The sequence below is a fragment of the Candidatus Hydrogenedentota bacterium genome (assembly GCA_016791475.1).
GTDB lineage: Bacteria > Hydrogenedentota > Hydrogenedentia > Hydrogenedentales > JAEUWI01 > JAEUWI01.
The window spans coordinates 1-57,671 of record JAEUWI010000005.1 but is presented as its reverse complement, the minus strand read 5'-3'; the positions used below and the strand labels follow the sequence as shown (position 1 = coordinate 57,671).

At 61.6% G+C, this 57,671-nt stretch carries 36 protein-coding genes and 1 pseudogene (1 of these 37 running past the window's edge); 34 read left to right on the top strand and 3 right to left on the bottom strand.

All coding sequences use genetic code 11. From position 1 onward, the window contains the following. From gspD to JNK74_03900, 30 genes and pseudogenes are all read left to right on the top strand, one after another. Positions 1-747 carry the final stretch of a type II secretion system secretin GspD gene (gene gspD, locus JNK74_04045; GenBank protein MBL7645345.1) on the top strand. The gene continues 1,863 nt to the left of window position 1, outside the view, so 747 of the gene's 2,610 nt are visible here — the last part of the coding sequence; its start codon lies off the left edge, out of view; the stop codon is at positions 745-747. A gap of 3 nt (positions 748-750) precedes the next feature. After that, positions 751-2,484 carry a type II secretion system ATPase GspE gene (gene gspE / locus JNK74_04040; protein ID MBL7645344.1) on the top strand — a complete coding sequence of 578 codons (1,734 nt, stop codon included), beginning with the start codon at positions 751-753 and terminating at the stop codon, positions 2,482-2,484. Positions 2,485-2,744: 260 nt separating this feature from the next. Further along, positions 2,745-3,974: a type II secretion system inner membrane protein GspF gene (gene gspF / locus JNK74_04035; protein ID MBL7645343.1), complete on the top strand. Its 1,230-nt coding sequence runs from the start codon at positions 2,745-2,747 to the stop codon at positions 3,972-3,974. A gap of 19 nt (positions 3,975-3,993) precedes the next feature. Beyond that, complete coding sequence (gene gspG / locus JNK74_04030; protein ID MBL7645342.1) at positions 3,994-4,425, top strand: type II secretion system major pseudopilin GspG; 432 nt, start codon at positions 3,994-3,996, stop codon at positions 4,423-4,425. A 133-nt stretch (positions 4,426-4,558) separates the two neighbouring features. After that, on the top strand, positions 4,559-5,047 hold the full coding sequence (locus JNK74_04025; protein ID MBL7645341.1) for a type II secretion system protein GspG: 489 nt from the start codon (positions 4,559-4,561) through the stop codon (positions 5,045-5,047). A gap of 396 nt (positions 5,048-5,443) precedes the next feature. Further along, positions 5,444-5,560 (top strand): annotated as a pseudogene (locus JNK74_04020) (type II secretion system protein). 848 nt (positions 5,561-6,408) lie between these two features. Continuing rightward, positions 6,409-6,798 carry a hypothetical protein gene (locus tag JNK74_04015; GenBank protein ID MBL7645340.1) on the top strand — a complete coding sequence of 130 codons (390 nt, stop codon included), beginning with the start codon at positions 6,409-6,411 and terminating at the stop codon, positions 6,796-6,798. Then, the gene (locus JNK74_04010) at positions 6,782-7,708 is read left to right on the top strand and encodes a prepilin-type N-terminal cleavage/methylation domain-containing protein (GenBank protein ID MBL7645339.1); all 927 of its coding nucleotides are present in this window, start codon (positions 6,782-6,784) and stop codon (positions 7,706-7,708) included. Before JNK74_04015 ends, JNK74_04010 begins: the two co-directional genes overlap by 17 nt. Before the next feature lie 171 nt (positions 7,709-7,879). Further along, complete coding sequence (locus tag JNK74_04005; protein ID MBL7645338.1) at positions 7,880-9,160, top strand: general secretion pathway protein GspK; 1,281 nt, start codon at positions 7,880-7,882, stop codon at positions 9,158-9,160. 390 nt (positions 9,161-9,550) lie between these two features. After that, the gene (pilM, locus tag JNK74_04000; protein MBL7645337.1) at positions 9,551-11,017 is read left to right on the top strand and encodes a pilus assembly protein PilM; all 1,467 of its coding nucleotides are present in this window, start codon (positions 9,551-9,553) and stop codon (positions 11,015-11,017) included. After that, the gene (locus JNK74_03995) at positions 11,004-11,528 is read left to right on the top strand and encodes a hypothetical protein (protein MBL7645336.1); all 525 of its coding nucleotides are present in this window, start codon (positions 11,004-11,006) and stop codon (positions 11,526-11,528) included. Before pilM (JNK74_04000) ends, JNK74_03995 begins: the two co-directional genes overlap by 14 nt. A gap of 312 nt (positions 11,529-11,840) precedes the next feature. Then, entirely contained in the window at positions 11,841-13,682 is a 1,842-nt protein-coding gene (tadA, locus tag JNK74_03990) for a Flp pilus assembly complex ATPase component TadA (GenBank protein ID MBL7645335.1), read from the top strand. Positions 13,683-13,717: 35 nt separating this feature from the next. Further along, complete coding sequence (locus JNK74_03985) at positions 13,718-14,818, top strand: type IV pilus twitching motility protein PilT (GenBank protein MBL7645334.1); 1,101 nt, start codon at positions 13,718-13,720, stop codon at positions 14,816-14,818. Between the two features lie 6 nt (positions 14,819-14,824). Continuing rightward, entirely contained in the window at positions 14,825-16,570 is a 1,746-nt protein-coding gene (tadA, locus tag JNK74_03980; protein ID MBL7645333.1) for a Flp pilus assembly complex ATPase component TadA, read from the top strand. 14 nt (positions 16,571-16,584) lie between these two features. Further along, positions 16,585-17,835, top strand: coding sequence for a type II secretion system F family protein (locus JNK74_03975; GenBank protein ID MBL7645332.1), 1,251 nt, complete (start codon positions 16,585-16,587; stop codon positions 17,833-17,835). Between the two features lie 59 nt (positions 17,836-17,894). Beyond that, positions 17,895-18,815 carry a type II secretion system protein gene (locus tag JNK74_03970; GenBank protein ID MBL7645331.1) on the top strand — a complete coding sequence of 307 codons (921 nt, stop codon included), beginning with the start codon at positions 17,895-17,897 and terminating at the stop codon, positions 18,813-18,815. 147 nt (positions 18,816-18,962) lie between these two features. Then, positions 18,963-19,958, top strand: a complete 996-nt coding sequence (locus JNK74_03965; GenBank protein ID MBL7645330.1) for a prepilin-type N-terminal cleavage/methylation domain-containing protein — start codon at positions 18,963-18,965, stop codon at positions 19,956-19,958. 11 nt (positions 19,959-19,969) lie between these two features. Continuing rightward, a complete protein-coding gene (locus tag JNK74_03960) occupies positions 19,970-20,365 on the top strand; it encodes a prepilin-type N-terminal cleavage/methylation domain-containing protein (protein ID MBL7645329.1) in 396 nt (131 codons plus the stop codon). 13 nt (positions 20,366-20,378) lie between these two features. After that, a complete protein-coding gene (locus JNK74_03955) occupies positions 20,379-22,061 on the top strand; it encodes a prepilin-type N-terminal cleavage/methylation domain-containing protein (protein MBL7645328.1) in 1,683 nt (560 codons plus the stop codon). Between the two features lie 111 nt (positions 22,062-22,172). Then, a complete protein-coding gene (locus tag JNK74_03950; GenBank protein MBL7645327.1) occupies positions 22,173-30,344 on the top strand; it encodes a hypothetical protein in 8,172 nt (2,723 codons plus the stop codon). Positions 30,345-30,460: 116 nt separating this feature from the next. Further along, positions 30,461-33,550 carry a right-handed parallel beta-helix repeat-containing protein gene (locus JNK74_03945; protein ID MBL7645326.1) on the top strand — a complete coding sequence of 1,030 codons (3,090 nt, stop codon included), beginning with the start codon at positions 30,461-30,463 and terminating at the stop codon, positions 33,548-33,550. 156 nt (positions 33,551-33,706) lie between these two features. Continuing rightward, entirely contained in the window at positions 33,707-35,095 is a 1,389-nt protein-coding gene (locus JNK74_03940; GenBank protein ID MBL7645325.1) for an SUMF1/EgtB/PvdO family nonheme iron enzyme, read from the top strand. A gap of 215 nt (positions 35,096-35,310) precedes the next feature. Next, complete coding sequence (gene pilM, locus JNK74_03935) at positions 35,311-37,587, top strand: type IV pilus assembly protein PilM (protein MBL7645324.1); 2,277 nt, start codon at positions 35,311-35,313, stop codon at positions 37,585-37,587. Then, positions 37,584-38,594, top strand: a complete 1,011-nt coding sequence (locus JNK74_03930; GenBank protein ID MBL7645323.1) for a hypothetical protein — start codon at positions 37,584-37,586, stop codon at positions 38,592-38,594. The genes pilM (JNK74_03935) and JNK74_03930 overlap by 4 nt, the downstream gene beginning before the upstream one ends. A gap of 46 nt (positions 38,595-38,640) precedes the next feature. Further along, the gene (locus JNK74_03925) at positions 38,641-39,126 is read left to right on the top strand and encodes a hypothetical protein (GenBank protein ID MBL7645322.1); all 486 of its coding nucleotides are present in this window, start codon (positions 38,641-38,643) and stop codon (positions 39,124-39,126) included. 79 nt (positions 39,127-39,205) lie between these two features. Beyond that, positions 39,206-42,328: a hypothetical protein gene (locus tag JNK74_03920; GenBank protein ID MBL7645321.1), complete on the top strand. Its 3,123-nt coding sequence runs from the start codon at positions 39,206-39,208 to the stop codon at positions 42,326-42,328. Between the two features lie 68 nt (positions 42,329-42,396). After that, positions 42,397-43,677, top strand: a complete 1,281-nt coding sequence (locus tag JNK74_03915; protein MBL7645320.1) for a 3-deoxy-D-manno-octulosonic acid transferase — start codon at positions 42,397-42,399, stop codon at positions 43,675-43,677. A 35-nt stretch (positions 43,678-43,712) separates the two neighbouring features. Next, on the top strand, positions 43,713-44,699 hold the full coding sequence (locus JNK74_03910; protein ID MBL7645319.1) for a sugar ABC transporter permease: 987 nt from the start codon (positions 43,713-43,715) through the stop codon (positions 44,697-44,699). Beyond that, a complete protein-coding gene (locus JNK74_03905; GenBank protein MBL7645318.1) occupies positions 44,696-45,505 on the top strand; it encodes a carbohydrate ABC transporter permease in 810 nt (269 codons plus the stop codon). Before JNK74_03910 ends, JNK74_03905 begins: the two co-directional genes overlap by 4 nt. A gap of 2 nt (positions 45,506-45,507) precedes the next feature. Next, the gene (locus tag JNK74_03900) at positions 45,508-47,022 is read left to right on the top strand and encodes an extracellular solute-binding protein (GenBank protein MBL7645317.1); all 1,515 of its coding nucleotides are present in this window, start codon (positions 45,508-45,510) and stop codon (positions 47,020-47,022) included. A gap of 363 nt (positions 47,023-47,385) precedes the next feature. Here JNK74_03900 and JNK74_03895 read toward each other — a convergent pair whose 3' ends face one another. Beyond that, positions 47,386-47,607, bottom strand: coding sequence for a hypothetical protein (locus JNK74_03895; GenBank protein MBL7645316.1), 222 nt, complete (start codon positions 47,605-47,607; stop codon positions 47,386-47,388). Between the two features lie 199 nt (positions 47,608-47,806). Between JNK74_03895 and cysC the strand changes: the two genes are divergently transcribed. The 4 genes from cysC to JNK74_03875 all read left to right on the top strand — a co-directional run bounded on the left by cysC (position 47,807) and on the right by JNK74_03875 (position 54,100). Further along, on the top strand, positions 47,807-48,415 hold the full coding sequence (gene cysC, locus JNK74_03890; protein ID MBL7645315.1) for an adenylyl-sulfate kinase: 609 nt from the start codon (positions 47,807-47,809) through the stop codon (positions 48,413-48,415). A 200-nt stretch (positions 48,416-48,615) separates the two neighbouring features. After that, positions 48,616-53,250 carry a PAS domain S-box protein gene (locus JNK74_03885; protein ID MBL7645314.1) on the top strand — a complete coding sequence of 1,545 codons (4,635 nt, stop codon included), beginning with the start codon at positions 48,616-48,618 and terminating at the stop codon, positions 53,248-53,250. Positions 53,251-53,334: 84 nt separating this feature from the next. Further along, positions 53,335-53,655 carry a winged helix-turn-helix transcriptional regulator gene (locus JNK74_03880; GenBank protein MBL7645313.1) on the top strand — a complete coding sequence of 107 codons (321 nt, stop codon included), beginning with the start codon at positions 53,335-53,337 and terminating at the stop codon, positions 53,653-53,655. 91 nt (positions 53,656-53,746) lie between these two features. Continuing rightward, entirely contained in the window at positions 53,747-54,100 is a 354-nt protein-coding gene (locus JNK74_03875) for a putative zinc-binding protein (GenBank protein ID MBL7645312.1), read from the top strand. A gap of 229 nt (positions 54,101-54,329) precedes the next feature. Here the strand turns inward: JNK74_03875 and JNK74_03870 are convergent, their stop codons facing one another. Continuing rightward, positions 54,330-56,945: a hypothetical protein gene (locus JNK74_03870; GenBank protein ID MBL7645311.1), complete on the bottom strand. Its 2,616-nt coding sequence runs from the start codon at positions 56,943-56,945 to the stop codon at positions 54,330-54,332. Between the two features lie 180 nt (positions 56,946-57,125). Next, on the bottom strand, positions 57,126-57,671 hold a 546-nt coding region (locus tag JNK74_03865; GenBank protein ID MBL7645310.1), incomplete at its 5' end, for a hypothetical protein.

The following is a 57,671-nucleotide window of genomic DNA, read 5'->3' as shown; positions in this document are numbered from 1 at the left end:
CTGTCGGATCTGGAAGTGCTGTCCCAGCCGAGCCTGACCACGATTGACAACGAGGAGTCGTCCATCACGGTGGGTAAGGAAGTGCCCTTCATCACGGGCAGTTCCCGCCCCCAGACGACGACGGGCGGCACCGATGGCGAAATTAATTCCAGCTTCGGCACCACGCGAATCGAGCGCGAAGATGTGGGTGTGAAGCTGAAGGTGACCCCCCAGATCAGCGAGGGCGACAACGTCCTGCTGGAGACGGAAATCGAAGTGTCCGACATTGCCGACACGGACCCCCGCGTGGGTACGCCGGACATCGTGGGCCCGACCACGAACAAGTCCCTGTTCACCAGCAAAGTGCTGGTGAAGGACGGTTCCACGGCGGTGCTGGCGGGACTTATTCGCGATTCCACGAACCGCACGCGCAACCAGGCCCCGCTGCTGGGCGATGCGCCCGTGCTGGGCTGGCTTTTCCGCTCGAAGAAAGACACCCGCCAGAAGAGCAATCTGGTGGTGCTGGTGACGCCCCATATCGTGAAAGAAAACGTGGATATGGAGCGCCTCACGCTTCACAAGTTGAACGAGTACCACGATGCCAACCTGGATGAGCTCTTTGAGGCTGGCTTCTTCAAGAAAGTGAAGAAGAAACAGGAATACCGCAAGAGCCACCGCCCGACCTTTGACGAATCCGCGGCGATCACCGGGCGCGATACCGGATCCGGCGCGTCGGACAGTTTCCGCCGCGGCGACATGAAGAGGTAGTGGATGAAAACAGGCCAAGACCTGCAACTGGGCGAGATCCTGATCCGCAATGAGTTCGCGCACCCCGACCAGATAAACGAAGCACTGGAACTCCAGAAGATCCGGCCCAAGCGTCTGGGCGAGCTGCTCCTCGATCTCGGCTATGTGGACGAAGAGCAGGTGCTCACGGCGCTGGGCGAGCAGTTCAATATCCCCTTCGTGGACGAACTGGGCGACGACGTGGAGGCGGCGCTGACGACGAAGGTGCCCATTTCCTTCATCCGCGAGTACCACATGGTGCCCTACAAGCGGAACGGCACCGGCTTCCTTGTGGCGGTGAACGATCCGGTCAACCTGCTGCCTCTGGACGACCTGCGGCTGCTGCTGGGCGGCCCTGTTTCGCCCGTGCTCTGCCGCAAGGGCGATGTGCAGAAGATCATCGACGGCTATTTCGAGCAGCAGAACGAAAACGCCGCCGACATGATCGACAGCATCACGATGGCGGAGAAGGACACGGAGTACAAGTCGCTGGAGAGCATGGGATCCGAGCGGGACCTGCTCGATCTGGCGAACGAAGCCCCCATCATCAAGCTGATCAACCTGGTAATCACGGGCGCGGTCAAAGAGCGCGCCTCCGATATTCACATCGAGCCTTTCGAAAAAGAAGTGCGCGTCCGCTACCGCATCGACGGCGTCCTGTACGAGAAGTTCGCCGTGCCCCGGGGCCAGCAGGCCGCGGTGATCTCCCGCGTGAAGATCATGGCGGATTTGAACATCGCCGAGCACCGCCTCCCGCAGGACGGGCGCATCAAGATCCGCCTGAGCGGCAAGGAGATCGACATCCGTGTGTCGGTCATTCCCATCGCCCACGGCGAGCGCGTGGTGATGCGTATTCTGGAGAAGGGGAGCTTTCTTTTCAGCCTGGAGCACCTCGGCATGGAGGAAAAAGATCGCACCCAGCTCGACAAAATCATTCAGAGCTCCCACGGTATCTTTCTGGTGACGGGGCCCACCGGCTCGGGCAAATCCACCACGCTTTATGCCGCGCTACAGCGGGTGAATTCGCCGGACAAGAACATCATCACGGTGGAAGACCCCATCGAATACCAGCTTGAGGGCATCGGCCAGATCCAGGTTGCGCCGAAGATCGGCCTGACCTTCGCGGCGGGCCTGCGCAGTATCCTGCGCCAGGACCCGGATATTATTCTGATCGGCGAAATCCGCGATATGGAAACGGCGGAGATGGCGGTGCAGGCCTCGCTCACGGGCCACCTGGTGTTTTCCACACTGCACACCAACGACAGCGCCGGCGCGATCACGCGACTGGTCAACATGGGCATCGAGCCTTTCCTGGTGACCTCGTCCACCATCGCGATTCAGGCGCAGCGCCTGGTGCGGCGCATCTGCGACGCCTGCCGCGAGGCCTACACACCCGAGCTGGAAACCTGGCGCGAGTTGGGCATCGAGCCGCCCGCGAAGGAAAAGCAGATCCTGTATCGCGCGGTGGGGTGCAAGAAGTGCTCCGAGCGCGGCTACAAAGGCCGGACCGGTATTTTCGAGCTGCTGTTGATGACCCCGCGCATTCAGGAGATGGCGCTGCAGGGCGTGGACTCCAACCAGATCAAGCGCGAGGCCCGGAAGTACGGCATGCGGACGCTGCGCGAAGACGGCGCCCACCGGGCCATGCTCGGCCTGACCTCGGCGGAAGAAATTCTCCGCGTGACGCGGAACGACATGGAAGAAGAGTTTATGGGCTGAGGCGTGCCCGGTGCTGATCTGTAACGATTGTGGTGGTGGGGACGTTGGTATAGTGGACCGAGTGGATTCGCCGCGGCGAATGGACCGAGTGGACCGAGTTTCTTCGGCCCGAAGGGCCAGCGCAGCTTTCAGCCCTGGGCAACGCCCAGGGTCTACGGAACCCCAAATCATATCGCCCTGAAAGGGCAGCGCAGTTGCTCGGCGTCGCGGCGGTTGGCGCGGCGAGAACAACCGGGCGGACAGGAAACGAAGAAGATCCCATGGCGGTTTACGACTACAAAGCGATCAACAAGGCGACGGGCAAGAGCTCGAAGGGCGTGATCGATGCGGAGAGTCCGGCCCAGGCGCGGCAGAAGCTTCGCGACCAGGATCTTTTCCCCACGGAGATCGTCGAAAGCGCCACCATGGTGTCGACCCGGGGCCAGGATCCAAAGGCGGCGCACAAGGGTGGCGGCGGTCGCGTCTCGTCGCGCGATCTGGCCATGCTCACGCGCCAGTTTGCGGTGTTGTTGAAGGCGGGCATGCCCCTGGTGGATGCGCTGAGCGCCATGCAGGAGCAGACCAGCAAGCCCCGGCTCCAGTCGGCGCTCTATGATATCCGCGACAACGTGAACAGCGGAACGACCCTGGCCGACGCGCTAGCGAAGCACCCGCGGCTGTTTTCCAATCTGTATGTGAACATGGTGCGCGCGGGCGAGGTGAGCGGCACGCTGGAGGAGGTGCTCTTTCGTCTGGCCGAGATCCAGGAGCATCAGTCGAAGCTGAAAGGCCAGCTCATGTCGAGCCTGGCCTACCCCGTGTTCATGGGGCTCTTCGCCATTGCCGTGGTGGTGTTTCTGATGATGTTCATCGTGCCGCGCATCACGCTGATCTTCGAGAAACAGGAAGCGGCCCTGCCCAAGCCCACGCTGGTGCTCATCGCGTGCAGTGATTTCCTGGGCAGCTACTGGTACCTGATCATAGGCGCGATTTTCGGTGGATTCGCCCTCTGGCGCTACTGGGTCTCCCAGCCGAAGGGGCGGCTCAAGTGGGACCGCATGAAGTTGAAGTTTCCGCTCTATGGCGGACTGCACCTGAAATTGGTCTGCGCGCGTTTCGCGCGAACCCTCGGCACCATGCTCCAGAGTGGATTGACCATGCTGCCCGCGCTGGAAGTGGTGAATTCGGTGCTGGACAACGCCCATTTCCGGGAGCATATGGACGAGGTGAAGGCGGGCGTGCGGCGCGGACGCGAGCTGTCGCAACAACTTAAGGAAACGGGCATGTTTCCCTCCATGATGATCCACATGGTGGAGCTGGGCCAGCGCAGCGGCGAGATCGAGGACATGCTTATCAAGGTGGCGGACACCTACGACGAGGATGTGCGCCTGACCATCGACGCCATCGTGGGCCTGATCGAGCCTGTTATAATTATTGTCATGGGAGTCTTTGTGGGCTTCCTGGTCATATCCATCTTATTGCCGATTCTGAACATGAGCCAGAATCTTTAACATGAGGAGCAAGAGAGCGATGAACACGAACAAGAAGCGGCGCACCCGCAACGACGGCGGCTTTACCCTGGTGGAACTGATGGTGGTGATTTCGATCATCGCCGTGCTCGCGGCCATCGTGGGCTACAACGTGCTGGGCTCCGTGGACCAGGGCAACATCGCGGCGGCGAAGGCGCAGATCAAACAGTTCGACACGGCGCTGGTGGCGTACAAGATAAAGTTCAAGAAGTTCCCCGAAGATCTGGGCGCGCTGATCAGTCCGCCCAGTGGTGATCCGATCATGAACGCGAAGGAAGTGCCGCTGGATCCCTGGGGCAATCCCTATCAGTACCAGCTTGAAGGATCGCGGAAGTACGTGATCACGTCGCTGGGCGCGGACGGCGCACCGGGCGGAGAAGATGTGGATGCGGATATCAAGAGCGACGATATCACGAACGAGGCGGCGCAGTAACGAGAAAAAGTGTTGACCACGGAATGACACGGAAAAGCACGGAAGGAAAAGTCCAGCGGGACTTTAAGACAATTGAATGAGAGTTTTCCCACAGATTCACACCGATTTCCACAGATAGTGAGAATACAGCGCTGTGTTTGAGTCGCTCCCAAACAGCTTTCTGACCGTGCGAGGCGACGTCTTGGGCGATCAGAGCGAGACGGACCGATTTACCGCTCTTGAGCGTATCGCGGTGATAGTCGTTGTGACACCTTGTATCTGCCTGGGCGCTCTGGGATTGTTCGATATATTGTTTTATCGCTGGACGCAATTCGAGCAAGGCGAGATAGCGGCGGCGAAGGCGCAGATCAAGCAGTTTGATACGGCGCTTACGGCGTACAAGATGAAGTTTGGCGAATTGCCCGAAAACCTCGATCAGTTGTTATTGCCGCCGAGTGGTGAGCCCATTATGAATGCGAAAGTGATCCCGGTGGATCCGTGGGACACTCCTTACCTTTATTTGAAGTTGGATTCGAAGTCTTATGTAATAGTGTCACTGGGTGCTGACGGTGAACCAAGCGGCGACGGCAAGGATGCCGATATCCGCAGTGATGAGCTTACGAATGAGGCCGCACAGTATTAGGATGTTGACCATGGATGGCATCGACAATACGGACGCCTCCGGGAAAAATTGAACCACGAATGGACACGAATTCACACGAATGAGATACGGTCAAATGGACGTGTCCCCTTCCTTCCGTGTAGTTCCGTGTAGTTCCGTGGTCAAATTCCCTTTCTTGACCACGGAATGACACGGAAATTCACGGAAAGAGAAGCGCTGCTGGCGCGAGATTTGTGATGTCCCGCTGGTTCCTGCGGTCCTTTGCGTCATAGCGTCTTTGCGTGCGAATCCATCGAACAGCGCACGCAAGGGCGCTAAGGCGCAAAGAGCCCTGTCAGCGGATTTCGCGGGCGCACGTTACCTATGTGTACGGGTTTCGGCGTAATCGAAGGATTTTCGGAAAGCATACCTGGCGTAATGTCACACTTGGAACATCATAGGCGCGCTTGCCGCGCAGCGCAGGCGGGTTTCACGTTGCTGGAACTGGCGCTGGTGGTATTTCTGATCGGGGTGGTGGCGGCGATGGCGGTGCCGCAGATTCTGCCGATTATCGCCTTCAGCGAGCTGGAGGGAAGCGCGCGGCATATTGCGGGCTTCGGTCGCGGGGCCATGGCGCACTCGGCGCTGCTGCGGGATCGGGTAGTGGTGCGGGTGGACTTGACGGAGCAGGAGATCTACGCGGTCCACTGGATTATCGAGGAAACGGAGGAGGAGAAGAAACTGCGCGAGGAGGAGCCGGACCAGTTGGCGAAGCTTGCGCAACTGAAGGAGAAGGGCATTCGCTCGGCGGAAGACCTGGACAAGTCGCTGCTCCAGGGGGGCGAGTTGAGCAGTCTGCTGGGGGGCGATGACGGCGGTTTCGACGAAGAACTCGCCGGCTACCAGATGACGGACAAGTTCAATACCTTTGCGCGCCAGGCGCTGGAGACGCGCGCGGAAAATGTGAAGCACGACGAGAGTTTTCTGGAGGATGTGGGGGATATCTTCACGGAAGAGGACATCTTCGATCTGGACGAGAAAGAGCCGATCGAGGAGGAGTTGGCGGATCCGATTTTGCGCCGAACAAAGTTGAGCGAGAGCGTGACGATTACGGACGTGGTATTGGATGGCGCCCCCGTCGGCAAGGGCGTGGTGGAGATTGAATTCACGGTGCTGGGGCTGGTGCAGAAGGCGGTGTTTTATATCGAGAATGAGGATGGCGACGCCTTCACGGTGTTGTGGGACCCAGTCTCGGGTCGCACGAACATCTTCCCCGGTCGGGAGGAGGATCTGTGATGGGCGCGCACGAAAATGAAAACTGTGGGGCTGGAAAGCCCCCCCTCCATAGCGGGCGAAACTGTGGGGCTGGAAAGCCCCCTCTCCATAATGGGGGGTTTACGCTGGTGGAGGTGCTTGCCGCGCTGGCGATTCTGGGCGGGGCGATGTTCATTTTGCTGAATACTCACTACAGCGCGCTGCGGCTCCATGAGGAGATGGCCAGTTCGGTGTTGCGCCGGGAGCTGATGGAGCGGGTGGTGAGCGATGCGGAGTTCAAGGTGCTGGCGGGGACCCTCACGGAGTCCGGCGAGTTTGAAGGTCGCTACGCGGGCTATTCCTGGGCCTTCAATGGCACGCCCATGGGCGGATCGGAGGATATGCCCCTGCCCTTTTACCAGGTTGAAGCGACACTGCGCACGCCGGATGGCGAGGAAGAGTCGCTGAACTTCTACGTTTATAACGTGGGCAGCAATGAGGTGTTGGCGGAAGGGGCGACGAATGAAAATGCGAAGTGAGGTTATGGGGAATTACCCCCCCTGCCCCCCCGTCCTCCTGCGGCGGATCTTCGACAGCGGGGGGGCATTCCGCGCGCGGCGGGGCCAGGCGGGTTTCACCATGATCGAAATGATGGTGGCCATGGTCATCTTGGTGATTCTGGTGGGCGCGGTGTACACGTGTTTTGTTTCCGTGGCGGACACGGCGGACATCGCGCGGACCTCCGCGGATGAACTGCGCATCCAGCAGTTGCTGTGGAAGCACTTCACCGAAAACATCAGCGCGACCCATCCCAATCCGAATGGCGAATACGCCCTGATTGGCGAGGACGAGTCCGGCGCCTATGGCCCCTCGGACACCCTGCGCCTGGTGACCCAGTTGCCCATGAGCGGCGCGAAGTCCCTGCCGGGTCTGGTGAAGAAGGTGGAGTACCACGTGGACGATCCGAGCGTGTCCGAAGAGGGCGGCTTTCAGAAATTCGCCATAGATGAAGCGCCCGCGGAGGAGAAAGAGGGGGTGACCCTTTTTATCACCGAATCGCCCCTCGTGCTCTTTGGCGAGGACGAGGGCGGCGAATTGTTCGAGGCGGAGGACGCGGGCGAGAACGAGATCGTGTGGGAGCGCGAGTTGCCCATCCGCGCGATGAACTTTCTGTATTACGATGGCGCCGCGGAGGAGTGGGTGGAGGAGTGGAATTCCGATGAGACGGGCATGCTGCCCTGGGCGATTCGCGTTCAAATCAACCTGGCGAAGACCGAGGGCCAGTTGATGGAGGAGGCTTCCATGGGCGTCGACCCGCAGGAAGACTTTGATATGGATGTGACCGTGGTGTTGTCGTCCAGCGCGGGTACGCTCGAAGAGTTCGGCGACCCAAACCAATTTCGTCCCAGTATGGAGTCGGCGCAGGAGGCGGGGGCGGAAGTCAATTGACAATTGACAATTGACAATTGACAATTGACAGTTGACAGTTGACAGTTGACAGTTGATTGCGTTGGTGGTTTGGGTTTGTTTCGGTCCACCGAGTCCGCTCAGTCCACTGGTGATTTGGTAAAGTATTGAGGTATTGCATTGAAGCAGCGATGTGAAAAGCGGAATGAAGGCGTGGCGTTGATTTTGACGCTGCTCTTTGTCGTGCTGCTTACCGTGCTGGTGGTGGAGTTTGCCTATGAGGCTCAGGTGGAGGCGTCGTATTCCATGAACAGCGGGAACGACTATCAGGCGCGGCTGGCGGCGCGGTCGGCGGTGTACAAGGGCATTTCGATCTTGGAAATGGACCGCCTCCAGGCCCAACTGTCGACCACGATGACACCAACAAACAACAATAACAACAATAACATGAACACGGCGAATCAGGGTTCGGGTATTACGGTGGACAGCCGGTGGAGTTCCTGGGCGCAGCCGGGGGGATTCGAGCCGCTGAACGACGCCGTGATGCGCACGACGATCACGGACGAATACGGCAAGCTCAATTTGAACGCGCTGGTGGATAATCAGAACGGAAAAGTGGTCCGCGAGCATCTCCGCTATGCCCTGCAGGAATTTTTCCGCATCCGGGGCGAGGCTGCGAGCGCCGAGGTGGATCCCGAGTCGCTGGTGGAGGCCATCATCGACTGGATCGACGATGATGACGAACAAGAAGAAGGTGGCGCGGAGTCGGATTTCTACCTGGCCTCGGAGAATCCCTACAACGCGAAGAACGGTCCCATGGACTCGCTGGACGAGCTGCTTTTGATAAAAGGCATGACCCCGGCGCTGTTCTTCGGCGCGAAGGGCATCGATCCGCCCCAGTTGCCCCTGACCGAGTTCCTCACCGTGCACGGCGACTGGCTCGGCCGCATCAATCCGAACACGGTGTACATTGACTACGATTCGGGCATCAGCGATGTGCTGGAAGCGTACGCCTTCGGATGGCAGGAGGCCGAGCCGGATCTGATTCAGGAAGTTAAATACGAGGACATGATTCAGGACATGGTGGCCGTAGAGGATGTGAGTGGTACCTTCCAGAGCGTTGACGACATAAGAAGTCGGAATTACATCGTATTTGGCAACATTCCCTCTGTGGACGACGGTGGACGGGGCGGGCGCGGCGGAGGTGTGCAAGTCAGCCAAAGCCAGACGCAGCAGAATCGTGCGCAGGAGGAAATGGTACGCTACATGTTCACGGTCTACAGTCACGTGTTCCGCATCCAGGGCGACGCCATGCTGGATGATCTGCTGGTGCGCAACGAGGCCTATGTGCTTCGGACCCCGGAGGATGCGGGGTTGCTGGAGTTTCCCAGCGGGAACAGTCAGATGCAGACGACCAATCCTTTTCCTCCGCTCCCCGTGGTGACGCTGCCCGCGGAGCTTTATCGAATTCTGGAGTGGAAAGTAATACAATGACGAGTCCGGCGTCGGGGTCATTGCGCGATTGTGAAGGCGCGTCATTGCGCGGTGGGTGACCGAGATCTGAAAAATTGAACCGCGAATAAGCGTAGAATCAGCGCGAATAAGAGGCGAGACTCCTGTTATTCGATACTTGCTATTGTGCCCGTTTGCTTTCGGCCCGAAGGGCCAGTGCAGCTTTCAGGCCGGAAGAATCAGGCCCTGTTATCAGGTTAGGACGCATCTTGGATGTTCCGAACGGAACTCCCAGACGTTTGCGCTTGTGGTGGAATTTATTCTGCTTGATTTGCGCCCGGCGGTGATTGATCGTTGGGGTTAGCCGCTTGTAACCTGCATAAAGTGACCGTTTCCTTCGCTTGCCGCGTATACGATATTGGAGTTGTGTGAATGCTGTTTAGTGCGAAGATAGGCGCCATCGAGTTCGTGGAAAACGAGGTGCGGGTGGCGGTGGTGAAAACGGGCGGGCGCAAGCCGGTGCTGCTGGAGGTGCAGTCGCGCACGGCGGCGTATCTGGAAGCGGAGGAGCGGGTGCCCGCCCTGGCCCAGGCCCTGGGCGAGGCGGTGGACGCGCTGAAAAACCCGCCGGCGGTGTTTATCCTCTGCGCGAGCGGCCTCTTCAGCGTGGTGCGGGCGATTACGATTCCCATCCGCGGGCGCAAGCGGGTGTTGGCGGCGGCCCAGTTTGAGCTGGAGCCCCACCTGGCTTTTCCGATCGAAGAGTTGCTGCTCGATTTTAACCTGGTGGCCGAGGTGGACGGCGAGACGGAGGTGCTGGCGGTGGGGATGCGACGCAACCACCTGGAAGAGCAGATGGCGGTGCTGGCGGCGGCGGGGATTGAGGTGGATGCGGTGAACCTGGACGCGGTGGCCATGACGGGCCTGTGGCAGGCGGGGCGCAAGGCGCAGAAGGGCCTTCAGGCCGTGCTCCATGTGCGGAGCCATTGCAGCAGCCTGGTGGTGCTCTTCAACGGGACCATCGCGTATTTCAGAAACATGCCCCAGGGCGCCAAGACCCTTGAAGAACAACCGAATCAGGTGGCGCGGGAGGTGCAGAACACGCTCCGGGCCTTCCTGGCCAAATGGCGCGGCGGCGGCGAGATCACGGCCTTGGAAGTGACCGGGCTGGAAATGACCCCGGCCCTGAGCGATGCTCTGGGAGAAACGCTGCGATTGCCGGTGACTTCGCAGACGATGCTGGCCCGGATCCAGGGCGGCGCCAAGGTGCTGACGCAGGACGAGTTCACGCCGGCCCCCAACACCTGGGAGGCGGCCATTGGCGCGGCCTTTGCCGGGGCGGGTGGGGTGCTGGCCCTGAATTTTGACCGGAGCGAGCGGAGCACGGCCTCGAAGCTGCGGGCCATTGCGCCCCATCTGGTGTACTCGTCGGCCCTGGCGCTGGCGGCCCTGCTCCTCTGGGGCGGGTATTATTATCTGGGCGCGTCCCAGTTTCGCGCCCAGGCGGCGGTGCTGCAGAAAGAGATCGACGGATTGAACGCCGAGATCGAGGCTCTGTCCAAGAAGGGCCTGACCCAGGACATTAACACCGACATTTTCCGCGACCCCCTGGCCCTGGAGATCCTGGCGGACATCAGCCAACGCATGCCTGGAGACAAGGTGAACGTGCTGGAGGTGGTGCTGGCGCCGCCCGGCGCGCGGAGCGGCTGGCTGACCATTGCGGGGACGGCCTCCAGCGCGGAGAACGTGAACGCGGCCATGGAAGAACTGGCCAAGTCGACCCTGTATAAGGTTGATCCCAATCCGAAACTGTCCTCCGAGGGCGATCAGATTACCTTTACCGTGCGGGCCTTCCGCCTGGAAGACGAAGAGGAGGAGACGGCCGATGGGAACGAGTGATTTGGACAAGCGCGACAAGGGGACGCTGTTTTTCGCCGGACTTTTTGTGTTGCTGGCCCTTTTCATGGCGGTGTATGTGCCCTCGAGCCTGGGGAAGCGCTACAAGTCGGCCAAGGGGCAGCTCGCCCAGAAGCAGCAGGAGCTGCAATTGGCCCAGTTGGACCTGCTGGCCGAGCAGGACCGGGTCCAGAGCCAGGAGAAGCTGCTGGCGGTGCTGAATGCCCGGGATCCGCGCTTTGACCTTTTCTCCTTCGTGAACGGCGTGTTGAAAGAGGCCAAGCTCAGCGATCGTGCGAAGTTGGAAATTGCCCCCACGACCCGCAACTCCTCGCCGAACCATCCCATGGTGGAGCTGGAGTTGAATGGCGTGAGCCTCGAAGAGCTGATCGAGCTTTTTTACAAGGTGGGCGGGAGCAACAACCTGATTGCGGTGCACAAGATGAGTATCAAACCGGCCGTCAAAGCCCGGGGTCTGGTCTGCGAACTTTCGCTGGTGACCTTGAAAGTCTGAGGTCGAGAAATCGGGGGCGTTCGGGGCGGGGTATTCGGGCGTGGAGAGTACTCTTGACATTCCGGCGTGGATCAGTGACAATGTCGTCTACGCCATGGTCCGTTGGGTCGAATGGGAGCTACGGGTATTGTCGTGTCGGCGGTCGGAAAATTGGGGCCGACGTCGGCGTAAATCGGCGTATCCGGATCGGGTAATCTCTTGACAAAACTGATCGTAAGTCCAGATCTATCAGTAATTACTCTCAGTATTTACATTGACAATTTGGGCCTTCTCTGGTAGAGTTACAGTGTGCATAAGGCAAGAGGTGTCACCATGCAAACGACGTACACCCTGTTTGGGCAGCGCTTGGTTGAAAAGGGAATTATCAAGCAGCAACAGCTTGATGAGGCCATTCACAAACAGCAGACAACCATGGCTCACCGTAAGATCGGTGAGATTCTGGTCCGCCTGAACTATATCAGCAAGCACCATGTGACGGAAGGCCTGGCGGACCAGCTTGGCATTCCGATAGTAAAGCTCGCGGACCGGGAGATCCCCGAGCGCATCCGCAGTTTGATCGATGGCAGTATTGCCACGCTCTACCGCGTGATTCCGATTGAGGAGCGGGGGAACACCATCGTCATCGCGACGGCCGATCCCACCAACATCAACAATCTGGATAATTTGCGCCGCCTTCTGGATCGGGAGGTGGAGCCGGTGCTTTCCACGGGGGAAGAGATCTCCGTGGCGCTGAACAAGTGCTATGGTCTGCAGGACAACACGGTGGAGACGATGCTGTCTTCCGTGAGTTCGGCGAGCAGCATGAGCACGCTGAGCACGATGTCGAATTTGAGCTCGCTGGATTCGTCCATGAGCAGTCTGGGCAGCATGAGCGCCAGCGACATCAGCATGAGCAGCATCAGCATCGACCAGATGGACAAAGACGGTTTCTCCTCCACGGGGGACGGGACCGAGGATGCCGACGACAACAGTCCGGTGATGCGGTATGTGAACCAGATGATTCTGGAAGCCTTCCGCCTTCGGGCGAGCGATATTCACGTGGAGCCTTCCAAGGCGGACGTGAAGGTGCGCTATCGTATCGACGGCGTGATGCAGTTGATGCCGCCGCCGCCCAAGCGCGCGCAGGCCTCGATCATTTCGCGCCTGAAGATCATGTCGGGCATGGACATTACGCAGAAGCGGGTTCCCCAGGACGGCCGCATCAAGATGATGATGAGCGGCAAGATGGTGGACTTGCGCGTGAGCGCGCTCCCGGCCTACTACGGCGAGAGCATGGTAATGCGTATCCTGGACAAGAGCGGTCTGCTGCTGGGTCTGGGCCAGTTGGGCTTTTCGCCGGAGCACCAGCGCCGCTGGGAGCAGTTGCTGGGGCTGAGCACGGGCGTGATTCTGGTGACGGGCCCCACGGGTTCCGGCAAGACCACGTCGCTCTACGCCTCGTTGCACACGCTGAACAAGCCGGACACGAAAATCATCACCGTGGAAGACCCGGTGGAATATCAGTTGGCCGGTATCAATCAGGTACAGATCAACCACGAGATCGCCTTCGACTTCAAACGGGCCCTGCGCGCCATCATGCGCCAGGACCCGAACATCGTGATGGTGGGTGAAATTCGAGACGCCGAAACGGCGGAAATCGCGATCAAGGCGGCCCTGACGGGTCACCTGGTGTTCTCCACGCTGCACACGAACGACACGGCGAGTTCCTTTACCCGTCTGATCGATATCGGGATCAAGCCCTACCTGGTTTCTTCCGGCGTGCGGGCGATTCTGGCGCAGCGTCTGGTGCGCACGATCTGTACGAACTGCAAAGAGACCTGCGCGCCGGATCCGCAGGAAGTCAAGCGTCTCGGATTTGACGTGGATCTTTCGGAGGTGGAGCTGTACCACGGCGCGGGCTGCGACAACTGCAACAACACGGGCCATGCGGGCCGGTTGGGCGCTTATGAACTGATGGTGAACACCGACCGGCTCCGGGAAATGCTGATGAGGCATGAGTCCGCCACCGCGATCAAGCGCGCGGCCCGGGAGCAGGGCATGTTGACGATGCGCGAGGATGCCTGGAAAAAAGCGCTGAACGGCATCACGACGATACAAGAAGTAAACCGCCGCACGCGCGTGGACGAGCCCCTCGAAAAGGTGATTCACACGTAAGCATTGGGGCGGTCGTGCCTGGGAGAATTTGATTCATGGCCTATGAAATGGTGAGTTTGCTCCGGATGTTGATTGACCGGGACGGGTCCGACCTGCACATTGCGGTGGACGATCCCCCGGCGGGCCGCGTTCACGGGCACATGCAGTTTTTCGGGGACAATCCCCTGACGGCGGAAGACACCGAAAGCTTGATGAAGAGCATCGCGTCGGTGGACAACCAGCAGGAATTGCAGGAAGTGGGCGGCACGGACTTCGGGTTTGCTTTCGAAGACGTGGCGCGCTTTCGCGTGTCCGTATTCAAGCAGCGCGGCTATGTGGGCATGGTGCTGCGTCTCATCCCGAGAACCCTGCTGACCTTTGAGGAAATCGGCCTGCCCATGTCGTTGAAGGAGGTCATTTCCCAGCCCCGCGGCATGATCCTCGTGACGGGTCCCACGGGCTCGGGCAAGTCGACCAGTCTGGCGACGATGGTGGACTGGCTGAACATGAGCTACGACCACCATATCATCACAATCGAAGACCCGATCGAATATTATCATTACCACAAGAAGAGCATCATCACCCAGCGTGAAGTGGGTGTGGACGTGCCCACCTTCGCCGAGGCGCTTCGCCGCGCGCTGCGCATGGACCCGGACGTGATTCTGGTGGGCGAAATGCGCGACCTGGAGACGATCGAGGCGGCGGTGACGGCGGCGGAAACGGGTCACCTGGTGTTTGGCACGCTGCACACGACGGGCGCGGTGCGCACCGTGGACCGACTGGTGGACGCGTTCCCCACGAACCAGCAGGAGCAGATCCGCACGCAGCTCGCGGGTAACCTGAAGGCCGTGATTTCCCAGGCGCTGGTGCCGCGCAAGAGCGGCTTCGGCCGCGTGGCCGCTTTCGAGATCATGATCACGACGTCGGCCATTCAGAACCTTATCCGCGAAAACAAGACCTACCGCATTACGTCGGCGATCCAGACCGGGCACAAGTACGGCATGAACCTGCTGGACGAACACCTGCTGGCGCTGTACCGCAAAGGCATCTGCAAGTACGAGGACTGCGCCGGCAAGGCCCAGTTCCGCGATGAATTCGAGGCCAACGCCCGCGCGCTCGGGCTTGAAGGAGGGCCGGCCCCCGCACCGGCGAACTAACCGCTTATGGCACTTGGATCCCGAGAGAAGCAACTGGGCGATATTCTGGTCGAGCAGGGCGTCATCAGCCCGCTCCAGCTTGACGAAGCCCTTCAGCGCCAGCGCCTCACCGGCGACATGCTGGGCCGCGTTCTGGTGACGATGGGGCTCTGCGAAGAGCAGGACATCATCGAGTCGCTGGGCGTGCAGTCCGGCATGGAGCGCGTGGACCTTTCCAAGCTGAAGATCACCGAAGAGGTGATCCACACGATTTCGGCGGACGTGGCGCGTTTCTACAGCGTGATCCCCATCCGCAAGACGGGCGACCGGCTGATCGTGGCCATGGCGGACCCGCTGAATCTTCAGGTGCTCGACGATCTGCAACAGATCACGGGCATGGAAATCCAGGGCGCGGTGAGCAACCAGCAGGACGTGTCCAACGCCTGGAAGAACAACTACAGCTTCGAGGGCGAGTCCATCCACTCCATGCTGCTGGACCTTCAGGAGAAGGTCGGCAACGCCGAGCTGACGATGGACGAGCAGAAGATCCAGCAGGTCACGGGCGATACCGACAACCTGGTGGAGCTGGCGCAGCAGCCCGAAGTGATCAAGATCGTGAACCTGGTGTTTCTCGAAGCGGTGCAGAAGCGCGCTTCCGATATTCACATGGAAGTCTACGAAGAAGAGTTCCGCATCCGCATCCGCGTGGACGGGATGCTCCAGGAGATTGTGTGCCCGCCGAAGAATCTGGCCGTGGCGCTGGTTTCCCGCATCAAAGTTATTTCCAACATGGACATCAGCGAGCGGCGCCTCCCCCAGGACAACCGCATCGAGCTGAAAGTGGGCGATACGATCATCGACGTCCGCGTGTCCACCCTGCCCGTGCTCCACGGCGAGAGCGTCGTCATGCGTATTCTCGACCGCAACGCGGTAAAGCACGATCTGGTGGCGCTGGGCTTCCCGGCGGACATCTACGCGCAGATCGACGAGGCCATCAACAAGCCGAACGGCATCGTGCTGGTGACGGGGCCCACGGGTTCCGGCAAGACCACCACGCTGTACGCGTGCCTGAATATTCTGAACGAGCCCGAGGTGAAAATCATCACCACCGAGGACCCGGTGGAATTCCAGATCGACCGGCTGATCCAGTGCAACGTGAACGACGACGTGGGCCTGACCTTCGCGCGCTGCCTGCGCTCCATCCTGCGCCAGGACCCGGACATTGTGATGGTGGGCGAGATCCGCGACCTGGAGACGGCCCAGATCGCCGTCGAAGCCTCGCTGACCGGCCACCTGGTGCTGAGCACGCTCCACACGAACAGCGCGCCCGAAACGATCACGCGACTGCTCGACATGGACGTGGAGCCTTTCCTCATTGCGGCCTCGCTGGAGGCGGTGCTGGCCCAGCGGCTCTGCCGGAAGGTCTGCCGCTTCTGCAAAGAGCCCTATGTGCCGGACGAGAAGGAAATGGACGAGCTGGGCATTCCCTCGGCCTGGCGCCGCGACCCCAAGTTCAAGCTTTTCCGCGCGAAAGGCTGCGTGAACTGCGACTATGTGGGTTACAACGGTCGCACAGGACTGTATGAAATGGTGTCGGTCGACGAAGGTATCCGCGATCTGGTGCTGGAGAGCGCCACGGCGCTGACGCTGCGCCGCTACTGCCGCAAGCACCTGGGCATGATGACCCTGCGCGAGGCGGCGCTGATGAAGGCGGTTCAGGGAACGACCACCGCTGCCGAAGTGTTGTATCACACCGATAGCTACGAAGATTAAGCGAGGAGACTCCCATGCCCAAGTACGCGTATAAGGCCCTGAACAAAGAGGGCAAGCAGATCTTCGGGGTGGTTCAGGCCGACAGCAAGGCCCTGGCCATCAACGACGTGCGCACCCTTGGCCTGTACCCCACAACGGTACGCGAGGCGACCAAGCGCGACGAGAAGCGGGCGCGCAAGGACAAGAAGGGCATCGACGAGCTCTATTTCGGCGGCGTGAAGACCAAGGAAATCGTGGTGATGACGCGCCAGCTCTCCACGCTGATCGACGCCGGCCTGCCGCTGCTGCGCAGTGTGAACGTGCTGATCGCCCAGCTCAAGCCCTGCAAACTGCGGGATATCCTGCGCGAATGCGCCCAGGACATCCAGACCGGTTCGACCTTCTCCGAAGCCCTGGCGAAGCACCCGAAACAGTTTGACCGCCTTTTCGTGAACATGGTTCGCGCGGGCGAGGTGGGCGGTATGCTCGAAGTGGTGCTCCAGCGCGTGGCCACCTTCCTGGAACGGCGCGAAGCGCTGAAACGCCGGGTGAAGGGCGCCATGGTGTATCCCATCGCCGTGCTCCTCATCGCGGCCGGTATCGTGTCCTTCCTGCTGATCAAGGTGGTTCCGGTGTTCGCCGAAATCTTCGGCGAACTGGGCGGCGAACTGCCCGCGCCCACGCGCTTCCTTATCGCGGCGGGCGATTTCATGGTGTACAAATGGTGGATGGTGCTGCTGGTCATCAACTCGACCATCATCTTCATGAAACTGATTATGAAGGTCCGCGTGGTCCAGCGCGTCTTCGATATCGTGAGTCTGAAATTTCCCGTGGTCGGCGATCTGGTCACCAAGGTGGGCGTGGCCCGCTTCGCCCGAACCCTGGGTACCCTGATCTCCTCCGGCGTGCCGATTCTGCAGGCGCTGAAGATTACCCGCGAAACCATCGGCAACAGTGTGATTCAGGACGCCGTGGACAAGGTGCACGACAGTATCAAGGAGGGCGACACCATCGCCGCCCCGCTGGACGAGACCAAGGTTTTCCCGCCCATGGTGGTGAACATGATCGACGTGGGCGAGGAAACGGGCCAGCTCGACCAGATGCTGAACAAGGTTGCCGATATTTACGACCAGGAAGTGGAAGTGGCGGTCGAGGCCATGCTGACCCTGATGGAACCCATCATCATCGTGGTGCTGGGCGGTATCATCGGTTTCATCGTGGTGTCCCTCTACCTGCCCATCTTCACCCTGGGCGACCAGATCAACAACCCGGGCGGCGGGAACTGACGACCCTTAGGCAATGACAGGCGGAGCGCGCAAGCCCGCCGATACGGAGGAAGTAGAGCATGAGAAGAAAACAAGGTTTCACCCTCGTGGAACTCCTGGTCGTGATGGCGATTATCTCCATCCTCGCGGCCATCGCCATTCCGAACATCCAGAGCTACATTGCCCGTGGCCGGGCCACGCAGGCGATCTCCGAGATTCAGAATATCGAGCTGGCGATTACGAAGCTGTTGTCCGACGCGGGCCGCAGCAGCCTGAACGATGTGCTGAACCTGGAAGTCATTGGCGACTCCGTAGGCATAAACTCCGCGAATTCCAAGGACGTCCGGGACATGTCCACCTGGGCCGCGGGCGACTTTGAAAACTTTACGGAAGCCTACACCAACGCGGTCTATCGGCTCCTGAAGAAGGGTCGCGGCGCGACGGTCTCGGACGACGGCACCGGTACCGCGATTCTGGACTATCAGGAAGATGTGGTTCGCAATCTGGGTACGACGTACTTCGCCGAGCTGGGTTTCGATCCCTGGGGCGAACTTTACCAGATATTCCCCGGCCCCTGGCGCGTCACCAACGGCCCGAATGTCTTCCGCGTCTATCTGCCCGCCACGAGTGCGGCCAAGGTCGTCCCCGGCGAGAGCACGGCCGTGTTGAACGGCGATGACCTGAGCCTGGGCTCCGGTTCCACGTCGGGATTCGTTATCACGGATATCGATGGTCAGGAAATTGACCTGGCGGGCGTTCCCGCGGCCAATCAAGTGGACACCTTTATCTGGTCCAAGGGCGCCAATCTGGTATCGGGTCAGGCGGAATTTCTTCCTCCCGTTCCGGGCTATAACCCCGGCACGCCGGGGAGCTCCCAGTACGGCGGCATTTCGCCCATCACGAGCGCCTATCCCGGCGGTCAGGAACCTGAACTCGTGGGCGGTGGTGACGACGTGAACAACTGGGACCGCAACCAGACCTTCATGCGGTTCTACAACTAATTACTGTTCCGCGCGCGGCGCCGCCCTCTGCGGGCGGCGCCCATGGCGCGATAATGCAAGTGAGCTAACGTCAGCCTGGCGCAAGGCCGGCCCGAGGTGAGGGCAAACCACGGAGATCCGGAATCCGCCAGCACGGGAGAATGTGCGATGCACGGCGAATACCGAGAGAGCAGGGCGGGTTTTACCCTGGTGGAGGTTCTGGTGGTTCTGGCCATCGTGGCGCTGGTTTCGGCCATTGCCATTCCCGGCCTCGCCAAGATGGGCGCCTTCTCCCGCGATGAGTTCAAACGGGCCACCCAGGAAGTCAATTCCGTCCTCCGCGCCGCCCAGCTCTACGCCACGACCTACAACGTGAACACCGCCGTCGTCTACAGCATGGATAACTATTCTCAGGAGGAAGCGACCCTCGCGGACACCCTGCCCGTGGCCGATCCGTCGGATGAGGATCCCGGCGATCCCTTCCGCGCCGTCGCGTCCCCCATCGTAGATTCACTCACCGGCATCCCGGTTCGGCAGATCGAGGCCGCCGCCATCATGTACCAATTGCCCTCCACCATGGGCGCCAATCTCCGGGACAAGTTCGTCCCCATCCCCGGCGACCTGGGCGAATTCCGGCCCCTGCCCCAGGGCATGTCCATCGCGCTGCAGAGCCCCGAGCCGGAAAACATCGATACTACCAACCCGAGCAATCCGGTTTACGGCGCCCTCTATTCCGAGTTTGGCTGGTCCAACTACCGCAGCACCGCGACCATCAACCGCGTGGGCGATGGCGGGATGAAGCGTATAACGGCGGCGCTGGGTCTGCCCCCGGCGCTGACGGGCGGCGAGCTTTTTACCCTGGCCACCAACCCGGCGAACTATACGGAAGAGAACTTTCCCGCCCACGTGTTCCGATCTTCCGGCCGGCTCGACAGCCCCCAGTTTGGCTTTGAATGCGGTTCCGGTGCGAATTGCGCACGGGAGCGCTACTCCCTTTTCATCACGCCCTCCGCGGATCGCCCCCTGGACGAGCGCCTGGTGCAGCCGGAAAATCCCGATCTGAGTTATCTCGACAGCAACGGGGTGGAGCAGTCCAACCTGCGTTACCGCGAGATCCACATTTTCAAATCCACCGGGCGAATTGCCATTCCCCAGGACTTCTAAGCGAGGTTTTCATGAACAGGAAGTACCAGCGCGGTTTCACCCTCATCGAGGTTATCGTGGCGCTCACGATTCTCTCCATCGGGATCATAGCGATCATGAAGCTTTTCCCCCGCTCCATCCAGCAGACCCGCCAGGCGGCGGAGCGCCAGCAGGCCTCCTTCCTGGCGAAAACCGAGCTGGGCCAATTGCGTGCGGGCGGCGTGGGTCCCGTGATGACGAGCTGGGCGGCGAACAACGCCTTTCGCAGCCTGGCCACGGCCGGCGGCGAATACACCGGCCTCTACAAGTCGTGGAACAGCACGGTAAAGCGGGTGAGCAGCGATGTGGACTTGTACCGGGTGACCTTCAACGTCGAGATGTTTGACGGGCGTCGCGAACGGTTTGTGACCTATGTTACCGAACAATAAAGAGGCAAACGCCATGCATGGAGTACCAGCGCGCCGCCAGAGCCAGGCCGGGTTCACCCTGACCGAACTGCTCGTGGCCACCGCGATTTTTGTGATATTGATGAGCGCCCTGGTGACGCTTTTCAACTCCGCCATTGCCGCCGTGCGCCAGGGCTACGCCAGCATCGACGCCTTTGAAACCGGCCGCATGGCCATGAGCACCTTCGCCCGCGATCTCAACGGCGCGTTCACCGCCCGAGAGCACGGCGACACCTACAATTTCTACGGTCGACCGGATGGATTCATGTTCGTCGGCGCCCTGGCCAATGGCCAGATTGGCCGCGTGACCTATGTCACCCATCCCAGCCTCAACACGCCCCGGGTGCGGATGAAGGTCACCGAGCGCTGGGGCGTGATCGAGGCGAACCTGCGCCGCCAGGCCGAGCGGATCGCCCGCGAGCGGGGCTACTCGGGGGGCTATCCCGCCCTTTTCGCCGACAACACCATCGACGTAGTGGATGACTTCTATTTCTACAGCGACTTCAGCGGAACCCGGCGTTACAACGCGGGCGAGTGGGTCGAGTTCGACGTGGAGCTGGAGCTTGAGAGTCTGATTCGCTACGAGGAAACGGGCGCGGCCGATCTGGACGCGTTCAATATGTACGTGAAGCTGGACAACCTCGGCGCGCCCATCAGTCTGGACTGGCCCTATGTCGATCCCATTGAGCCCGCCAACGACGCGGCGACGCCTCCGGCCACCGACGGCAACGCCCAGCAGGCCTTTCTGCTGCGCGCCCTTGACCCCACTCCCGGCGATACGAATTACGATATGCGCGAGATTTACCGGACGATCAACCGCGACACCCTTGGCACGGGCGGTTACCTGCTACCCTCCGGCGAACGGATGTTCCTGCGCGCACTGGGCCACGATACATTCCAGCAGCTACTGAATGCGCGCAAGCGCGAGTTCTGGCTCCGCATGCTCTCCGGCGAGCCCATGGGCCTGCCCACCCTGACCCCCGATGCGTCCCATGGGTCCGTGGGCTACTGGTACGACGAACGATTGAACGCCCCCAACTCCCGCAACATGCGCGTGCTCAACGAGTACGTCATCGCGGACGGCATCGTCGGGCGCAGCATCCTGTTGCAGCCGAACTCCGAGATCGAGCTGTATATCGACGTGGACGGCAATTCAAACCCCAGCCCGCCCGATATCTTCCCCGATATCCTCGATGCGGAGGTGAAGTTCGCCTATGGCGATGGATCCAACCCGGCCCAGCAATACTTCAACGATATCCAGAACCTGCGCGACCCGGAGAACCCCGACGGGAACACGGGGGGCGCGAATCCCGCCCTTTACGAACCGAGCATTCCCATCCTGCTGTCCAAGGACAACGGCTACTTCGGCGTGGGCGATTTCACCGATGGCGACCTGGTGGCGGCGGATATGGCCCTGTCGAATACCATGCTGGGCTCCAACACGAAAGTGGACCCGGCGAATCCGTCGCAGCGGATTCCCAATGCCGCGAAAATGGGATCGCCCCTGGCCCCCCGTATTCCGTCCGTCGTCTCGACGGATTTCTGGGTTACCCGCACCCGGACGCGCCCCGGCGCGCCGGATATCCTGAAGCGGTTTTCCCAGACCGTGCAGATTCCAACCGCCCAGGGACGATCGGCGACCACGACCATCGCCCAGGGGCCCGGCGCGTCCCTCTAGGACGCGGCCGCAACCAGTAGAAGAGAGCGCGCGGGACGGATCCCGCGCGGCGGAAACGGGTAATTCGGCCCGGGCCCGCGTGTTGGGGAAGGGACCGCAAGGAGTGCGGCCATGGAAAAGGTGCAGTACACAATGATCGACAGGCAATCCAAGAAGCCCGGCCGCTCCAGCGAGCGCGGCGCCGCGCTGGTCGTGGCGATCGCCATCATGACGATCCTGCTGGCCGTCGCCCTCACGTTTTACGCCGTCAGCCGCCAGGAAGTGACCAACGCCGAGAACGTGAAGAATCAGGCGCAGGTCGATCTCCTCCTCGATGCGGCCTATGCCATGGGTCAGGCCGAACTGAACCGCGACTTCCTCAAGCACCCCAACGCGACCTCTTCGGACTCCGCTCCGTTCTCACTCTTCAACGGCAGTTGGGCCGTGGGCAAGCAGTGGGCCCTGTGGAACGGCGTCCCCCTTCAGGCCGGCGGCGCGCCGCTGGTCAATCTCCGGGCCATGCCCCTTCTTGATTTTGGAGACGGCCTGCCCCCCGAGCTGATGTTCAACGGCGGCCGCTCCAAAGACTGGCTGACCATTCCGCGCTTTGAAGATCCCGCCGTGTGGGGCGCCAACCCCATCGCCTATGCCAACGTACTGGACGACGCCACCGGCCTGCCCTACGGCAACATTTTCAACGTGGCGGATCGCAACCGGGCTCCCTTTGTGACGCCGGCCTTCTACGGCCCCTCCGGCACGGACGGTTTCACGGACGAGAAATATCCCCTGGAATGGATTCACACCTGGACCGACGTGGACAACGATCTGGACGGGCTGAACGATGCGATCTGGATCCCCTTGCCTCAGGACCGTTTCTTCAGCGGTGGCGAAGTGGTGGACGACGCCACCGGTCGGCGCATGTACGACGACGGTGTGGACAACGACCTGGACAGCACCGGCATCAACGGCTATGACGAACTGCCCGAGGCCAACGAAGGCGCCATGGAGCTCGCGAGCTTCGTCTATCACGGGCTCGGCCCGGACCGGCGGGGCGACGGTCTCGACAACGACGGCAACGGGGTGGTGGACGACCCGGCGAACGAGAACAAGTATTTCCTGACCGCGCCCCTGCCGGGTCTGACCATTCTCCTGGACTTCAACGCCGACGGCAAGGTGCCCGATCTGGTGCCCAACGCGGTTGGGGTACTCGTGCCCATCACGGTGACGCTCCCGAACACCATTTCCGTCGAGACGGCGGGCGGCGTCGTCAACCTGACCGCCACCGATGTGGATGCCATCGACAACGACTTCGACATGCTCATCAACGACTACCAGGTCTACGCCTATGTCGGGCCAAACACCAACGACATCACGGCCAGCGGCACCTTTCCGCCCTTCCAGCTTACGGGCTTCGAAGACTCCGGCGTGGCCAACCCGGTCGCGCCCACGCCCCCCATCGTCGGAACGAACCTGATTCAGATCAATGAGAACGTGGCGGCGAACAGCTCCCTGGCGGTGGGCGATCCCTTTTACCTCACCACCTGGCGGAGCCCCGGCGAATGGCCCGCCGACGATCGGGGCCTCTTCACCACGGCCATTCTCCGCGCCTATGAAGATATCAACGTGGAAACGGCCATTGCGCCCAATGGCGGCCTGCGCATCGAGCCGGCCAACGCCGTGTTCCACGCGGAGCCGGGCATCGTCTCCAACTTCGACTACACCCTGCTTGAACCCGCCATTCGCATCACCCATTCGGGCGAGCCCGTGTGCGATCTGGCCGGCCGCGCCGCCATCACCATCCGCGACGAAGCCAGCAAGGTCAACGTAAACGTGGCCGGCGGCCAGAGCTACGACCCCCTGGGTCCGGCGGTTCCCGAGTTGCTGGCCTCCACGCGCCTGGGCGGCCTGATCAACACGGGCTATTACCGTTCCCTGGGCCTGGGCAATTCCGCGGCGGAATTTGAAACGCGCACCCTTCCCGGCGTCGGCGTGGTGGAGGCGGCCCAGTTGTGGCTGCAGCGCACCGGCGTGCCCGGCGGCGACCCGACCGGCTGGGACCCCACCGTGACCACCGCCTTCAATCGCGACGTGATCTACCCCGGCTACGGCCGCGTGGACGACAACGCGAACGCCATGATCGCGGCGCTGAACGGTCGCGACGACGACGGCGACGGTCTGGTGGACGAGGGGCTGTACCTGCCCCAGCTTTCCGCCGTGGCCCAGAGCTTCATCCGCGGCGGCGTCCTCACGGGCGCCCAGGTGGCGAGCGCCCAGGCGGAGCTTCAGGCGACGCGCTACGCGGAATACTTCGGACAGCTCGGCGCCTTTGAAGGCGTGGACGAGCCGGGCGAACTTCAGCGCCTCAACCCCGCCTCGAATCTTGTGGCCGAAGGCCGCAATCCTTATGACCGCAGCGGATTGACCGACGGCCTCGACAACGATCTCGACGGCGCCATCAACGAGCTGGGCGAACTGGGCGATCTTCAGTTGCAGGACACCCTCCAGCTTGAGGAGATCTTCGGCCTGGGCACCGGCACCACCGCCGCCCTCCGACAGAGCGTCACCACCTTCAGCACCGACCGGAACACGAACTTCATCGGCGGCCAGGGCGGTATCCGGGCCATCAACAAGCTCGACTTCAACTTCGCCACGCCCCAGCAGATCGCCGCCAACCTGGTGCTCGCGAATAATTTCCAATCCGTCACGGCGGCGCCTGTAGCAACGGCTCCCGTGGCCAATCGCTTCGCCGAGGGCCTCCGCCAGAAAGACGTGCACATCCGGGCGAGTGGCGGCCTGCTGAACAACTCCGCGACCTTCTTCCCGGCGGACCCGGTCCTGCAGGCCATGCAGGCGGCCGTGGACATCGTGGACAACCGCGATCCCGGCCATACGCGCTCCGTGCTCAGCACCGAGCGCCAGAAGCTGAGCACCGATGGGCTCGAACTGGCCAACTATGACTTCTTCCCCACGCGCCTCGGCGCCCGGGAGCGCACCGCGGATACGGAACTCTTCCCCCTCGGCGTGCTTGAAGACCACCTGCGCAATACCCTGGAGCTGAACCGCAAGCTCGAAGTGAAAGACGACTGGTGGACTTTTGAAGCCGCCGTCACCGGCGAGAATGGCCGTCCCGAAGTTCGCGAAATCAGCTACACCGCCGCGGGCAGCGAAGCCATCCGGATCAACGAACTCATGGTGCGCCCCGTGCGCCGCATCGAGGCCGAGGCCGTGCCGGTTCCCACCGCCGTCCTCGATCCGAGCGATCCCATGACCGCAATCGCACCGGCATTACTGCCGAACTTCGATCCCAGCCCCGACTTCGGGTTCCCGGCGGCCCCGTCGATTCTTCCCGAGTTCGCCGTGGCGCGCCTGACTACTCCCCTGCTCAACGGATGGAACGTGTTTAACGGCGGTGTTCTGGGTGAGGCATCCTACCTTGGGATTTCTATGGACAACACCGTTCCAGCAACGCTCGTCGACGCGGCGGATATTCTGGAATTCGTGATTGCGCCCACCGATGGTCTGCCTCCCGGTCGCTACTACCTGACAATCAACACGACGACCAATACGGGCGCGACCACGGTGGTGCCCATCAATCAGTTGATTCCTGCACTCGCCGCATTCAATGAGCCGCTCTTGCAGAGCGCGGTAAAGTATCGCAGCAAGACTTCAGGTCTTCAGGATGGCAACTCAATCGTTCAAGATATCGTCCTGGGTGCCGCCGATGGCTTCCAGAATATCGACGATGCTCAGATCGGGGGTCAGATTCCCGGTGCGCCAGCGGGGTGGACCTTTGTTGATGGAACCCGAGGGGGGTTTGCTTCCCTTGCGAACTACCACTTCGACGGGTACGTGGAAGGACTATTCAACAACCAAGCCACGAGCGGCTCGGAGACCTTCACGATCACCGTACCCGAAGCGGCCTCGGATTTCGAACTCCACATCGCATTTCGAGTCAATCCCAACTTTGTAACGGCACTCGCCAACCCGCTGAATCCGCCCCTGACTTATACCGTGGCGATCAACTCCCTGGATTTCAGCCAGGAACCCGATCACGAATGGGTGGAGTTGGTCAACGTGTCCGACGATATCGTGGACATCGGTGGCTGGCAGTTGGAAGTGGGTATCCCTGATCGGCCTTCCGTGCCTTCGGATCCCTTCAAGAGTATCTGGACCATCCCGGCCAATACCGAGATCGCGCCCCGGGGCATGGTGCTCCTGGCCTTCAATAAGTTCGATAGTTTCAAGGGTGCCGTTCCTGCGGACCACAGGATTGCCGATAACGGCATGGGCCTGGCCGATGGCGACTCGCCGAATCCCCTGGTCACGGCGGGTTTCCTCTCGGATGCCCTTACCGTGCCGCCGATAGGAGACAACAGCCTCGCCTCAATCTTCCCGACTCTTCAGGACGTGACCGGCAGCGTATTCCGCCGGAAGGTCAATCCGGCCACCAACGCCCTCACCGACTATGTGGACAACGACGGCGATGGTCGTACTTCCTTGAATGCGCCCACGGACACGGACAACCTCGCGAATGAGGGGACCCTTGCGAGTAGCAAAGCCCTCGGCAGCTTCTTCTCCAATTCCAGCGGCAACTTGCCTTGGGATCGTATCATCCAGTTGGAGTCGGTCCAGATCGGCACCGCCAATCCCTTTACGGCTACACCTACGCCGATCCGCTTGGACGAGGTCGATACTTTGGACGATGTCTCCGCCTTTGTGTTGAAAGGCGGCGTGTTGCCAAACTACCCCGAGCGCGATGGCTTCGACAACGACGGTGACGGCGGCTATGTGCTCTTTGAGCAGATCGACGAGCGGACGCAGAATGGCGCCCTGCCCGGCTACGTTGTCGGCACGGCGGGTGCGGATGGCTTCCCGGACTGGATCGACGCCAGCCGGGTTCCGGGTGTGCCCGCGCAGTACATTCCCGGCACGCTGGATATGGACATGGTCGACAACGACTTCGACGGCTTTGTGGACGAGCGCCCCTATCAAGCGGACTTCTTCGGCATTGGCGTGGACAGCGTGTTCTATCGCGCGAGCCTGAGCGAGGGCGTGGACGAAGGCCGGAATCTGGTCAACAATGTGCTCGCGGTGCGGCGCTTCGGCGCGGGGAGCTTTGAGGCCGGTATCATGCCGTTTTCGCTCTTCCCGGATCGGCTGGACTGGAACACGGCTTATTCCACGGGCGTTCCCAATGCACCCTTCACGGTGGATTCTATCGTGCCCAGTGGTCTTGGACTTCAGCACGGCATCAACGCGGGCTACAACATCTACGGCGACAACACCGTGATTCCCACCGCCATTCCGACGTCCTACCAGGGGTCGGACCTGGATCCCCAGGACTGGAAAGCCTTCTCCGAGCGCCGTTGGTATCCGGGCGACAACGTCATCGTTACGCTGTATGAAAAGTCGCAGCTTGAACGCCAGGTCGTGGACCGGGTGACCTATCGCGAAGCGGATGTGACCAACCGCACCATCGACGACGTGGTGGCGGTGCCCTATGTGTCGGTGGATCTTGACGGAAGCGGCACGCCGGGCGATGTGCTCATCGAGCAGCCCGGTCTAAACGCAAGATACCGCACGTTCTGGCTTCCGAACCAGATGGGTCTTGATTTCTATCGCAGCCTGGAGCGGAAGGATCCGCTGTACAACGGTGATCGCTTCGGCACGGAAAATCGTTGGCAGGCGACGGACGGCAATTACGATGACTGGGCCGACAGCCTGAGTTACTTCGAAGCGGAACTCGGCAGTGTGAATCCGGGCTTGACGGGCACAGATACTCTAGTTATCTCAGCTAATCCCGCTGATGTGCAGGACATTCGCCCGCGCTTTGTGGGGACGCACCCGGCCTTTACCAACGTGGATGTGGCCACGGTGGCGCGCAATCTCCAGCTTTACGGCCATGCCATGAGCGGTTCGCCCCTGCGTATGAACGCGGCGATGCGGCGCGGCCACAACCCGCGGGATCTGGAGCTGATCGCGGCGGCGGCGACGGATACGCGCCAGTTCCCGAGCCGTCCCGGCTTCCAGGGCCCCTTCGACTATTTCCGCACCCACGAGGACGGCGCATTCAACGGGGCCAATCCGCTTAAGAACGCCCTGCGCCTGCCGGGCGACACCACGGCCAACACCAAGTCGCTGCCGGATCAGCGCTGGAACCATTCCCGCACCTTTGTGGCGAATCGGGCCTTCCAGAGTCCGGCGGACCTGATGCGGGTGCCTCACCAGATGTACCTGCACGACGCGGTTGATACCCCTGCCAACCCAAACCCGTTAACCAATATACACGGGTATCTTCATGACATGACCATGCTGAATTATAATCTGCAGGGTGACAGTGGTCCGGGCGACGGCATTTCCGTCACGCAGGATATTGCCCTGCGGGGCGCCACGCTGGGCCAGGACCTGGTGGACGACACCTACTCGCAGGATCTGCTCACGGCGGCCATGAACAGTATGGCGGTGGACAGCACGGTGTTGACCATGGGCCAGGCGGAGCTTCGCCCGATCCGGCCGGAAGCGGTTACGCTGGCCGAAGTGGATTGGGTGCCCACCATCGCCGGTGGCGGACCCGACACCTGGCTCGCGCCGGCGGCCTGGACTCCGGTCTTCCTCTTTGGACTGGGTTCGGATACGGCCGCACCGTCGAACCCGGATCACTTCTCGAACTATCCGAGCTATGTGAACGGAGCGAACGCGGGGGTAAGCTTCCCGCTGTATTACCTCTTTGATTCCGATTATATCACCGACCCCGCGAACTTTGCGGGCAACAACGTCTACGACAACAACAATCTCGACAGCCGCTGGCCGCTGGAGAAGCGCACGGCCATGTTCGTGAGCGAGAAGCGCGACGGCTTTGCGCCGCCCGAAGCCCTCTTCACGTGGGACGGGGCCGACGGCCTGGAAAACGGCGAGTATGTGCTGTACATCGGCACCTTCCTGCCCCAGATGCGGGAGCGCATCGAAGAAGCGGCCCGTGCCTCGGCCCAGGTGCGGGATCTTCCCGCGCAGGGTATTGAGGCCAAGAACACAACGAGTTTCATCAATAACAATACGCCTGTGAACTACGTCTTGTCCGATGGCAGCGTCGTGCCGGTGAACGCGGTGACCAACAACCTCCTGATCAAGGATCCCACGAATCCCCGCAAGGACCCGAATGGCCGCCTTTATGATCCGGTCTACGCCATCGACGTCATCACCGATCCGACCGAGGCCCGTGGTATCGCGCCCCAGTTGGCCACGGTTGCCGATCCCTCCGCGAAGCCGGCCGGTCTGATTCATCCCGACGACTGGAATCCCACGGTGCAGTACCGCGCGGGCGCCGATGGCTACATCCCCTATGGCAACAACACCTCGGGCGGCTGGCAGCCTCAGATCGTGCGGGTGACGGATAACTTCCTGGCGATTCGCGTGCGCAACGTGGGCCTGCCGGGCGATGTGGGTGTGTTGACCCATGTGGTGCTGTCGCCCCGCAAGCGGACGGCGGGCCGGGTGAACATCAATACGGTCCAGCAGCGCGTTTCGGTGCAGGGCGCGAACCACGATTACTTCAGCACGCTCCTGGGCCTGCCCGGCGTGGTGAACGTGGCCCAGACCGTGTATCCGACCAACGTCGCCGGGACGACCGGCGCGCTGGGCGCTCCCATTCCCGTGGACGATCCGGTGGGTCTCATGCGCTACAGCGGGCCGCTGCCGGTGGATGGAAGCTGGACGGCGCCCGACGGCGCGGCCGGGTTCTACGCGGGCGGGCCGACGCCGCCCACGCGCAACCGCTTCACCGGCGACGTGCTGAATCCGGACTCCGACCTGCTGGTGCCGAACACGGGCCTGCCTTCCATGGCCGCGCACCAGTTGGGCGCGTTCCGCCTGAGCGCCATGATAGCGGGCGGCCGGACCGAGCATGCGGATGGCCGCTACTATGAGAGCGTGGGCGATCTGACCAAGGATTCCAACGCCTTCGACTACAACTATACGCTGAGCCGGATGGATGTTCCGGATCTTACCGGTACGGGGACGGATGGTGTTGAAGACTGGGCGGTTTATCCGCTGTCGAACGATGCCGTTCCGGCGCGCCGCTTCGATGAGATCCAGGCGCGCCTGCGCGCCATGGGCAACCTGATTACGGTGCGCTCCGACGTGTTTGAAATTATCATGACGGTGGAAGCCGGTTACGGTATCGACCAGAACAAAGACGGTTTTATCAACTACCGTGATCGCAACGAATTCGTGACCACGGCGGCGACGAAGGCCACGGCGACCTATGAGCGTCGGGCGCCCTCGGACCAGTCGGACAGTGGTGAGTAATTGGGCTTGCGGCGCCCCGGCGACACCGGGCGCCGCGGTCCCGTCTGTGCCGTTGTAAACTGAATACCCCGGAAGTGATTTGAGGCGCCGGAATCGGCCCCAAAGGAGATAGCAGTATGTGGTATAGCAAGCGATTCAATCGGGCGGTGGCCCTGCTCCTGGCCGTGCCCGGCGCCGTCTTGATCGTAGATCCGGCCCGCGCGGCGACCCTGGATGTGTGCGCGACCTGTACCCACACCACGCTGGACTCCGCATTCACGGCCGCGACCTCGGGCGACACGATTGTGCTGGATGGTCCCACGCTGTTGACCGATCCGCCGGCGACCTACACGCTGGCGACGGATCTGGTGATCAACGCCGCGAAGAACAACATCACCATCCGTGGCAAGCAGGCCTCCCGACCGGACAAGATCGAGATCGTGGGCACCGGCGGCGGCCCCGTCATCACGGTGGAAGACGACCGCTCCTTTGAGATTCTGGGGGTGACGATCAAGGGCGGCACCACGGGCATTCTGGCGATGCCCGACAGCACCGTGGAAATCCGCCGCTGCATGTTTGACGGCATCACCGGCATCAGTTTGAATTGCCTCGACCCGACCAACGTCTATATTGCCGGATCGGTCATTACCGGCAGCGGCGGCGACGCCATTCGAATCGATCAAGGCGGCAAGTTGAACGTGCTCCAGTGCACGCTGCTGACAAATACCGGGCTGGGGGTAAACGCCCTGGACGGCGAGGCCCACATTGTGGCGACCTTGATCCACGACAGCGGCGCGGGTATCGACGGCACCCCGGCCACCCTGGAAGTGCTGGGCAACTGGGTGACCGATGCCGGGGGTAATCCGGTGGCCATGCCGACCGGCGTCACCGACGCCAATGCGGTCATTGATGTTCTGGTTCCCGCCACGGTGTTTGAAACCGTGATCGAGCCCTTTCCCGGTAAACTGGCCAGCGCGGCCCAGGAGCGCCAGAGCGGCGTGGACACGGGCGAACTGGAGACCGACCCTTTCAGCATGCCCTTCACGGGCCTCGATTTTGACACCGAGACCCGGGCGACCGGCAACCTCGTGGTGGGCGCGGATGACGCGGACGGTTCGGGCGGTTCGTCGGACTGGACCGAGTGCTTTGTGATCCAGGGCGGCTTCGCACGGGCCTATGTGGGCGAGGGGGTCATCACCATCGAGATCAACGCGCGCCGACTGGATCTGAGCGATGCGGAATTGTACATCAAGCACGAAGACGTGGTGGATATTCGCACCGCCGCCAATATTATTGGTCCCCTTCCGATTATCACCGAGAGCCTCGTCGACACGAGCTTTGGCACGGCGGACTACACCATCGATGAGGATGTGCTGGAGACGCTCTATCCCGCGCCGGGCTTCAATATTCAGAAGGATTACATCATCTACCTGAACACCGACGATACCCAGAGTATCGCGGCGACCAACGACCTGCACGGCGACACCGAGGGCAACTTCAGCGCGGTCGGCCAGGCGGTCTACGGTCGCGTGTTCGGTCTGGACACGATCCCGCCGGTGGTGACGACGAATCTCACCCTGCTCGCGGATCAGTATGCGACGGCGGCCACCCTGCTGGACGACCCCATCGACGGAGGGGCTCCCTGGAGCGGTGCGGCCAGCGCGCTCCTGGGCAATGCGGGCGCCAACGCCGGTTACCTCAATGGGAACACGGGCGAGCCGTCCGTTTTCCTCGATGGCAATCTGCCCGTCATTCCGCCATACCTCAAGGCCAATGTGGGCCTCGCCCTCACCTTTACCGACGTGGGAGCGGGCTTCGCGGTGAACGGCCTGCCCAATGGCCGCGTTGAGAATACGCCGGGCGGCAAGCAGGCTGCCCTGTTCAGAGACTATACGGTGCGCCCCGGCTTCGCCTGGTGGGACAGCGCCGACGAGTCCACGCCGGAGCTGATCGCGAACGCCTCCGAACTGACGGTGACCTACACGAATTCGGGCGGCAACACCCTGCAGACCGTGTGGAACTTTACGAATCTGGCCCACGACGGCGTCAACCAGTGGCACGCCATCGCCAATATCCGTGTCATGGATCTGGCGGGCAACGAGGCCACCCTCGACCCGTCCTTCCAGAATTTCATACCCATGCGCCCCTACCACTTCTGGTGGTTCCCCGATGCCCGGGGCGAGTTGCGCAGCGGACCCCACGAGGTGCCGTCGACCAATCCGGTCTTCAGTTGGGGGCTCTTCCGCGGCCAGGGCGGCGAAGATCCTCAGGATCCCTTCCCCTGCGTTCCGTCGGTGCGCTGGCGCCTGTGGGGAGCGGATTTCCCCGGTGTCGCCGCCACGTCGTGGACCGACCTCACGGCGGGCACCTGGAGCAACTGGATGGATGCGAATACCCGTGTGATCGGGCTGGACACCATCTTCACCGGAACCACGCGGCTCCGGGATCTGATGACGGGTCCGGTGGGCTCCGAGTATCTGATTGCCGTGCAGGGCTATGACGAAGCGGGTAACCTGCAGAGTATCCCCGTGCTGGGCAACCTGACCACCTCCAATGATCTGACGGCGCTCAATGTAAATTTCCGCCGCTGGACGGATCCGGGGGTCAGCATGGCCGCCGCGCTGGATACGAAGGTGCAGGCGAACTTCTGGTACAACAACCCGACCCTGGCCGCGCTTCGCGCCGTGGACGCGGGCGAGAAGAGCTTTGGCGCGGCGTCCCGCGTGGCGCTGCCGCTCTGTCCCGCGCGCGTGGAGGCGGGCTTCAATATCACGATGGAGATACCGGACAGCGTATCGCCCGCGAGTGCGCGCGTGTCCTACGAGCTCTTTGAAGACGGCGCCGTGGCGGCCGTCGGCCTGATCGATCCTTCGAGCGCGCCGGGAGGCTACACCTTCGTCGTGCCTCAGGATCTCATCACCGCGCCGGGCCCATCCGCCATCATCACGGGCGGCGGCCTCGATTTCCTGAACGTTTCCACGTGCTATCCGGGCGCGCCGGATCGCCTGGGCGACGATGGTCCGCTGGGCGCGGAGCCCCCCTACCGCCAGCGCGACGTGAAGTATCAGGTGTTGTTCAGGACGGGAATTCTGCAGAACGCCACGTTGCCTCCGAACGATCCCGCCAGCTACATATTTGACACGACCCCGGCGACGGTGGAGTTTACGGTGACGGTGGATCGGGCCCTGAAAGACGAGCAGCCGAACAAGAGTTTCTCGAAGGAATAGGGGGGTGTAATTTCGAGATTTATTGTTTATAATGGGGGGCGCAGAATAGGGTTTTGGTGTGCCGCATGCTTCGTTTGGGGGGCGTGCGGCGCAGGAGCTGCCATCGTGCAGTAGACAGGACACGGTGGAATGCCGGGGCGAGTGTGGTTGAGGACAATGATGGATAGACGTCTTGACTTGTGTGCCGTGCGCGCGAGAGCGGGCTTTCTTGTCCTTCTGGTCGGCCTCGCGACACTGGCCGGCGGCTGCGGCAAGGAGATACCGCAGACGGAGGTGACGATTGACAGCGCGCCGGAGTCGGGCGCGACGGTGCTGGTGGAGGGCGGGGTGACGGCGGTGACCCCGGCGACGCTTCGGGGTTTGCCCGAGGGACAGTTGAATATTTTGCTGAAGATGGAGCGCTACCGCGATACGGAGGACGAGATCCGGGTGGAGGCGGGCGATCCGCAGAAGTTCGTGATCGAGATGGAGCCGCTGGTGGGTTATCTGACGATCGAGTCGGAACCTTCGGGCGCCGAGGTGACGCTGGACGACGCGGTAATCGGCACGACCCCGATCAGAAAGTACGCGGTGGGGATCGGCGAGCACCGGTACCGGCTGACCTATCCGAATTATTATCCCTATGAGTCGGAGGTCCTGGACGTGAAGACGGACCACGAGTACGGGGTGAACACGAAGGTGAACTTGAAGCCCCAGGAGGGGATCCTGCGGCTTTCTTCGAAGCCCACGGCGGCCACGATCTGGCTGAATGGGGCGAAGCAGCCGCTGGTGACGCCGCAGGAATACTCGCTGCCGCCGGGCAATTATATTGTGGATGTGCACACGTCGGGGTATATCATGAAAGGCACGCGGGTAACGCTGAAGCCCAATGAGCCGCAGGACGTGCTGCTGGAGATGGTGCCGGGTGACATTCCGGCGGGGATGGTGCTGGTGCCGGCGGGGCCCTTCCTCCGGGGGGCGTCGGGCCGGGCGCCGGATGAGGCCCCCCAGGCCGAGGTGGATCTGCCATCATTTTATATTGACAAATATGAGGTTACTAACGCAGAATTTAAGGAAGTGTTTCTTGAGCATGAATTCCCGGAGGGTCGGGAGAACTTTCCTGTTTCCGGCGTGACGTGGAACCAGGCGGTGGATTATGCGAAGGCGGTGGGGAAGCGACTTCCGACGGAGCAGGAGTGGGAGAAGGCGGCGCGGGGCACGGCGGGGCTGGAGTTTCCCTGGGGGAACGAGTTTGACCCGACGGTGTGCAACACGAAGGTGTCGGAGGTGGGCGGGCCGGTTGAGCGCGGCAAGTATATTGAGGGTCTTTCGCCCTATGGTTGCGTGGACATGGCCGGCAACGTGTATGAGTGGACGCAGGACTGGTATCAGGCGTACGAAGGGAATACGGACGTGACGAAGGATTACGGTCAAATATTCCGGGTGCTTCGGGGTGGATCGTATCAATCGGATCGTTTTGACGTGCGCTGTGCGAAGCGTCATTTTGACAAAATTTCAACGGTTCGCGCGGACTATGGATTTCGTTGCGCGCTTAGTGTACCGTAGGTAGTGGTTCGGGGTAAATTGTTGTCAACATAACAGGGGTCTTGACAAGTATTTAAGGGTATACTACAATAACGGACAAGGGTTTACGCCGTCATGGGAAATAGGTCTATTAACACTATTTACCCTGTTAGCGTTAACGACCGATTCAGAGCAGTGAATGTCACTTGCGGGAAGGCAGGTGTGGCTGATTCTGGGGGTATGGGAACAGGACCGATATGGCTGGTATAACTGGCGGACGACACAAGCGGTTGGTGCTTGACATTGGTGCAAGCGCAATCCGACTTGCGGAACTTGCGCAGACCAAAGCTGGACACCAACTGGTAAAGTATTACCAGCGCGAGTTTAACTCGGATCCGGCGCTGGACGAGGAAGAGCGCAAGGCCATCAAGCAGAAGGCGCTTGCCGAACTGCTGAAAGAGACGAAGGTCCGCACGCGAAAGACGATTTTCGGCGTGCCGGGCCAGTCTGTGTTCACACGAAGTCGAACGCTTCCTCCGGTACCGGAATATAAAGTCAGCCAGATAGTTCGTTACGAAATTCAGCAGCAGATTCCGTTTTCGCTGGATCAGATTGCGATGGACTATCAGATCCTGGGCCGCACGGAGGCGGGCGGGTACGATGTGATGATGGCGGCGATCAAGGTGGATGTGGTGGACAAGCTGATCGAGATCCTGACGCCATCGCGGCGGGTGATCGATGTGGCGGACGTGAACCCGCTGGCGGCCTACAACTGGCTGAAGCACACGGGTGAATTTGGCAGTTCGGGCGAATGCGTCGCCCTTATCGATATGGGCGCGGCCACGACGGATATCGTCATCGAGCGCGAGGGGCAGTTCCGCTTTACGCGCCCGCTGAATCTGGGGGGCAACGACGTTACCCTGGCGATCGCGTCGGCCTTCAACATGAGTTTTACCGACGCGGAGCGCCTGAAGCGCCAGCGCGGTTTTGCGCCGACGGGCGATCCGAATACGGACGGTCAGGGCGGCGAAGTCATAGGTAATGTTCTCCAGCGCATGGTCTCCGAGATCATGCGTTCTTTTGCGTACTTCCGGTCGCTGCCGGGCGGTGGCCAGGTCAATCGCGTGGTGCTTTGCGGCGGGGGTGCCTGTCTGCGCAACATCATTCCCTTCATGCAGCGCCAGCTTGGCCTTGAGGTGCGTATTGCCCAGCCGCTGGCGGGCCTGGCGGTGGCTCCGGGTGGCCAGCAGGTCAGCGAAGCGCCGGAGCAGTCCTGCGTGGCGCTGGGGATGGCGCTGCGCTGCCAGCAGACGGTGGCGCTGGAGATCAATCTGATCCCGCCGCGCGTTCTGGAAGCGGCGCGCCGCCGGGAGGCCGCCCTGTACTGGGGGCTTTCGATGGCGACCCTGGCCCTGACGATGGCGTGCATCATCCCCCAGAAGGCCAAAGAAAATACGAAGGTGCTGGAAGAAATCGGAAAAATGAAGACGATGATCCAGCGCTACGACCCGGAGCTGGTGCTGAGTATCACCGGCGCGACGGTGCCCCAGTCGGCGAAACTGAAAGATTTCAAGGCGGTTCAGACCCAGGTGTCGGGGCTGGAAACGCAGGTAAAGGCCCTCGAAGACGAGCGGAACTTCCGCAATTTCTGGCTTGAGGAGATGTCGCTGGTCAACGATTCCCGCCCTGAAAAATTCAAGGTGTGGTTCAGCGCCATCGAGACGACCACCATCACGGACGCGGCTACGGCGACAGCGGCGGGGCCGATGCGCGGCGGCGGCGGCATGGAACGGCCGGGTGGTGGCTTTGGCCGTCTTTCCGGCGGCATCAATCCGCTGGCGGGCGCGGGTACGCCGGGCGCGGAGAACGAGCCGACCCTGGCCCAGCCCAAGGTATTCAGTTCCGGATTTCCGGGCGTGAGCCTTCAGAACCCCACGGGATTGGCCGCGGGCGGCGGCGGTTTTGCGAGTGCGGACGAGGAAGAAGATGATGATCGTGCCGGTCGCCGTGGAGGTCGAAGCGGAATGGGCGGGGGGGCAGGGGCCAGTCTCCAGGAATTTACGCGGCCCAACGGTCTCCGTGTTCTTGGCTTTGCGGAGTCCAGCGAAGCGATACAGGAATTCGTGGAGAACCTGAAGGCGGCGGAGCGCACCCAAGCGAACAAAGATACGCTGAAGGTGAAGGCGGTTCACTTCAGCGAAGCCAGCGTGCTCAAGCTGCCGCAGGAAATACTCTATCAAGCGTGGACGACGGCGAATCAGGCGAGTCGGCCTTCGGGCGCGGTTGGTCCCGTCACGGGCCCTGCTGTCTACTCGTTCGAGGTAAACATCGAGTTTGAAGGCCTCTATTACAAGGCTACCCCCCAAGTGTCAGTTACGGCTTCCAACGCTGGTCTGGGGCGCACGGGTGCCGCCGGGACGAATTTTGCCAGGCCGAGTGCTCCTGCCACCGGGGGCGAAGGACTCGACGCGGCTCCATCGGGGCAGCCAAGGCTGACTAGGAGCGAGCGACGCCGTCAGAGGGAAGAAGAATGAACCGAGATCGAATTTTATATGTCCTCGTTCTGGTGTCGATGGTAGCAGTGTGTTTTTGTGTTTACCAGTTCTATTTCAAGGCAAAACTAACAAAATATGCTCAAGACAAGGCGCTGCTCGAATCGTTGAGCGCGGCCTACAAGGGCTTGAACAGCACGTTTAAGGACGAGGATCCCGATACGGTTATCGCACAGCATAGCGCGGTTGTCGAGTCTTGGAAGGACGCGATTTCCGTGCGTCTTCCGTACTTCAATGACTCCGATTGGCGAGAATATGAGAAGCCCCCGGAAGATGTGTTTATACTCCAATTCTGGTATGGTGAGCAGACGGCGAGGATGACAAAGGAGTTGTGGGAGAAGGCACAAAAGAAATACGGCGTGCAGGTATATCAGCGCATCCCTATGGAGATCCAGACGATGCTTGGGGTGCACTACGCGGAAGAGTGGCAGGGCTACGACATCACCCCCAAGTTGGTTACAGACCAATTGGAGCGCCTGAAGTACGGTATTTCAATCTTCGAGATGCTTATGGACAACAACGCTCAATATATCTCGCGTGTCGCGCTCTATGACCCAAAGCCTGCGGGATTTATAGGAAATACTGTGGAGTATACGCGTGCCGGTCTTGCATTCTCTATGGAGATGGAAGACCTTGTAAAGTTCTTGGAGAAACTCCGTACCTCCGACAAATTCTTCAGCGTGGAGGGGTTAAGAGTGACTCATCCTCGGATTCTGATGAAATATGAGCCTATGATGGAAGTGGAATTATTCCTTCTTCGCGCCCATCCAATAACGGACGCGACCGGTACGGTCGGTGGAGGAGGGGCCGTGTCTATGGTGCCTCCAGTCACGCCGGGGGCGAATAACGTTGCGGGCCTTTTGGCTCCGACTGCCCGTAGGAATTCCATGGCCATAGGAGACGACGAAGCGCCTACGCCGCAACCAGAACCGTCGGGAGTCGCCAAGTTCTGGAAATGGTTCAAGCGGACCGTTCTGTTCACCAACTAATTTGCTAGATAGCGCGGTGCGCAGGAAGCGGGACTGGAAGGGACTTATGGATAAACTGCTGAAAGCAACTAAAGGAATTTGGCGCTTCAAAGAGCGTGTGGTTCTGGTGGCGCTTCTGGCCTATTTGGGGTTCCGCGTGTATGAGTTGTTTGGCTCAGAGGATTTCGATGACGCCGTCACGGTACTCAGCGGGAAGCCGGATCCGCCCGCGCCGCCGCCCAACCGGCCCCCGCTGGACGCGCCCGGTCAATATGCCGGGCTCTACCGGAGCAATGCCTTTACCTATTTCTCCGATGCGCCGACCGAGGGAGGTACGGGCCTGACGGGAAAAGAAGCCGGCATCGAATTGCTGGATCTGAAGGAAGTTCAGGGCAAGTGGCGCGCCCAGTTGAAAACGGGCGTAGCCAAGAAGTGGTACGACGAGGGTGAAGAGTTCGAAGAGTTTAAAGTAGAGTCAATCAACCCCGATGAGAAGTCGGTGGTTGTGTATGCGGAACGTTTTGCGAAAACGGTTACCCTCAGGTTACCCTAAGAGCTGGCGTAGGCGCGGATTGCGGCTATGGTGCACATTTCGGGATAGTGCTGAGAACAAGCGGAAGGAAGACAAGGTAATGAAAAACGGCTACAAGCGCGCCAAAGTCTGGGGTTGGTTGGTGGCTCCCATGGCGCTCATCCTCCCCGTGATGGCGCACGGCGACCAGCGCGGCCACGCAGCAACAGAAGAGGGATCGCAACCAGAGATCGTGCTTGCCCAGGCCGCGGCGCTAACGCCTGCGGAAGAGGCATTCCGACGTGGCGTGGAGCATTACAAGGGCGAGCGCTACCGCGATGCCCAGACCGAGTTCAACCGCGCACTCGCGTTGAGCCCGGACTACGCGGAGGCGAAGGAGTACCTGAAGCAATGCACCAGCAAGATCTCGATGGAGGCTGCGGGTCAGAATCCGGGTGCGACGCCCGTCTTCGAGACGTTTGACCCCGAGACCATAACCAACGGCGAAGCGCCCGGCCTTTCCCCCGAGGAGATCAAGCGTCTCCGCGTGGAAGAGCACCTGAAGTATGCCAAGCTCTACCTCGAGCAGCATCTCTACGGCCAGGCGGTCGAGATCTACAGCCACGTGCTGCAGTTGGATCCCGACAACAAGGAAGCCAAGGAGGGCCTGCATACGGCATCGCTGGGCCAGAGCGGCGAGTCCATGATGGACGACGAGCGTAAGGTGGAGACAGACAAGGATCGTATCCGCCAGTATGTAGAGAAGTCGAAGCAGCTTCCGGAGGGCGCGGATCCCAAGGGTATCAAGCAATACGTCTTCCGTGTCCCCGAAATCGAAGAAGATTTCGAGGAAGAAAAAGAAGTGACCCAGATCGAGCGCACCCTTGCGTCTCCGGTCAATATCGAATTTGAAGACATTCACATCAAAGATGTCATGGAATTCATTCAGGACAGCTTTGAGCTCAACGTTGTGATCGACAAGCGCGCGGTTGAACCGGAGCGCGAAGAGGTCGCCGCTACGGCTCTGGCGCCCGGCCAGCCTGGTTTTGGCGCACCCGGCGCCTTCCAGCCCGCTCCCGGAGCATTCAATGCTCCGCCTCGCGCCGGTGGTAGTGGTGCATCCCGCCGTGATCGTGACGAGGATGAGCCTACAGGCTTCGGCGGGAGTTTCGGTGGTGGGCAGTTCGGTACCACAGGACAATTCGTCGGACAGGATGGTCAGCCCCTCAGTAATCTTGACGAATACTATGGCCCGAAGAGCGATGGTATGATTCCGTACATCAACCTGAAGGACACGCCTCTGGGCGAGGCCCTGAAGGCGCTCCTTCGCCCGCTCGGCCTGTCCTATTCGATTGAACCTGGTTTCCTCTTCGTCAGCAAGCCGGAAATCATTCAGCGCGAATCGTTCGAAGATCTGGATACGCGCTACTACGAGCTGCGTAACGCCGGCGCGGAAACCCTCTTCAAGCTGGTGCTTCGCAATCAGTTCTCTGTATCCCCCCTGGGTAACAGTTCGGGCGGCGGCGGCTTCGGCGGTCAGGGGGGTGGTTTCGGCGGCCAGGGTGGCGGCTTCGGTGGTGGTGGTCAGGGTGGTTTCGGCGGCGGTGGCTTCGGTGGTTCCGGCGGCGGCTTTGGCGGTTCCGGCGGCGGCTTTGGCGGTGGCGGCTTCGGCGGTTCCGGCGGTGGCTTCGGCGGTGGCGGCTTCGGCGGCTCCGGCGGCGGCTTTGGCGGCGGCGGCTTCGGCGGCTCCGGCGGCGGATTTGGCGGCGGCGGCGGCTTCGGCGGCCAGGGCGGCGGTTTCGGTGGTCAGGGTGGTGGCTTTGGTGGTGGTGGACAGGGTGGTGGCTTCGGCGGTGGTGGCGGCCAGGGCGGTGGCGGCGACGTGACCGCGACGAGCAACATTTCCGATCTGTTTTCCACCTTCCCGGATGAAGCGGTCGGCGAAACGCCGGCAACCAACTTCATAGTTGGTCTAGACGGTGCCGGTACGGGCACGGGAGGACAAGCCAGCGGTGGAACTGCCGGGCTCGGCGGAGGGCGGAATGGTGCCGCCCGCGCTGGACAGACCGACGACCAGGGTGCGGGCCTCGGTGGAACGGGTGCCAGCTCGATCGGCGGCGACGCCCCGATCCTGACGCTCCTCCAGCGCCTTATCCCCGACGTGTACGCGCCCTCGTCTGAAGAGCGTCTGTCGGACATGATCTACAATCCCGCGAACAACATGCTGATCGTGCGCAATACACCGACCAATCTGGAAGCCTTTGAAGAGCAGCTTGCCCAGTTGGACGTGACGCCCAAGCAGGTGAGCATCGAGGCCAAGTTCCTCACGATCCGCGTTTCCGATTTGGACAAGGTTGGTTTCAAGTGGGACATCAACACCGAAAGCAACAGTGGCGCGCGTCTGCCCACGGGTCTGGAAGAAGAGACCTATGAGTATGACATCAACGGCGACAACGTGCTGGAGGAGATCGGCTTCGACGAGCGGCCCGACGGCTCCAACGCCTTCAGCAATACCCTCCGCGAGACGGTGGTGGGCGCGGCGGTGAACCCCGGTCCGGCGTCGACGACCTTCAATCTGGTGTCCTCGATTCTGGACAACGGCAGTGGCGACGAATTGTCGGTGACCTTCGACTACTTGAACAGCCTTGAGGAGTCGGAACTGTTGAGCGCGCCGCGCGTGACCACGATGAACCGCAAGCCCGCGGCCATCGTGGACTACACGACGGAGTACTTCCTGGTGTTCGTGGACACCCAGGTTATTCCGGGTTCGAATGGCGACAACGGCGTCACCCAGCCCATCGTGGCGACCCGCCCCCTTGCGCTTCCGTTCAATTTCGGTATTGCGCTCTCGGTCACGCCGCAGATTCGCGACAACGACCAGGTGCGCCTGTGGCTGAACCCCGAAGTGCGCACCCGAATCGGCGAGAAGACCTTCACGACGACCACGGTGAGCGGCGACATCGAGCTCGACCAGACCCTGACCTACCCGACGACCTCGTGGCAGGCGGTGTGGACGAACGTGATCGTGCACGACGGCGATACGCTGGTGCTCGGCGGCCTGGTGCAGGACAAGTCCATCAAGGGCGAGCAGAAACTGCCCTACGTGGCTGACCTGCCCATCCTGGGTTACTTCTTCCGCGGAAAGTCGAAGGAAGTCTCCCAGTCCAGTCTGCTGATCTTTGTGACGCCGGATATCATCGATTCGACGGGCGCGCGCTTCTTCGACGTTGCATCGGCTGAATAAAAGCACCTGACCCTGCAAAGGACCCTCGCGGGCGGCCAATTTCGATTGGACCGCCCGCGTTTTCTCTTATGCGAATGCTCCTTTACAATCTCGCCCTTTTGATCGCCGCCCCCCCCGCGCGCTGGTGGCTGCGGCGGCACCACCGCTACCACGAGCTGGTGGCGCGCTTCGCGCCACCGTTGCCCGAGTTCAAGGTGCGGCCCATCTGGATTCAGGCGTGCAGCGTGGGCGAAGTGAACACGGTGCTTCCGCTCCTGGAAGGCCTCCGGGCGGCTTTTCCCGGCGTTCCCATCGTGCTGACCTCATCCACCGTTTCCGGATACGCCCGCGCACAGAAAGAGACCGGCGTCGAAAACGTTGCGTGGTTTCCCTTTGACACCCGCCGCGCGACTCGCTCCTTCGTGCGGCGCCTGGAACCCAGGATCCTGATTCTCGCGGAAACGGAGCTGTGGCCTAATATAATAGGGGCCTGCCGACGTGGCGGGGTTCCCGTCGTTCTCGTAAACGGCCGCCTGAGCGACCGCCACGCCCGCCGCTATCGCCGGTTGGGTGGGTGGTATCGTCCCCTCGTTCGTGGCCTCAGTGCGGCGGGAATGCAGTCGGAGCGCTATGCGGCGCGCCTGGAGTCGCTGGGTCTTCCTCGGGAGCGGCAGCGCATCACGGGAAACCTGAAGTTTGACGCGGCCCGCGATCACGTGGGGGGACGTGACCGGCAGCGTATTCGGATAGAGAACGGCTTTCGCCAGCAGGGACCAGTCTTGTTCTTCGCCAGTACCCGCCCGGGCGACGAGGCCCTGGCTTCGGCGTGCTGGGCGACGCTGCGCGAGGAGTTCCCCGAGCTGCGCCTGGTGGTTGCGCCGCGTCATGTGGAACGGGCGGAAGAGATCCAGGGGCTGTTCAGCGAAGCGGTCCTGCGGCGTTCGGGGGTGCTTGCGGGCCGTCCCCCGCGCGGGGAACGCGTATTTCTTCTCGACACCCTGGGCGAGATGCCAAGCTTCCTTTCACTGGCCACGGTGGCGGTGGTCGGGGGCAGCTTTTTTCCGGGAGTCAACGGCCACAATCCGCTGGAGCCGGCGGCGCTCGGCATCCCCACGGTGTTCGGGCCTTACATGAGCAACTTCGAGGATCCGGCGGCGGTGCTGCTGGAGCGGGGTGGTGCACAGGCGGTGGCCTGTCCGGAGGATCTGTATCTCTCACTCAGCAAGCTGCTTGGGGACACGGCCGAGCAGCGGCAGATGGGCACGCGCGCGCGTAAGACCGTGCTTGACCATCAAGGTGCGACCCAGGCAAACATCGCGCTGATAGCGGACGTGTTGTCGGGCGCGTTTCCACCGGGCGAGTCCCGGTGAGCCCGGCGCCGAACTCGCCCGGGCGACCTCGGGCCGTGTTTCGGCCGGACGACTGGCTGGCCAGGCTGGATGACCGCATGTCCCGGGGCGGGAGTCCACGGCGAGACGGGTGGCGCGCGGCGGCCCCGTTAATCGGGCCGGCCGGGCTCATCATCGGCATGTTTGGCTTCGCTCCGGTCGCGGCGTGCCTTTATCTCAGTTTGTTCGACGGGCGCTACGTCCGGGGCGAATTCAGCGGCCTGGCGAACTACCGCGAAGCACTCCTGTCTCCCGATTTCTGGAACAGCGTCCGGGTGACGCTTTACTACCTGGCCGGCACGATTCCCCCGACGATTCTGCTGGGCTATGTCATCGCCCGACTTCTGCTCGATGTTACCCGTGGCCGGGCGCTCTTCAAGACACTCTACTTTTTACCCTACATAACCTCGGCTTATGCGGCGGCGCTGGTGTGGGGGGCCATGCTGAATCCACAGACGGGTCTGGCGAATCGCGTGCTGGCGTGGCTTGGCGTTCCGGCGCAACAATGGTTGCTGGAACCCCGCGGGATACTTCACCTCGTGAGCGGGGGCGTGATTTCGGAAGAAACGGGCCCGAGCCTCGCCTTATGCTGTGTCATGGCCTTCGACATCTGGCACGGCCTTGGATTCACGGTTGTTGTTCTACTGGCGGGCCTGTCATCGATCCCGCGCGAACTGGAGGAGGCCGCGCGGCTGGATGGCGCGGGCGCCTGGCGTGTGAGTCGCCACGTGACCCTGCCGCTGCTGAGCCCCACGCTCTACTTTCTGGTGGTCGTGGGCACAATCAAAGGGTTCCAGGCCTTCAACTCGTTCTACGCGCTGACCCAGAGCGGGGGAAACACGCTGGGGACGACGGAGAACATGGTGCTCTATCTCTTCGCCAATTTCTACGAGTTCGGGCGCTGGGGCTATGGCGCCGCCATCGCGGCGCTGCTGCTCGTCGCGATCATCGGTATCACCATGATCCAGTCGCGCGCGGCCCGGCGATGGGTGTACTACGAATGAAGCGCCTCGCCGGACCAATCCTGCTGGGCCTCGGCGGCATGGTAATGGCCTATCCCTTTCTGTGGATGAGCGCCACCGCCTTCAAGACGCTGCCCGAGTCGCTCGATCCCGCCGGGCCACTCTTTCCCGCCACGTGGCAGTGGGGTAATCTGGCGCTCACCTTTCAGGCGGCGCCCTTCGGGCGCTATTTCCTGAACTCGCTGCTGGTCAGCTTCGCCGCCGGCGCGGCGGTGGCCTGCACCTCGCTCTTCGCGGGCTACGCCTTTGCCCGCCTGGAGTTTCGGGGGCGGAACGCCCTTTTCGGGCTGCTGCTGGCCACCATGATGGTGCCTTTTGAACTGACGTTCATCCCGAATTTTGTCCTGGTGACGCGCCTCGGATGGTACAACACCTACGCGGCCCTGATCGTGCCCTGGTGCGCCAGCCCCTTCGGTATCTTCCTCGTGCGCCAGGCGTTTCTCTCCGTGCCCCAGGACATCTTCGACGCCGCCCAGATGGACGGCTGCGGTCACCTCCGATTCATACGCCACGCGGGCGCCGCGCTGGTGCGTCCGGCCCTGGCGACCATCTTCCTCTTCGCCTTCCTCGGCAGCTACAATGCCCTCCTGTGGCCTATTGTGGTCACCAGCGAAACATCGATGCGGGTGGTCCAGGCGGGGTTGGCGGCTTTCGTGCTCGATTCCGGCGTACGTTTGAACCTCCTGATGTGCGCATCGCTGGTGGTCATTGCGCCGGGCGCGTTGCTGTATCTGTTTACCCAGCGTTTCTTTGATGATCAAGCCCTGCGCAGCGGGCTGAAAGGGTGAGGATGAGTATTCCAATATCCATGGCGAAAAAGAAGGGCGCCTGGCGCGGCCGACGCCGTTGTGTCTTGGCGGATTCTCCGCGTGAAGGTCGAGTCACCAACCGCTCGGTTGCGTCCGCCACGGCGAGCCTCGTGGACGACACGACGGGCACACGAATCGGCGTTGCCGAATCGCGTGGCACGACCTGGGGCCTTCCACGACATTGCGCTACCACGGAACGTCGTACGGCGCGAAATCTTCTTGCCATGCTCGTCATCGCACTTGTATCCATCGGCTGTGGCGGGTCGGGTGTCTCCGCACCGTCGGGCTTCGCGCCGGTGGACGACGCCCACGCGGTTTTCTGGGATCGTCAGACGACGGAGACGGCGACGTTGATGGCGGATATCGCGGCGCGCTACAACGGCGCCAATCCACCCCTGCCCGTGAAGATCGAGACGACCGGAAACTATGGCGAGATCTATCAGAAAACCATGGCGAGCATTCAGGCGAAGCGCCTGCCGGCCATGGCGGTGTCCTATGAAAGCATGACGGCGCAATACGCGGCCTCGGGCGCCGTGGCTTCCCTGGATTCCCACGTGGCCGACGGTGAACGGGGACTCGCCCCCGAGGAAATGGGAGATTACTTCGAGACCGTGCTTGCGAGCTGCCGCTTCGAGGAGCACGGCGGAGCGCTGCTGTCCTTCCCGCTGGCGAAGAGCGTGCTCATGCTCTATGCGAACCATCGGGTATTGCGCGAAGCCGGGATAGAAAAACCACCGTCGACCTGGGGGGACTTTCTGACGCAGTGCCGCACGATCAAGGAGAAGACGGGGAAGCCAGGAATCGCGCTTTCGGTGGACTGCTCCACCATCAGCGCCCTGATCCTGAGCATGGGCGGCGAGGTGTTGAAAGACGGCGCGCTTCAATATGATCAGCCCGCGTCCATCCAGGTTTTCGAGCTGCTCGAAACGCTTACGAAAGAGGGGCTGGCCTATCAGATTGCCGCGCGCACCTTTGACGACGAAGCGGCCTTTGCGGCAAACAAGATCGCTTTTACGCTGCGCACCAGCGCGGGCAGCGCCAACATGGCGATGGCCATGGGCGGGAAGAACGACGACTGGTCGGTCAACCCAATTCCCCAGGCGGATCCGGCGAAACCAGCCACGATCGTCTTCGGGCCGAATGTGACCCTCTTTGCCGTGGGCGACGCGCAGGAGAAGGCGGCCTGGGGCTTTGTGAAGTACTTTACTTCGCGCGAAGTCATGACGGAGTGGACGCTGGCGACGGGTTATGTGCCTTTTCGAAAGTCTCTCGCGGAGGACCCGAAAATCAAAGCGTACTTTGATGCCTGGCCCTCCAACCGGAGTGCCTACGATTGCCTTTCCTTTGCGCGGACCGAGCCCAATGTGGCCGGCTGGCAACAGATCCGCAAGCTGGTAGAGCAGGCGGAAACGTCGGTGCTCAGCGGGCTGAAGACCGGGCGCGAGGCGGCGCTGGCGTTGCAGGCGGAGGCCCAGGCGGAACTGGAGCGCTCGTGAAGTACGGGTGGGTTTTCCGCGCGGAACCCACAGATTCACCACGAAGGCCACGAAGACACAGAGAAAGAACGGGGGAAGGAAGCCTTCTGCAACCATGATCCCCCCTGCAATCCAGGCGGTACGCGCTGATCTGGCGTCCCAATTAGCTTTGCGCCTTCGCGCCTTTGCGTGCAAAATCATCAGTGGCAAAAAAAATTGACCACGGAAGGGCACGGAATTTCACGGAAGATTCTCCCTGAAATGCGGGGATTGACTTGGCCGTTGCGGCAGGGCCTTGCTCCGGCGTGCCTGCAACAAAAAACGGGAAACGGAAGTCGACTGACTATCCATTTCCCGGGTCTTGTTCGGTTATGTCACCGACGGCTACAGGTGTCCGTCGTGCTCTTCCGCGAAATCCTCGAGGGCTTCCTGGATCATCTTCTTATGATCGGTCTCGTAAAGCTCCTGATCCGCCTTCCGCCGGAACTGCTTTCGCTGTTCGTGGTCGAAGGGAAAAGCGGTGCTGCTGCGTCGGCTGGCCTGTCGGCGGTCCGGCTGCCAGTTCCCAAATTCATCTTTGTAGTACCCAGATCGGTGTTCCGTCATGCTTGGCACAGCTTTCTCTCGTCAGATAATTCCAATACCCAGTTCTCCCACACAGTATAGGTGTCTCGAGCCGCAAGGGTCAAGACACGCGGGCGGGGTCGCGTCCCGCGCGCGGAGCCTGCTACACTAACGATCTTACCTTATTTTCCCGAAACTTGAACATCGCCCGCCGTGCGCGGGCGTTGGAGTCTATTGATTCATGGCGGAGACGTCGAAATCCACCAATATCACCTGGCATGAAAGCGGCGTCTCCCCGGCGGAGCGCGAGCAACTGAAGGGGCATCAGGCCGCGCTGCTCTGGTTTACCGGGCTCTCGGGCTCGGGCAAATCGACCCTGGCCAACGCGGTTGCCCGCGCCCTGCACGATCGGGGTGTCCACACCTATGTGCTCGATGGGGACAACGTGCGCCATGGATTGAACAAGGATCTGACCTTTTCGGCCGAAGACCGCGTGGAGAATATTCGGCGCATCAGCGAGGTGGCGCGGCTGTTTGTGGACGCCGGTCTGGTGGTCATGACAGCCTTTATCTCACCGTACCGGGAGGATCGGGCCCGGGCGCGTCAGATCGTGGGGGAGCGTTTCATCGAAGTTCACGTGGATGCGGATGTGGCCACCTGCGAAGCCCGGGACCCCAAGGGGCTCTACAAGAAGGCGAGGGCGGGGGAGATTGGGGACTTTACCGGCATCTCCGCGCCCTATGAGGCGCCGGAGCAGGCGGAATTGCGGATTGACACCTCGTCGGTGCCCCTGGCGGAGTGCGTGGAGATGGTCCTGCGCCACCTGCGTGATCGGGGCATTATTCAGTAGCAGCCCGTGCGGAATTTTCCGCGCGCGAGGTGGGCGGATTGCGGGAATCGACGCGTTAACATCTATTTTCCATACAGGTATGGACATCCGGGAGATGTTAGGGTAACCTATAGTACGGAGGCGGGGCTTTCGGGTGGGGGCCTATCCGGGCTTTCCGCATGCCCCGCCTGCCTGGAAGTTCCGATGGATGTGGAACCGCGATGGTCGATGCTCATTCCTCACCATTCAAAGGGTATGTTTTTTCAGCGATCATCGTGGCTGTCGCCGTCGGGATCCGGTATTTTCTCGATCCGGTACTTGGCGACGGGCTGCTGTTTGCCCCGGTCCTTCTTGCGGTACTCGCAACGGCCTACTACTTCGGGCTGCGGCCCGCGCTGGCCGCCGTTATCGTGGGCACCCTGGCCACCTCCTTCGTGTTGCTCGAACCGCGGGGCAGTCTCCTGGTTTCGGAACCCTCCCACCTGATCGGTCTCCTGATCTATATTGGTATCGGCATTGGCGTGGCCTGTATGGCCGGTTCCATGCACGACGCCGAGACGGCCCTGCGCGAAGCGAATCGCATGCTTGAAGCCAACGTGGTGGCGCGGACGGTCGAGCTGGACCAGCGCAACCAGCAGTTGGAACGATCAGAAGACCGCCTGCGCTTTGCGCTGACCTACGGCCGGATTGGCGGATGGGAGCTGAACCTGTCCGACCTGAGCGCGTATCGCACCGCGGAACACGACCGGATCTTCGGCTACGATCCCCCCCTTACCGAATGGAACTATGAACTGTTCCTCGAACACGTGCTGCCCGAGGATCGTGCGGAAGTGGACCGGCGCTTTCAGGCGGCGCTGGCGGCGGGCACGGCCTGGGATTTTGAATGCCGCATCCGGCGGGCAGACGGGGAGACGCGGTGGATCTGGGCCTCTGGTCAACAGGAACTGGATGACGAAAAGCGGCCCATCCGGATGACCGGGATTGTGCAGGACATTTCGGAGCGAAAGCGGGGTGAAGTGGCCCTGCAGGAGCGGGAGCGGCTGTTGCGCTTCGTGACGGGTTCCGTGCGGGTTGGGCTGGTGACCGTGGGGGCAGAGTATCGATTTCTCTTCGCCAATGAGGCGTACGCCCAGATTTATGGGCTGGACCCCACCAATATGGTGGGCCGACTGGTATCGGAAGTATTGCCGTCGGAGTGGTCTCGAATTCAACCGTGGATGGATCGAAGCCTGTCGGGGGAACGGGCAGAGTACGAATTCATGCTCCCGTCGAAAACCGGCCAGCGCCCCCGGTATTACTCGGCGATCTACGAGTCACGCCAGGATCGAGCGGGCGAACCGAGTGTGCATGTGGCGGTCGTCGATATTACCGAGCGAAAGCAGGCCGAACTGGCGCTTGCGGAGCGGGAGCGGCTGTTGGCGGTGGTAACCGGTTCGGCGCGGGTTGGTCTGGTTATTGTGGGTCCGGGTTACCGCTACCTCTTTGCCAATGAGGCCTATGGGGAGATCTTCGGGCTGGCAACGAAGGATATCGTGGGGTGCCGGGTGCCGGACATACTCCCCAGCGCCTGGTCCCAGATCCAGCCCCGGCTCGATCGCGCCCTCGCGGGTGAACGAGTGACCTACGAGCTCGCGCTGCCCGGTCTCGATGGCCGCATGCTTGGCCACTACGCGGTGAACTACGAGCCGAGGATCAGCGACACGAGCGAACGCTCCGTGGTGGTGGTGGTGGTCAATATCACGGAACGCAAGCAGGCCGAACTCGCTCTGGCGGAGCGGGAGCGCATGCTTCAATTCGTTACGAGCTCGGCGGGGGTGGGGTTGGTGGTCCTGGATTCGGATTACCGCTATCTTTTTGCGAACGAGGCCTATGGTCGCATCTACGGTATCGCCGTATCGGAAATTGTGGGGCGCCGTGTCCCCGAAGTGATTCCCTATGCCTGGCCCCAGATCAAGCCCCATCTGGACCGGTCACTCGGCGGAACCCCGGGCGGCTTTGATTTGAGTCTTCCGCCGCTACCCGGCACGGATCAGCCGCGGACGCTGGCGGTGGCCTATGAACCCCGGGCACGGGATGATGGCTCGCTCACTTCGGTGGTGGTGATAACCGACGTCTCCGAGCGGAAGCAGGCCTCCGAGGCGGCGGCGCGCCTGAGCGAGCGGGTGACGCTGGCCGCGCGGGCGGCGGGACTCGGTATCTGGGACTGGGATCTAATCGGGAATCAGATTTCCTGGGACGATCAGATGTTCAGTCTGTACGGCCGGAAGCGGGGAGACTTTGGGGGGGCCTACGAGGCCTGGCTTGCGGGCGTTCACCCCGATGACAGGGAGCGCTGCAATGAGGAAAGCCAGCGGGCCCGCGACGGTCTAGCGGACTATGAAAGTGAGTTTCGGGCCATCTGGCCGGACGGAACGCTGCACTATCTGAAAGCCATCGGCGAGGTCTTTCGCGATGAGACGGGCCGTCCCGTTCGGATGCTCGGGATCAACTTTGACGTGACGGAGGCCCATCTTGCGCAGGAGGCCGTGCTGGAAAGTCAGGCGAAGCTGGAAGCGGCGATGGCGAGTATGACGGATGCCGTCTCCATATCCGACTCGGGCGGCCAGGTAGTTCATTTCAATGACGCCTTCGTCACCTTCCATCGCTTCGGCGCCCGTTCGGAATGCGCGAAACACATTTCCAATTACCAGGATATAGTCGAGGTCTTTCTGGAGAATGGAGAAACGCTGCCGCTTGATATGTGGGCGGTGCCCCGCGCGCTCCGGGGGGAGACGGCAACCAATGCCGAGTATTGTATGCGCCGGAAAGATACCGGCGAGACCTGGTATGGGAGTTACAGTTTCAGCCCCATCCTGGACAACGGGGGAGCGATTGTGGGCGCGGTGGTGGTGGGACGGGATATTACCGAGCGGAAGCCTGCGGCGCAGGAGGCGTTGGAGCGTGAGGAGCGCTTCCGGCAACTGGCGGAGAACATCCGGGAAGTATTCTGGCTGAACGATATCCGAAACGGACAGATTCTCTACGTGAGTCCCGCTTACGAGAGCATCTGGGGCCGCACCTGCGACGCGCTGTATGAATCCCCCTGGGATTGGATTGACGCCGTGCACGAGGCCGAGCGGTCCCGTGTTCTTGACGCGTTTCACGGGCAGATGGCGGGCGAGGACTATGACATTGAGTACCGCATCGTTCGGCCGGATGGCACCCTCCGCTGGATTCATGATCGCGGATTCCCCGTATTTAATGAGGCTGGGGAGATTTACCGTGTTGCGGGTGTGGCGGAGGATATTACGGAGCGCCGTCTTGCCGAGTATGCGTCCCAGCAGCAGCAAGTGCGCCTGGAGGGTATCGTTAATTCGGCGATGGACGGAATCATCACGGTGGACGAAGACCAATGCGTGATATTAATGAACGCCGCGGCGGAGCGGATGTTCGAGTGCCGTTCGGAAGAGGTTCTGGGTACGCGCGTAGAGCGGTTCATACCCGAGCGTTCCCGGGCGGCCCACAGCGGCCATGTCCGGGAGTTTGGCAAGACGGGCGTGGCGGCGAGGGCGATGGGCCGGTTTGGCCCGATCAGCGGGCTGCGAGCCAGCGGCGAGGAATTTCCCATCGAGGCTTCGATTTCGCAGATCTCGGTGGACGGGCACAAGCTGTATACGGTGACCTGTCGCGATGTGACCGAGCGGGTGCGGGCGGAGACGGACCGCAAGGCCCTTGAGTCGCAGTTGCAGCAGTCCCAGAAGATGGAAGCCTTCGGGCAGCTCGCCGGGGGCGTGGCGCATGACTTCAACAATCTGCTGACGGTCATCAACGGCTACAGCGAGTGGATGATTGGGAATCTGCCGGCCGATAGCGATGTGCGCGGCTATGCGACGGAAATTCACAAGGCGGGCGAGCGCGCTTCCGCGCTGACGCGTCAACTTCTCACGTTCAGCCGCCAGCAGGTGATCGAACCCAGGGTGCTGAACCTGAACTCGCTTGTGGAGGGCGTGGAAAAAATGCTGCGCCGACTCATCGGCGAGGATGTGCGGCTGTCGACCGCGCTTCATCCGTCCGGGGGGCTGGTGAAGGTGGATCCAGGACAGATCGAGCAAGTGCTGTTAAACCTTGCCGTGAATTCCCGGGACGCCATGCCCCAGGGCGGGCGGCTTACGATTGAAACGGGGCTTGTCGAACTCGACGCGGCCTACGCGAATACCCATGCGGAAGTTACCGCCGGTCGGTTTAACCTGCTGGCCGTGAGCGACACCGGGGCCGGCATGAGCCGCGAAGTTCGCGAGCGGATCTTCGAACCCTTTTTTACCACCAAGGGGCCGGGCCGGGGAACGGGGCTGGGACTGGCCGTGGTGCATGGGATTGTGAAACAGAACGGTGGCCACGTGCAGGTCTATAGCGAGCCGGGCAAGGGCACGACCTTCAAGATTTATCTTCCGCTGGTGGCGCCGGCGTCGGCGGAGCGGGAGGTGGGCGATTCGTCGCCCGCACAGGGGGGCGGTGAAACCATCCTGCTGGTGGAAGATGAGGACAGTCTGCGGGAAATGGCCGTGATGGCGCTTACGAGCCTCGGCTATACCGTGCTTGCGGCTTCCAGCGGGCGCGACGCGATCGAACGCATGGCGGCGGAAGACGGCCGGGTCGACTTACTGCTCACCGACGTGGTCATGCCGGAGATGAGCGGGCGCAGCCTGGCGGAGACCCTGGGCGCGCACTATCCGGACTTAAAGGTACTGTTCAGCAGCGGCTACACCGACGACGCGGTCATGCGCCATGGCGTGTTGCAGAGCGAGGTGGCCTTTTTGCAGAAGCCCTATACCCTGGAGGCGCTTGCGCGCAAGGTGCGCGAGGTGCTCCGGGGTTAGCGGATTGGGGGGTGAAGGCGTCGTTATGAGGTGTTGACAGGGGTCCAGTATTTGGCTAAAATACCAAATAAAGGAGCGTGTGCGATGGACGCAAAGATCAGGGCGAAATATGAAGCGCGGGCCCGTGTGGTCAAGGCGCTGGCACACCCGACGCGCCTGTTTATCGTAGACGAGATTGCGAAGGGGGAGCGGTGTGTTTGCGAGCTGACGGCGATGATTGGGGCGGACATTTCGACGGTATCCAAGCACTTGAGTGTGCTGAAGCAGGCCGGATTGGTGGCGGATGACAAGCGGGGCCTCATGGTGTATTACCGGTTGAAAACACCCTGTCTCTCGGGGCTTTTTGAGTGTGTGGAGGGTGTGTTGCGGTCCGGCGCGAAGGCGCGGATTGCGGGCGTGCGGTAGTTTTTTTTTTATTGCATTATTTGGCTGTTTGGCCAATAAGCGAGCGGGCCGGAAGCCCGCAATGTGTTTCTAACCCTGGAGGATTCGGGTCATGAGCACCACAAGTTCCAACCTCTTGCTTTTCGCCTGTTCGGGCGCCTCGGATGTGGGCGGTCTTACGGATCAGGCGGCCCGGCAACTGACGCGCGAGAAGGCGGCATCGATGTATTGCACGGCGGCGGTGGCGGCGGGGGTTCACACGGCCCTGGAGCGGAGTGCGGGTGCGCGCAAACTGGTGGCCATTGACGGCTGCAATCAGTGCTGTGCGCGGAAGATTCTGGAGCAGGCGGGCTTCGCCAACTGCGCCCATGTGGAGCTTGGGGCGCTGGGCCTGGTGAAAGGGGAGTCGCCGATCAATGAAGAGAATGTGGAGCGGGTCGCGCGCGCGGTGCGGAGGGAGCTTTGAATTGAGAATTATGAATTGTGAATTATGAATTACGAATAGAGACTTCAGGGACTTAAAGGACTTAAAGGACTTAAAGGACCTAAAGGACCTAAAGGACCTAAAGGACCCATGAGACCCATGAGACCCATGAGACCCATGAGACCCATGAGACCCATAAGACCCATAAGACCCATAAGACCCATAAGACCCATCGCGGGCGACCCATTACCGGGTCGCCCGCGATATTCTCTTACTTTTTCATGAGCCACGCTTCGGAGCAGATCGTACCCCAGCCACCGGAGTTGCGCCATTGCTCGATGCTCACGCGGTCGCCCCGGGCGACGTCGGGGGCGCGCTCGAAGCGGATGGTGACCTTTCCGTCTTTCGTGGCCTCGGCGGGGATGTCGAAGGTGAAGAAGTCGCTCATCTTCTGGGGGATCTCGATGTTGTCGGCGATCTTGATGTCGTCGGCGTAGATGCTTTGGGATTTCTGGTTCATGCGCATGGCGTAGCGCTCCTGGTACCAGGGGCGCACGAGGGTGAAGCGGATTTTGTAGGCCGCGCCGGGCTCGAGATCGCGGTACTCCAGCGTCACGCCCTGGTCTTCGTCTTGCGTGAAGTGCATGGAGCGCTGGCTGGGGCGGTTGGCTTCGTCGAGCATGCCATAGACGTAGGGCTGGCCGTGGTCGTAGGGGTAGCCAAAGGTGGCGTTGGGCGCGGGGTTGAAGGTGCCGAGGTTGTCGTAGTGCCCGCCGGGGCCGGGATCTTCGTAGGCGGTAATCATGCGCAGTATTTCATTTCGCGCATCGCCCGAGGCGGCCTGGGCGCGCTCCAGTTGGCGTTTCAGCCAGCCGAGTCCGATGAAGTCGTGATCGAGGGTGTAGAGGCCGTCGATGCGGACGCCGTAGAGGTCGTTGCTCTCGGTGGCCCATTGCGTGGCCTCCTCGTGGAGGACGCGCATTTCCTTCGTCTCGCCGAGGCTCGTGAACCAGGCGAGGGACTCGGCGATGGCGGCGTCGGTATTTCCCGAAGCAAGGGCGTCAGCGAGGCGGATTTCGATGCGCGACTGGAGGGCCACCTGCTGCCGCGCGTTCAGTTGCGTGTACAGGTCGAGCGCGCCCTTCTGCATGTACTCGCGCCAGAGCCAGTTGTTCTCCATCCAGACTTTGGGCATTTTCTCGCCCGCGGCCTTCACGAGGCGGTAGTACTCGCCGACGGATTCCTTTACGGGCAACGGTTCGCCGGGGATTTCCTGCATGTTGCGTTCGAGGAGGAAGAGGGCGGCGGCCATGTCCGGCGCGGCTTCGGGGCCGAACCAGTTGCGGCAGTATTCATCCACCACTTCCTCCACCGTCATGCGCGGATTCGAAAGCAGGCGCATCCACATCCACTGGTTGAAGTGGTCGTGATTGCCGCTGGAGTGGGTAATGTCGCCCACGCCGTAGGGCATGAGGTCGTTGAAGACGCGGTGATAGTAGCGGGGCCAGGCGTAGAAGGTGAGGCGGTTGTAGACCATGGTGAGGAACTGATCGGGCCGGCGCTCGTAGATGTCGTGGCTCCAGTGGGGCGGCAGGTCGCCGTTCTTGTCGGCCCGGGGATACATCTGGGCGTAGGCGTGCTGGGCGTATTTCCAGTGGGTCAGCTCGTTGTAATAGAGCAGCACCTGCTCCTCGGGAAGGCGCCGGAGGATTTCCTTGGGGTAGAGGCCGTAGGGGCCGTAGCCGGGATAGCGGAAGAGGTCCATGCGGTGGGTCTGCCGGTGGCCCGGCTGCCAGGAGGTGGCATCGGAGCCGGGGCCATAGCCCCAGGCGTAGAGCCAGGTGCGGGGCTCCTCGTTCAGGTAATCGAAGATCGCGTTGTCATCGTCATTTTGAAACTTCTGGTTGGTGAAATAGATCTTTGTGTCGGGGTGGTGCTTGTGGATGGCGTTGGCCATTTCTTCGACCGTCTTGATGAAGGCGAGGCCATAGGGCTTGCAGCGGTCGCACTCGCAGCCGCCACCATCGCCGCCCTGGAACTTGATGTAGTCATAGGCGGGCTGGCTCGCGAATTCCTGCTCGCACTTTTCGATCATCCAGGCGCGGGCTTCCGGGATGGAGAGGCACACATAGCCCGTGCGACCGATGGACTCGGAGCCTTCCCACTCGGGGTGATCGGGATGGGCGCCCGTGTTCGCGCCGAAACCGCCGAGGGTCATGCAGCCGATGGACTTGATGAAGTCGAAGTGGGGGCCGGGGGCGGTGTCGAAGACATTGGCGCCCGCCAGGGCAAGATCGGTGATGTAGCGCTGGGTTTCCGCGTCGGTCCAGGGCCGCACTTTTGCCACGCTTTTCGCGATATGGCTCTGGCCATACTGGGTGCCGCGCACTTCGAAGGCGGGGGCGTTGCGCTCGTTGAGATCATCGGGAAAGGTCACGCCGCCTTCGGCGAAGGTCGTCTGGCGGAGCAACTCGCCCACGGCGTAAAGACAGCCTCGATCATCGAAGCCCGCCGCCAGTATGGCGGGCGCGCCCTGAGCCTCAACGGTCATCAGGAGGTAGCCCTCGGGGCCGGGGGCCAACTCGGAGAGGGGCGCGAGGCGCTGGGAATCGAAGAGGGCTTTAATGGTGGCGTGGCCCTGGGGAACTCCGAGAAAGATGCGCGGCGCACCCGTCGGGCGGGCGGTTTCGGGTACCACGATGGCCTTGATTCCGGTGTTCTCGCTCAAGCGTTCGGCGAGGATACGGGCAATGTTTCGCTCCACTGTTGTGGCGCCGTCGCCGGTGACGATATCGACGGCCGTGGTGGAGAGCGCCAGGGCCGGCAACGGGAGAAATGTGGCGGCGGCCAGCATGAGGCGGCACAGGAGGAGGTGAGGGATCTGCATGGGATAGGGCGCTCCATCGTGGGGGATAATTGCTTGCCTGAAGGGCCATTGTAGCGCCGTGGAGCGATTGAATAAAAGCCCTTAATCCCCGGAAAGCTCCGAACCTGAAAACGTGGCGGGCGGGCCGAACTTGTGATCGGCCCGCCCGGCTTGAATTTTTTCTACGCTATGGATCGCGCCTTAGCGTCGAAGATAGGCCTGGGAGGACAGCACCAGCAGGGCCACGCCCAGCAGGAACAGATCGCCCAGCCCGGGAAGGGTTACCTTGCTCGCCGGGCATCCCGTGGGTGGGACCTCGGCACCGAGTTCCGCGCGGCTCAGCAGGTTATCCTGATTGCTGTCGAGATCATCAAACTGATCGCGTGTTAATCCGGGCAGTTGATCTTGGGCCTCACTGTAGCTCAGGCGGCCATCGCCGTTGTTGTCTGCCTCGTCGAATTCCGCCAGCAGGATTTCGTCGGGATTCGGGACCTCGCCTTCACCTTCGCCTTCGCCTTCGCCTTCACCTTCGCCTTCGCCTTCGCCTTCACCTTCGCCTTCACCCTCGCCTTCACCTTCGCCTTCGCCTTCACCTTCGCCTTCACCTTCGCCTTCACCCTCGCCTTCACCTTCACCTTCACCTTCACCTTCACCTTCGCCTTCGCCTTCACCTTCGCCGCCTGGTCCAACGATGATATATTCACGGCGAACTTCCGCGGAGCTACCCGAGGCCGTGGTGATACTGAG

Bases quoted from the DNA above. Each gene is read 5' to 3' on its own strand.
- gspE (MBL7645344.1), top strand. From the start codon at position 751: ATGAAAACAGGCCAAGACCTGCAACTGGGCGAGATCCTGATCCGCAAT.
- gspF (MBL7645343.1), top strand. From the start codon at position 2,745: ATGGCGGTTTACGACTACAAAGCGATCAACAAGGCGACGGGCAAGAGC.
- gspG (MBL7645342.1), top strand. From the start codon at position 3,994: ATGAACACGAACAAGAAGCGGCGCACCCGCAACGACGGCGGCTTTACC.
- JNK74_04010 (MBL7645339.1), top strand. From the start codon at position 6,782: ATGAAAATGCGAAGTGAGGTTATGGGGAATTACCCCCCCTGCCCCCCC.
- pilM (MBL7645337.1), top strand. From the start codon at position 9,551: ATGCTGTTTAGTGCGAAGATAGGCGCCATCGAGTTCGTGGAAAACGAG.
- JNK74_03995 (MBL7645336.1), top strand. From the start codon at position 11,004: ATGGGAACGAGTGATTTGGACAAGCGCGACAAGGGGACGCTGTTTTTC.
- tadA (MBL7645335.1), top strand. From the start codon at position 11,841: ATGCAAACGACGTACACCCTGTTTGGGCAGCGCTTGGTTGAAAAGGGA.
- JNK74_03985 (MBL7645334.1), top strand. From the start codon at position 13,718: ATGGCCTATGAAATGGTGAGTTTGCTCCGGATGTTGATTGACCGGGAC.
- tadA (MBL7645333.1), top strand. From the start codon at position 14,825: ATGGCACTTGGATCCCGAGAGAAGCAACTGGGCGATATTCTGGTCGAG.
- JNK74_03975 (MBL7645332.1), top strand. From the start codon at position 16,585: ATGCCCAAGTACGCGTATAAGGCCCTGAACAAAGAGGGCAAGCAGATC.
- JNK74_03970 (MBL7645331.1), top strand. From the start codon at position 17,895: ATGAGAAGAAAACAAGGTTTCACCCTCGTGGAACTCCTGGTCGTGATG.
- JNK74_03965 (MBL7645330.1), top strand. From the start codon at position 18,963: ATGCACGGCGAATACCGAGAGAGCAGGGCGGGTTTTACCCTGGTGGAG.
- JNK74_03960 (MBL7645329.1), top strand. From the start codon at position 19,970: ATGAACAGGAAGTACCAGCGCGGTTTCACCCTCATCGAGGTTATCGTG.
- JNK74_03955 (MBL7645328.1), top strand. From the start codon at position 20,379: ATGCATGGAGTACCAGCGCGCCGCCAGAGCCAGGCCGGGTTCACCCTG.
- JNK74_03950 (MBL7645327.1), top strand. From the start codon at position 22,173: ATGGAAAAGGTGCAGTACACAATGATCGACAGGCAATCCAAGAAGCCC.
- JNK74_03945 (MBL7645326.1), top strand. From the start codon at position 30,461: ATGTGGTATAGCAAGCGATTCAATCGGGCGGTGGCCCTGCTCCTGGCC.
- JNK74_03940 (MBL7645325.1), top strand. From the start codon at position 33,707: ATGATGGATAGACGTCTTGACTTGTGTGCCGTGCGCGCGAGAGCGGGC.
- pilM (MBL7645324.1), top strand. From the start codon at position 35,311: ATGGCTGGTATAACTGGCGGACGACACAAGCGGTTGGTGCTTGACATT.
- JNK74_03930 (MBL7645323.1), top strand. From the start codon at position 37,584: ATGAACCGAGATCGAATTTTATATGTCCTCGTTCTGGTGTCGATGGTA.
- JNK74_03925 (MBL7645322.1), top strand. From the start codon at position 38,641: ATGGATAAACTGCTGAAAGCAACTAAAGGAATTTGGCGCTTCAAAGAG.
- JNK74_03920 (MBL7645321.1), top strand. From the start codon at position 39,206: ATGAAAAACGGCTACAAGCGCGCCAAAGTCTGGGGTTGGTTGGTGGCT.
- JNK74_03915 (MBL7645320.1), top strand. From the start codon at position 42,397: ATGCGAATGCTCCTTTACAATCTCGCCCTTTTGATCGCCGCCCCCCCC.
- JNK74_03905 (MBL7645318.1), top strand. From the start codon at position 44,696: ATGAAGCGCCTCGCCGGACCAATCCTGCTGGGCCTCGGCGGCATGGTA.
- JNK74_03900 (MBL7645317.1), top strand. From the start codon at position 45,508: ATGAGTATTCCAATATCCATGGCGAAAAAGAAGGGCGCCTGGCGCGGC.
- JNK74_03895 (MBL7645316.1), bottom strand. From the start codon at position 47,607: ATGACGGAACACCGATCTGGGTACTACAAAGATGAATTTGGGAACTGG.
- cysC (MBL7645315.1), top strand. From the start codon at position 47,807: ATGGCGGAGACGTCGAAATCCACCAATATCACCTGGCATGAAAGCGGC.
- JNK74_03885 (MBL7645314.1), top strand. From the start codon at position 48,616: ATGGTCGATGCTCATTCCTCACCATTCAAAGGGTATGTTTTTTCAGCG.
- JNK74_03880 (MBL7645313.1), top strand. From the start codon at position 53,335: ATGGACGCAAAGATCAGGGCGAAATATGAAGCGCGGGCCCGTGTGGTC.
- JNK74_03875 (MBL7645312.1), top strand. From the start codon at position 53,747: ATGAGCACCACAAGTTCCAACCTCTTGCTTTTCGCCTGTTCGGGCGCC.
- JNK74_03870 (MBL7645311.1), bottom strand. From the start codon at position 56,945: ATGCAGATCCCTCACCTCCTCCTGTGCCGCCTCATGCTGGCCGCCGCC.